Origin of the sequence: Agromyces mediolanus, assembly GCF_044917495.1 — a bacterium.
Lineage (GTDB): Bacteria > Actinomycetota > Actinomycetes > Actinomycetales > Microbacteriaceae > Agromyces > Agromyces mediolanus_B.
In genome coordinates this window covers 1-46,456 of record NZ_JAVSSI010000020.1, presented here as the reverse complement: position 1 = coordinate 46,456, position 46,456 = coordinate 1, and the positions used below count along the sequence as shown (strand labels likewise).

44 protein-coding genes are annotated in these 46,456 nt (G+C 73.2%); 21 read left to right on the top strand and 23 right to left on the bottom strand.

From position 1 onward, the window contains the following. Nucleotides 1-267: 267 nt before the first annotated feature. The gene (locus tag ROT00_RS17905; RefSeq protein ID WP_404776394.1) at nt 268-1,806 is read left to right on the top strand and encodes a glucoamylase family protein; all 1,539 of its coding nucleotides are present in this window, start codon (nt 268-270) and stop codon (nt 1,804-1,806) included. Between the two features lie 104 nt (nt 1,807-1,910). Here the strand turns inward: ROT00_RS17905 and ROT00_RS17900 are convergent, their stop codons facing one another. Beyond that, nucleotides 1,911-2,342 carry a DUF1761 domain-containing protein gene (locus ROT00_RS17900; RefSeq protein WP_251204852.1) on the bottom strand — a complete coding sequence of 144 codons (432 nt, stop codon included), beginning with the start codon at nt 2,340-2,342 and terminating at the stop codon, nt 1,911-1,913. Between the two features lie 111 nt (nt 2,343-2,453). Here ROT00_RS17900 and ROT00_RS17895 point away from each other — a divergent pair, with 111 nt between their 5' ends. Beyond that, complete coding sequence (locus ROT00_RS17895) at nt 2,454-3,263, top strand: hypothetical protein (protein WP_404776393.1); 810 nt, start codon at nt 2,454-2,456, stop codon at nt 3,261-3,263. A gap of 81 nt (nt 3,264-3,344) precedes the next feature. Here ROT00_RS17895 and ROT00_RS17890 read toward each other — a convergent pair whose 3' ends face one another. The 3 genes from ROT00_RS17890 to ROT00_RS17880 all read right to left on the bottom strand — a co-directional run bounded on the left by ROT00_RS17890 (nt 3,345) and on the right by ROT00_RS17880 (nt 7,316). Further along, nucleotides 3,345-4,145: an LLM class F420-dependent oxidoreductase gene (locus ROT00_RS17890; protein WP_404776392.1), complete on the bottom strand. Its 801-nt coding sequence runs from the start codon at nt 4,143-4,145 to the stop codon at nt 3,345-3,347. A gap of 142 nt (nt 4,146-4,287) precedes the next feature. Further along, nucleotides 4,288-5,667 (bottom strand): APC family permease, encoded by a 1,380-nt coding sequence (locus ROT00_RS17885; RefSeq protein WP_230765484.1) that lies wholly within the window; start codon nt 5,665-5,667, stop codon nt 4,288-4,290. 26 nt (nt 5,668-5,693) lie between these two features. Further along, nucleotides 5,694-7,316 (bottom strand): amidohydrolase, encoded by a 1,623-nt coding sequence (locus ROT00_RS17880; RefSeq protein WP_404776391.1) that lies wholly within the window; start codon nt 7,314-7,316, stop codon nt 5,694-5,696. Between the two features lie 105 nt (nt 7,317-7,421). On the opposite strand from ROT00_RS17880, the gene ROT00_RS17875 reads away from it, so the two are divergent. The 3 genes from ROT00_RS17875 to ROT00_RS17865 all read left to right on the top strand — a co-directional run bounded on the left by ROT00_RS17875 (nt 7,422) and on the right by ROT00_RS17865 (nt 9,038). Beyond that, the gene (locus ROT00_RS17875; protein WP_404776390.1) at nt 7,422-8,039 is read left to right on the top strand and encodes a TetR/AcrR family transcriptional regulator C-terminal domain-containing protein; all 618 of its coding nucleotides are present in this window, start codon (nt 7,422-7,424) and stop codon (nt 8,037-8,039) included. Between the two features lie 172 nt (nt 8,040-8,211). After that, nucleotides 8,212-8,649: an Lrp/AsnC family transcriptional regulator gene (locus ROT00_RS17870; protein WP_189085248.1), complete on the top strand. Its 438-nt coding sequence runs from the start codon at nt 8,212-8,214 to the stop codon at nt 8,647-8,649. 11 nt (nt 8,650-8,660) lie between these two features. Beyond that, nucleotides 8,661-9,038, top strand: coding sequence for a GntR family transcriptional regulator (locus ROT00_RS17865; protein ID WP_404776389.1), 378 nt, complete (start codon nt 8,661-8,663; stop codon nt 9,036-9,038). Nucleotides 9,039-9,126: 88 nt separating this feature from the next. On the opposite strand, the gene ROT00_RS17860 is transcribed toward ROT00_RS17865, so the two are convergent. Beyond that, complete coding sequence (locus tag ROT00_RS17860) at nt 9,127-10,281, bottom strand: SLC13 family permease (protein WP_404776388.1); 1,155 nt, start codon at nt 10,279-10,281, stop codon at nt 9,127-9,129. A 114-nt stretch (nt 10,282-10,395) separates the two neighbouring features. Continuing rightward, a complete protein-coding gene (locus tag ROT00_RS17855; RefSeq protein ID WP_404776387.1) occupies nt 10,396-11,589 on the bottom strand; it encodes a RimK family alpha-L-glutamate ligase in 1,194 nt (397 codons plus the stop codon). Nucleotides 11,590-11,615: 26 nt separating this feature from the next. Between ROT00_RS17855 and ROT00_RS17850 the strand changes: the two genes are divergently transcribed. After that, a complete protein-coding gene (locus ROT00_RS17850) occupies nt 11,616-12,095 on the top strand; it encodes an ATP-dependent zinc protease family protein (protein ID WP_404776386.1) in 480 nt (159 codons plus the stop codon). 66 nt (nt 12,096-12,161) lie between these two features. Here ROT00_RS17850 and ROT00_RS17845 read toward each other — a convergent pair whose 3' ends face one another. Next, nucleotides 12,162-15,815: a proline dehydrogenase family protein gene (locus ROT00_RS17845; RefSeq protein WP_404776385.1), complete on the bottom strand. Its 3,654-nt coding sequence runs from the start codon at nt 15,813-15,815 to the stop codon at nt 12,162-12,164. A gap of 258 nt (nt 15,816-16,073) precedes the next feature. Here ROT00_RS17845 and ROT00_RS17840 point away from each other — a divergent pair, with 258 nt between their 5' ends. Further along, entirely contained in the window at nt 16,074-17,006 is a 933-nt protein-coding gene (locus ROT00_RS17840) for a LysR family transcriptional regulator (RefSeq protein WP_404776384.1), read from the top strand. Between the two features lie 25 nt (nt 17,007-17,031). Here the strand turns inward: ROT00_RS17840 and ROT00_RS17835 are convergent, their stop codons facing one another. Next, nucleotides 17,032-17,808, bottom strand: coding sequence for an alpha/beta hydrolase (locus tag ROT00_RS17835; RefSeq protein ID WP_404776383.1), 777 nt, complete (start codon nt 17,806-17,808; stop codon nt 17,032-17,034). A gap of 101 nt (nt 17,809-17,909) precedes the next feature. Here ROT00_RS17835 and ROT00_RS17830 point away from each other — a divergent pair, with 101 nt between their 5' ends. Then, nucleotides 17,910-18,545 (top strand): TetR/AcrR family transcriptional regulator, encoded by a 636-nt coding sequence (locus tag ROT00_RS17830; RefSeq protein WP_404776382.1) that lies wholly within the window; start codon nt 17,910-17,912, stop codon nt 18,543-18,545. Between the two features lie 48 nt (nt 18,546-18,593). Here ROT00_RS17830 and ROT00_RS17825 read toward each other — a convergent pair whose 3' ends face one another. Next, nucleotides 18,594-20,186 (bottom strand): hypothetical protein, encoded by a 1,593-nt coding sequence (locus ROT00_RS17825; protein ID WP_404776381.1) that lies wholly within the window; start codon nt 20,184-20,186, stop codon nt 18,594-18,596. Nucleotides 20,187-20,280: 94 nt separating this feature from the next. Continuing rightward, entirely contained in the window at nt 20,281-21,258 is a 978-nt protein-coding gene (locus tag ROT00_RS17820; RefSeq protein WP_404776380.1) for a helix-turn-helix transcriptional regulator, read from the bottom strand. Nucleotides 21,259-21,318: 60 nt separating this feature from the next. Here ROT00_RS17820 and ROT00_RS17815 point away from each other — a divergent pair, with 60 nt between their 5' ends. The 3 genes from ROT00_RS17815 (at nt 21,319) to ROT00_RS17805 (ending at nt 25,097) form a co-directional block, all read left to right on the top strand. Beyond that, entirely contained in the window at nt 21,319-22,335 is a 1,017-nt protein-coding gene (locus tag ROT00_RS17815; protein ID WP_404776379.1) for an ATP-binding cassette domain-containing protein, read from the top strand. A gap of 95 nt (nt 22,336-22,430) precedes the next feature. After that, nucleotides 22,431-23,264, top strand: a complete 834-nt coding sequence (locus ROT00_RS17810; RefSeq protein WP_404776378.1) for an ABC transporter permease — start codon at nt 22,431-22,433, stop codon at nt 23,262-23,264. 135 nt (nt 23,265-23,399) lie between these two features. Then, nucleotides 23,400-25,097 carry a phytoene desaturase family protein gene (locus ROT00_RS17805; protein ID WP_404776377.1) on the top strand — a complete coding sequence of 566 codons (1,698 nt, stop codon included), beginning with the start codon at nt 23,400-23,402 and terminating at the stop codon, nt 25,095-25,097. A 40-nt stretch (nt 25,098-25,137) separates the two neighbouring features. Here ROT00_RS17805 and ROT00_RS17800 read toward each other — a convergent pair whose 3' ends face one another. Genes ROT00_RS17800 through ROT00_RS17790 form a run of 3 tightly spaced genes read right to left on the bottom strand, consistent with a single transcriptional unit; the run spans nt 25,138 to nt 26,615 of the window. Then, the gene (locus ROT00_RS17800; protein WP_404776376.1) at nt 25,138-25,803 is read right to left on the bottom strand and encodes an SRPBCC domain-containing protein; all 666 of its coding nucleotides are present in this window, start codon (nt 25,801-25,803) and stop codon (nt 25,138-25,140) included. A gap of 2 nt (nt 25,804-25,805) precedes the next feature. Beyond that, a complete protein-coding gene (locus ROT00_RS17795; RefSeq protein ID WP_404776375.1) occupies nt 25,806-26,195 on the bottom strand; it encodes an ArsR/SmtB family transcription factor in 390 nt (129 codons plus the stop codon). A gap of 51 nt (nt 26,196-26,246) precedes the next feature. Next, nucleotides 26,247-26,615 (bottom strand): hypothetical protein, encoded by a 369-nt coding sequence (locus ROT00_RS17790; RefSeq protein ID WP_230765457.1) that lies wholly within the window; start codon nt 26,613-26,615, stop codon nt 26,247-26,249. 67 nt (nt 26,616-26,682) lie between these two features. Between ROT00_RS17790 and ROT00_RS17785 the strand changes: the two genes are divergently transcribed. Both ROT00_RS17785 and ROT00_RS17780 read left to right on the top strand, forming a co-directional pair. After that, entirely contained in the window at nt 26,683-27,195 is a 513-nt protein-coding gene (locus tag ROT00_RS17785; protein ID WP_404776374.1) for an SRPBCC domain-containing protein, read from the top strand. 10 nt (nt 27,196-27,205) lie between these two features. Then, nucleotides 27,206-28,303, top strand: a complete 1,098-nt coding sequence (locus ROT00_RS17780; RefSeq protein WP_404776373.1) for an AI-2E family transporter — start codon at nt 27,206-27,208, stop codon at nt 28,301-28,303. On the opposite strand, the gene ROT00_RS17775 is transcribed toward ROT00_RS17780, so the two are convergent. Next, a complete protein-coding gene (locus tag ROT00_RS17775) occupies nt 28,300-29,769 on the bottom strand; it encodes a DHA2 family efflux MFS transporter permease subunit (RefSeq protein ID WP_404776372.1) in 1,470 nt (489 codons plus the stop codon). The genes ROT00_RS17780 and ROT00_RS17775 overlap by 4 nt on opposite strands. A gap of 85 nt (nt 29,770-29,854) precedes the next feature. On the opposite strand from ROT00_RS17775, the gene ROT00_RS17770 reads away from it, so the two are divergent. Further along, on the top strand, nt 29,855-30,457 hold the full coding sequence (locus ROT00_RS17770; RefSeq protein WP_404776371.1) for a TetR/AcrR family transcriptional regulator: 603 nt from the start codon (nt 29,855-29,857) through the stop codon (nt 30,455-30,457). Between the two features lie 76 nt (nt 30,458-30,533). Here ROT00_RS17770 and ROT00_RS17765 read toward each other — a convergent pair whose 3' ends face one another. Beyond that, entirely contained in the window at nt 30,534-31,097 is a 564-nt protein-coding gene (locus ROT00_RS17765) for an acyl-CoA thioesterase (RefSeq protein WP_189085228.1), read from the bottom strand. A gap of 166 nt (nt 31,098-31,263) precedes the next feature. Here ROT00_RS17765 and ROT00_RS17760 point away from each other — a divergent pair, with 166 nt between their 5' ends. Continuing rightward, entirely contained in the window at nt 31,264-32,751 is a 1,488-nt protein-coding gene (locus tag ROT00_RS17760) for a hypothetical protein (RefSeq protein ID WP_404776370.1), read from the top strand. A gap of 392 nt (nt 32,752-33,143) precedes the next feature. Here the strand turns inward: ROT00_RS17760 and ROT00_RS17755 are convergent, their stop codons facing one another. Both ROT00_RS17755 and ROT00_RS17750 read right to left on the bottom strand, forming a co-directional pair. After that, entirely contained in the window at nt 33,144-33,761 is a 618-nt protein-coding gene (locus ROT00_RS17755) for a hypothetical protein (RefSeq protein WP_404776369.1), read from the bottom strand. Further along, complete coding sequence (locus ROT00_RS17750; protein ID WP_404776368.1) at nt 33,758-34,468, bottom strand: hypothetical protein; 711 nt, start codon at nt 34,466-34,468, stop codon at nt 33,758-33,760. Before ROT00_RS17750 ends, ROT00_RS17755 begins: the two co-directional genes overlap by 4 nt. Nucleotides 34,469-34,548: 80 nt before the next feature. On the opposite strand from ROT00_RS17750, the gene ROT00_RS17745 reads away from it, so the two are divergent. Further along, the gene (locus ROT00_RS17745; protein ID WP_404776367.1) at nt 34,549-35,277 is read left to right on the top strand and encodes an NADPH-dependent F420 reductase; all 729 of its coding nucleotides are present in this window, start codon (nt 34,549-34,551) and stop codon (nt 35,275-35,277) included. A gap of 5 nt (nt 35,278-35,282) precedes the next feature. On the opposite strand, the gene ROT00_RS17740 is transcribed toward ROT00_RS17745, so the two are convergent. The 4 genes from ROT00_RS17740 to ROT00_RS17725 all read right to left on the bottom strand — a co-directional run bounded on the left by ROT00_RS17740 (nt 35,283) and on the right by ROT00_RS17725 (nt 39,636). Further along, complete coding sequence (locus ROT00_RS17740; protein WP_404776366.1) at nt 35,283-36,413, bottom strand: bifunctional 2-methylcitrate synthase/citrate synthase; 1,131 nt, start codon at nt 36,411-36,413, stop codon at nt 35,283-35,285. A 76-nt stretch (nt 36,414-36,489) separates the two neighbouring features. Beyond that, nucleotides 36,490-37,410 (bottom strand): methylisocitrate lyase, encoded by a 921-nt coding sequence (prpB, locus tag ROT00_RS17735; RefSeq protein WP_404776365.1) that lies wholly within the window; start codon nt 37,408-37,410, stop codon nt 36,490-36,492. A 10-nt stretch (nt 37,411-37,420) separates the two neighbouring features. Further along, the gene (locus ROT00_RS17730; protein WP_404776364.1) at nt 37,421-38,959 is read right to left on the bottom strand and encodes an MmgE/PrpD family protein; all 1,539 of its coding nucleotides are present in this window, start codon (nt 38,957-38,959) and stop codon (nt 37,421-37,423) included. A gap of 29 nt (nt 38,960-38,988) precedes the next feature. Beyond that, nucleotides 38,989-39,636, bottom strand: coding sequence for a GntR family transcriptional regulator (locus ROT00_RS17725; protein WP_404776363.1), 648 nt, complete (start codon nt 39,634-39,636; stop codon nt 38,989-38,991). A 122-nt stretch (nt 39,637-39,758) separates the two neighbouring features. On the opposite strand from ROT00_RS17725, the gene ROT00_RS17720 reads away from it, so the two are divergent. Beyond that, nucleotides 39,759-41,075 (top strand): aminotransferase class V-fold PLP-dependent enzyme, encoded by a 1,317-nt coding sequence (locus tag ROT00_RS17720; protein ID WP_404776362.1) that lies wholly within the window; start codon nt 39,759-39,761, stop codon nt 41,073-41,075. After that, nucleotides 41,072-41,524: a Fe-S cluster assembly sulfur transfer protein SufU gene (sufU, locus tag ROT00_RS17715; RefSeq protein WP_404776361.1), complete on the top strand. Its 453-nt coding sequence runs from the start codon at nt 41,072-41,074 to the stop codon at nt 41,522-41,524. Before ROT00_RS17720 ends, sufU begins: the two co-directional genes overlap by 4 nt. 172 nt (nt 41,525-41,696) lie before the next feature. Here sufU and ROT00_RS17710 read toward each other — a convergent pair whose 3' ends face one another. Further along, the gene (locus ROT00_RS17710; RefSeq protein WP_404776360.1) at nt 41,697-42,746 is read right to left on the bottom strand and encodes an enoyl-CoA hydratase/isomerase family protein; all 1,050 of its coding nucleotides are present in this window, start codon (nt 42,744-42,746) and stop codon (nt 41,697-41,699) included. A 30-nt stretch (nt 42,747-42,776) separates the two neighbouring features. On the opposite strand from ROT00_RS17710, the gene ROT00_RS17705 reads away from it, so the two are divergent. Continuing rightward, nucleotides 42,777-43,415 carry a LysE family translocator gene (locus ROT00_RS17705; RefSeq protein ID WP_404776359.1) on the top strand — a complete coding sequence of 213 codons (639 nt, stop codon included), beginning with the start codon at nt 42,777-42,779 and terminating at the stop codon, nt 43,413-43,415. A 174-nt stretch (nt 43,416-43,589) separates the two neighbouring features. Here ROT00_RS17705 and ROT00_RS17700 read toward each other — a convergent pair whose 3' ends face one another. Next, a complete protein-coding gene (locus tag ROT00_RS17700; RefSeq protein WP_404776358.1) occupies nt 43,590-44,150 on the bottom strand; it encodes a YbhB/YbcL family Raf kinase inhibitor-like protein in 561 nt (186 codons plus the stop codon). Nucleotides 44,151-44,250: 100 nt separating this feature from the next. Here ROT00_RS17700 and trhO point away from each other — a divergent pair, with 100 nt between their 5' ends. Together trhO and ROT00_RS17690 are read left to right on the top strand one after the other, a co-directional pair. Continuing rightward, on the top strand, nt 44,251-45,144 hold the full coding sequence (gene trhO, locus ROT00_RS17695; RefSeq protein ID WP_404776357.1) for an oxygen-dependent tRNA uridine(34) hydroxylase TrhO: 894 nt from the start codon (nt 44,251-44,253) through the stop codon (nt 45,142-45,144). 91 nt (nt 45,145-45,235) lie between these two features. Beyond that, nucleotides 45,236-46,225 carry a siderophore ABC transporter substrate-binding protein gene (locus ROT00_RS17690; protein ID WP_404776356.1) on the top strand — a complete coding sequence of 330 codons (990 nt, stop codon included), beginning with the start codon at nt 45,236-45,238 and terminating at the stop codon, nt 46,223-46,225. Nucleotides 46,226-46,456: the final 231 nt, after the last annotated feature.

Genomic DNA, 46,456 nt, shown 5'->3' with positions numbered 1-46,456 from the left:
CCCGCACCCGCCGCCCACCCCACCCGCCCGCGGCCCCGCCGCCTGCGAGTTGCACGACGATCCGGGCGGCACGCCGTGCGGCGCCCGCGCGCCGCGACATCCGTCGTGCGACTCGCCGAAAGTCCCGAGAGTCCCGACGACCCGGACGCCGCGCGCCGCGCGCGGCCGCACCACGCACCACCCGCCACTCGTCTCAAATACCTTGCACTTGTTCGGTTTTAACGAGAGGCTGCCCTTCGTCCCGTCCGAACGAACGAAGGAGTTCCCATGCGAACGAGACTGCGCGCCCTGCTCGGCGGGGCGCTCGCGATCGCACTGCTCGTCCCCGCGACCGCCGCGAACGCCGGCGGCACCGGCGGTGGGAAGGGCGGCGAACGCGACACGCTGTTGCGCTACGCCGCCGACACCTGGACGTCGATGGCCGCCATGACCGACGAGGGCACCGGGCTCGTCGCCGACCACATCGACGGCGAGCTGACCGCGCCGAGCGGGTACACGAGCCCGACGAACATCGGCGGCTCGCTCTGGTCGACCGTGGTCGCCCGCGACCTGAAACTGATCTCCCGCGGCGAGGCGCGCGAGCGGATGGCCCGCACCCTCACGACCCTCGCCAGCATGGAGCGGCACGAGCCGAGCGGCATGTACTACAACTGGTACTCCCCCGCCGACGGCTCGAAGCTCACCAGCTGGCCGACCGACGGCAGCGCGGTGCATCCCTTCCTCTCCACCGTCGACAACGGCTGGCTGGCCGCCGCCCTGCGCATCGTCGCCGACGCCGAGCCGCGCCTCGCGAAGCAGGCCGACGCGCTCTACGCGAGCATGGACTTCGGCTGGTTCCACGACCTCGCGGCCACCCCCGAGGCGGGCATCAATCGCGGCGGCTTCTGGGTCGAGCCGCCGCCCGGCTGCTCGGTGCCCGGCAACTACGGCGACGACGGCCCCGACGTGTACTACACGTGCCACTGGTACGACACGACCGTGAGCGAGGCGCGCATCGCGACCTACCTCGGCATCGCGAACGGGCAGATCCCGCCGGAGTCCTACTACGGCACGCTCCGCACGATGCCCGATCGCGGCTGCGACTACGCCTGGCAGGAGCAGAAGCCCAACGGCGAATGGCGCGAGTACCTCGGCGTACCGGTCTACGAGGGCGTGTACGAGTACCGCGGCATGAAGCTCGTGCCCGCCTGGGGCGGCAGCATGTTCGAGGCGCTCATGCCCGACCTCTTCATCCCCGAGGCCGAGTGGGGCGAGGACTCCTGGGCGGTGAACCACGAGGCGACGGTGCGCGCGCAGATCGAGCACGGCATGGAGGAGGCCGGCTACGGCTACTGGGGCTTCTCCCCCGCCTCAGACCCGTTCGCGGAGTACCGCGAGTACGGCGTCGAGGCGATCGGCATCAGCGCCGACGGCTATGCGAGCGATGTCGAGCGCACGAACGTGGATGCCGGGTACGAGGGATGCCGCGAGGCCACGAACCCCGAGCCGGACTTCGGCGACGGGGTGGTGACGCCGCACGCGGCGTTCCTCGCGCTGCCGTACGCGAAGGACGAGGCGCTCGCCGACCTCGCCGGGCTGAAGGAGGAGCTCGGCGCCTACGGTCCGGGCGGCTTCTACGACGCCGTCGCCGTCGGCAGCGGCACGGTGGCCGAGCGCTACCTGAGCCTCGACCAGTCGATGATCCTGGCCGCGATCGGCAACGAGTTGCAGCGCGACCGGGTGAAGGACTACTTCGTGGACCGCGGCTTCGAGCGTGCCGTGCGCCCGCTCGTCGAAGCGCTGGAGTTCGGCTCCGAGCTGCGCTGAGCCGGGGCCCGCGCCCAGAACCCGAGTTGCCCGACTTCCATGGAAGTCGGGCAACTCGGGTTGGCGGGCGGGCGCGGGTTACACCGTGCTCGCGTGCGGGCGCGCTACACCGTGCCCGCGGGCGGCCAGACGCCGATGATGAGCGCCATCACGAGCACGGTCACGAGCTCGTGCGCGATGTTCATCGTCGTGAGCGCGGGCGGCCGGCCCTCGAAGGCGTCGTGAGTGATGAATCGGGCGGCGGTGAACCCGGCCCAGAGCGCGCCCGCGGTGAGCAGTGCGCCGAGGAGGAAGTTGCCGCCGTAGAAGTGCCACGCGATCGCCGTGGCGCCCGCGAGCACCCAGGCCGTGATGAAGCTCACGAGCACGGTCACGAGGATGGCGCCGACGGCGCTCGAGGCGGCCCCGTCGAGGTCGACCTTCGCGAGCTTCGCCCAGCGGGTGCCGAAGACCTTCGGCGTGTACCAGATCGAGCCCACGACCATGCTCGACAGCGTCGCGAGGATGACGGCCCAGTAGTTGATCTCAGGGGTCATGACGGCTCCTTCTCGAGCGCGGATGTTGTGCCGAGCGTAGCGCCGACTTCGACTGAGGCGGCGGATACGGCATGCTGGGGCGACCGGCGAGTGCCGGAGATCGGAGTCCGCATGCCGCAGCCCGACGACGCTCCCCGCCCCGGCTCGCGTCGCGCCGAACTCGAACGCCTCGTCTACGGCGCGGGGGCGAACGCCGAGGAGCGGGCTGCCGCCGAGCGCGAGCTCGCTGCGCTCGAGCTCACTGAGCCGACACCGCCGAGCGGCGCGGCCGCACGGGATGCGTCAGCGGCCCAGGATGCCCCGGCAGCGCCGGATGCCTCGGGCGCGTCGGATGCCTCGGCCGCTCCCGGGACCGCGGCCGGCGCCGGCCCCGCAGCATCCGCCACCGCGACCGCGACAACCGCGACCGGCGCGACCGACCCCGCCTCCCGCCACCCCTGGTACCGCTCCCGCACGCTGCTCGTCGCGGCATCCGCCGCGGTCTTCGCGCTCCTGCTCGGCGGCCTCGCCGGCTGGCAGCTCTCGCGCGCGGCGATGGCGAGCGGCGGGCTCGGCAGCCCCGTCGCCGGCTCGGGGGCGGAGGCGGCGCTCGATCGGGCCGCGGACTTCGACGACCGCCCCGCGATCTTCGACGCCGAGTCCGGCATCGACCGCGACACCTTGCGTCGCATCGGCTCCGCCGAGAGCGGGGTCACCGCCTACGGCGCGCGCAGCACGGACGGCCGGGAGCTCTGCCTCGCGGTGATGTGGGAGCGGATGGGCGGCGGCGGATCGACTTGCACGAACGGCGGCCGCTTCCCGCCGAACGGTCTCACGATGGACATCGGCACGAACGACCCGGCCGTCGAGAACGGGCTCATCACGCTGCGCGCGACCTGGTTCGCCGACGGCACGGTGCAGCTCGGCATCCCCCTGCTCTAGCGAGCCGGGCGCCACCCGCGCTGAGCCGGCCGGCCCGCGCTGAGCCGGCCGGGCCGGGCACGCCGGCCGGGCCGGCCGCGCTCAGGCGTTCTTCGCGTCGCGCCACTCGATCCAGCGCCGCACCGGCGCGAGGTCGTAGTCCGGGCCCGAGACGCCGATCGTGAAGAGCCGCACGCCGGCGTCGTACAGCGCGTCGGCGTGCTCCACGTCCTGCCCGGCGCGGTCGAGCTCGTTCGAGACGGTGATCTCCGAGACGTCGCGGCCGACCTCGTCGCCCCAGCGCTTCAGTACGTCGAGCTTGTGGCCGAGCTCGTCGGGCTGCACGAAGGAGTGCCAGATGTCGGCGTGCTCGGCGACGATGCGGAGCGTCTTCCGCTCCCCCTTGCCGCCGATCATCACGGGGATGTCGCGGGTGGGCGCCGGGTTCAGCTTCGCCCAGCGCGCCCGCACCCGCGGCAGCGCCTCCGCGAGCGCGGCGAGCCGGGTGCCCGGGGTGCCGAACTCGTAGCCGTACTCGTCGTAGTCGCGCTCGAACCACCCGGCGCCCGTGCCGAAGATGAAACGGCCGGTGCCGCCCTTCGCCGAGACGTGGTCGAGGGTGCGCGCCATGTCGGCCTGCAGGTCGGCGTTGCGGTACGAGTTGCAGCTCACGAGCGTGCCGAACTCGATGCGCTCGGTCTGCTCCGCCCAGGCGCCGAGCATGCTCCACCCCTCGAAGTGCAGGCCGTCGGGGTCGCCGTACAGGGGGTAGAAGTGGTCCCAGTTGAAGACGACGTCGGCGCCGAGGTCCTCGACGCGCAGGACGGCGTCGCGGATGGCGGAGTACTCGGCGTGCTGCGGCTGGAGCTGCACGCCCAGGCGTGCGCGGGAGTCGAGGGTCATGTCGCCAGCCTACGGTCTGCCAGGGCACCGACGGCCCCTCTGCCCGGGCACCGACGGCCCCTCTGCCCCCTGCGCGCACGCCGCTCCGCCAGGGTTGCCCGACTTCCCTGGAAGTCGGGCAACCCCGGCGGGAGTGCGAGTCCTACTCCTTCAGGTCGAGCATCGGCGTCGGCCGGCGGAAGCCGCGCGTCACGATCGCGAGGATGACGACGCCGAGCGCGAGCCACGACAGGCCGATGATGAAGGTGCGGCCCGAGAGGCTCGTCCACAGCCACACCGTGAGCGCGAAGCCGATGAGCGGCAGCACGAGGTTGTTCAGCACGCCGAGACCGGTGCGCTCCTTGCCGTCCAGGAAGTAGTGCTTCACGACCGAGAGGTTCACCACCGAGAAGGCGATGAGGGCGCCGAAGCTGATCATCTCGCTCAGCAGGGTGAGGTCGAAGACGAGGGCGAGGAGCGAGATGGCCGAGACGATGAGGATCGCGACGACCGGCGTGCCGAATCGCTTGTTCAAGTGGCCGAACACCCGGCGGGGCAGCACGCCGTCACGGCCCATCGCGAACAGGATGCGCGCGACGGAGGCCTGCGAGGTGAGCGCCGATCCGGTCGCACCCGCGACGTAGCCCGCGATGAACAAGGTCGACAGCCACTGCCCGCCCGCGGCGCTCACGACGTCGACGCCCGCGGCGTCCACCGAGGTGAAGTCGTTCGAGGGGAACACGAGCTGCGCCACGTAGGAGAGCAGCACGAACACGAGGCCCGCGCTGATCGTCGTGATCATGATGGCCCGGGGAACGGTGCGCTTCGAGTCCTTCGCCTCCTCCGCGAGCGTCGACACCGAGTCGAAGCCGAGGAAGGAGAGGCACAGGATGGCGGCGCCCGCGAACAGCGCGCCGAAGCCGTCGACGGTGCCGTCGCCCTGGAACGGCAGCAGCGGGTCGACCCCGTTGCCGGCCGCGGTCGAGAAGCCGAGCGCGACGAACACGACGATGAAGATCGTCTGCACAGCGATGATGACGAAGTTCGCCCGGTTCACCGAGACGATGCCGACGACGTTCAGGATCGTGACGAGCGCGATCGCGGCGACGACGAACACCCACGCGGGGATGCCCGGGAACGACGCCGAGAGGTAGATGCCGAGCACCAGGTAGTTGATCATCGGCAGGAACAGGTAGTCGAGCAGCAGCGCCCAGCCGGAGAGGAAGCCGACCGCGCCGCCGAAGCTCCGCTGCGTGTACACGTACGCCGAGCCGGCGTACGGGTAGGCGACCGACATCCTGGCGTAGGAGCGCGCCGTGAAGACCATCGCGACGAGCGTGATCAGGTACGCGACGGGCACTCGGCCGCCGGTGACCTGGGTGACGATGCCGTAGGTCGTGAACACGGTGAGCGGCACCATGTAGACGAGGCCGAAGAGCACGAGCGAGGGCACGCCGAGCACGCGTTTGAAGCGGCCCTCCGTGACTTGCGCGGTGGCGGTGGTCGCCGAGATCAGCGGATCGTGGGGCGAAGCCTGGGACATGGCCGGGTTCCTTTCGTGGTGCGGCGCTACGCTGCGCCGCGGTATCGGGGGCTTCCTGCGAGATAGGTGGAGCGGATGGCGAGGGCGGGCAGCTCGGCGGGGGCGAGCTGCCTGGGGTCCGCGGCGAGCACGACGAAGTCGGCGCTCGCGCCCAGCTCGATGCGCCCCCAGGGGGCGGCGGCGAGGTCGGCGAAGCCCTGGTGGGCGACGGCGGACGAGTAGGCGTCGAAGGCGATCGCGGCGTCGAGGATCTCGGCGGGGGTCCAGCCGCCGGCCGGCACGCCGTCGGCGGTCTGCCGCGAGACGGCGATCGCGAGCCCGTCGAGCGGTGCGCCGGAGCTCACGGGCCAGTCGGAGCCGAACGACAGCGCGGCGCCGGATGCCTCGAGCGAGGCCATGCGGTACTGCCGGTCGGCGCGCTCCTGACCGAGTCGGGGCACGGTGAGCACGGTCATCAGCCCGTCGAGCTGGGCCCACAGCGGCTGCATGCAGGCGATCACGCCGAGTTCGGCGAAGCGGTCGAGGTCGGCGTCGTCGACGAGCTGGGCGTGCGCGATGACCGGGCGGCGGTCGCGCGGGCCGTTGGCGGCGATGGCGCCCTCGATCGCGTCGAGCGCCTGGCGCACGGCGGCGTCGCCGATGGCGTGGATGTGCACCTGGAAGCCGGCGGCGTCGACGGCGCGCACCGCCTCGGCGAGCGACTCGCCCTCCCAGACCGACATGCCGTGCTTGTGCAGCGCGGAGCAGTAGGGCTCGAGCAGCGCACCGGTCTCCGACTCGATCACGCCGTCGGCGAAGAACTTCACGGTGTGCGCGGTGAGCATGGGCGAGCCGAGCGCGTCGACCCGCTCGCGCGCCTCGCGCATCGCGGGCAGCTGCGCGGGGAAGCGCCGCGGGTCGGCGTAGAGGGCGAGGTTGAAGCGGACGGGCAGGATGCCGCGCTCCGCCGCCTCGAGGTAGCTGTCGACGTCGCCGGGCTCGACCCAGGCATCCTGCACCCAGGTGACCCCGCGGGCGAGGTAGTACTCGCCCGCGCGCACGATGGCCCGCATGCGCTGCTCGGCGGGCCGCACGGGGGCGGCGTCGAAGACGAGGTCGACGGCGCCCCATTCGCGGAGCGTGCCGAGCGGGCTGCCGTCGGCGCGGCGGGTGATCTCGCCGAGCACGGGGTCGGGCGTCGAGGCGCCGATGCCCGCGAGCTCGAGCGCCCGGGAGTTCACCCAGACGGTGTGGTAGTCGTAGGCGCGCAGCACGACCGGGCGGTCGGGCACGGCGGCGTCGAGCCAGCGGGCGTCGAAAAGGCCCTCCTCGACGAGGCTCGGGTCGTAGGAGGCGCCGAAGATCCACTCCTCCTCGGGGTGCGCCGCGGCGTACTCGGCCACGGCGGCGACGATGTCGTCGACGGAGGTGCAGCCGCGCACGGCGGGCCCCTCGGCCTCGAGGCCGCCGAACAACGGGTGGGCGTGGCCGTCGCCGAACGAGGGCATCAGGAATCCGCCGTCGAGCTCGACCCGCTCCGCACCCTCGGCCGCGGCATCCGCCGCCTCGTCGAGCGCGACGATCACGCCGTCGTCGACGAGGAGGGAGCGGGCCGGGGCCTCGCCCGCGCCGCGCCAGATCGTTCCGCCGGAGAAGTGGATGGCCGTCATGCACCGTTGCTTTCACTCGGACGAACAGCGTTCATACGAACACTGTTCGTGTGGGTGTAGAGAGGCTACACTCTCGGCAGGGCTCAGGGAAGGGGGGATGCCTCGATGCCGACCGTGAACCGCGAGCAGATCATCACCGCCGCCCTCGCGATCGTCGACGAGCAGGGCAGCGACGCGCTGACGATGCGCACGCTCGCCTCGCGCGTGCACCGCCAGGTCTCCTCGCTCTACAACCACGTCGGCAGCCGCGACGAGCTGATCGAGCTCGTGCGTGCGCGCATCGTCGAGGACATCGACACCTCCGCCTTCGCGGTGCAGCCCTGGGACGTCGCGCTCGAGGCGTGGGCGCGCTCCTACCTCCGGGCGTTCGCCGCGCACCCGAACCTCATCCGCATCCTCGCGACCACGCCCATCCGCGACATCTCGACGTTCGAGATCTACGACGACGTCATCGGGGCGCTCATCGAGGCCGGTTGGCCGATGCACGACGCCGTCGCCGTGATGCGCACCGTCGAGGCGCACGTGCTCGGCTCCGCCCTCGACATCGTCGCCCCGAGCGACATGCTCGATCAGGCCTCCGTGCCCGCGGAGCTCGCGCGCGTGCACGCCGCGCTCGCCCCCGAGTACGAGGCGTCGACGAGCGCCGCCGCGGCGTTCGAGCTCGGCATCCGCGCCCTGCTCGACGGCCTGCGCACCCGCCGCGCCGCGGTCGCCCCCGCCTGAGCCCCCCTGCCCCGGGCACGCCGGTTCGCTCGACCAGGGTTGCCCGAATTTCATGAAAGTCGGGCAACCCGGGGAGTGATGTGCCCCGTTTGCGAACGATTCCGCAACGACCCGCAGGATTCGCGCGCGACCGCGCGACGGCACGCAACGGTCCCGCGTACACTCGCGTTCCATGGACAACCTGGACCGAGCGATCCTCGATCTTCTGCGGCAGAACGCCCGCGCCGGCTACGGCGACATCGGCTCCTCCGTCGGGCTGTCGGCCTCGGCGGTGAAGCGCCGCGTCGACAAGCTCGTCGCCGAGGGGGTCATCCGATCGTTCACGATCCAGGTGGACCCGACGGTCGACGGGATGTCCACGGAGGCGTACGTCGAGCTGTTCTGCCGAGGCACCGTCGCCCCAGAGGAGCTGAAGCGCATCCTGCAGGAGGTGCCCGAGGTCGTCTACGCCGGCACCGTGACCGGCTCCGCCGACGCGATCGTGCAGATCCGCGCACGCGACATCGCCTCCCTCGAGGACGCGCTCGAACGCGTGCGGATCGCCCCGAACGTCGACCACACCCGCAGCGCGATCGTGCTGTCGCGGCTCGTGAACCGGGTGCGGGACTGAGCGGGCGCGCGATGTCGGAGCCCGGCGCCGGCCTGTCGCTCACGATCGACCCGGACGCGGCGACCGCCCCGTTCGAGCAGCTGCGCGCCGCCGTCGTCGAGGCGGTGCAGTCCGGTCGACTCGCCCCCGGCGACCGGCTGCCGACCGTCCGCGCGCTCGCCGAGCAACTCGGCCTCGCGACCAACACGGTGGCGAAGGCGTACCGGGCGCTCGAGGGCGACGGCGTCATCGAGACCCGTGGCCGCAACGGCACCGTGATCGCCGAGCACGGCGACGCGGGCCGGCGCGCGCTCCAGCGGGCCGCGGCCGACTACGCGGCGCTCGCCCGCCGCGTCGGCGTCGAGGCCGAGGACGCGCGCGCGATCGTCGACGCCGCACTGCACGGCTGACGCCCGGACGGTCGTTCGCGGGTGCACGCCCGGGGCATCCGGAGCATCCGTGGCACCTGCGCCCGGTGCACCCGCGGCATCCGCGCGCTCAGCCCGCCGTGAGCGCCAGGGCCAGCGTCGCCCCGCCGACCGTGAGCGGCGCGACGAGGAGTCCGAGCGCGGCGTAGCGCCACCACGAGATCGTCACGCCCATCGAGACCAGCCGCTGGTGCCAGAGCAGCGTCGCGAGCGACGCCCACGGCGTGACGATCGCGCCCGCGTTCACGCCGATGAGGAGCGCGGCCGTGCGCAGCGGCGACTCCGCGAAGGGCTCGAGCGCGAGGAACGCCGGCAGGTTGTCGATCGCGTTCGCCGAGAGGGCGGATGCCCCGGCCAGCCGCAGCAGCTCGAGCGAGCCCTCGCCCGTGCCCGCGAACGCCCCGAGCAGCGCCGTCGTGCCGAGCTCGTGCGCCGACTCCATCGCGAGGAACAGGCCGCACACGAACACCACGAGCGGCCAGGGCACGAGGGAGATCCGGAGCACGCGCGGGCGGCGCGCGGCGAAGACGAGGGCGAGCACGACGGCCGCGGCGGTCGCGGGGATCCACACGGGGATGCCCGAGACGAGGAGCGGCACCAGCGCGACGAGCACGCCCACGGCGGTCCAGAACAGCGGGCGGTCCGGGATCGCGGCCGGCTCGTCGGGCGCGAACCGGGCCGCGAGGTCCCGCCGCCAGACGAGCAGCACGACGACGACGGGCACGAGCACCGCGACGAGCGCCGGTGCGGCCATCAGCGCGGCGAACTGCAGCGGATGGAGCCCGAGCCGCTCGGCGGCGAGCAGGTTCGTCAGGTTCGAGACCGGCAGCAGCAGCGAGGCCGTGTTCGCGAGCCACACCGTCGTGAGCGCGAACGGGATCGGCGGCAGCCGCACGTGCGCGGCGAGCGAGACGACGACGGGCGTGAGCAGCACGGCGGTCGTGTCGAGGGAGAGGAACACGGTCGACGCCGTCGCGAGCACCACGACGAGGAGCCACAGCAGGATGGCGCGGCCGCCCGCCATCCGCGCCAGCCGCTCCGCGAGCGCCCGGAAGACGCCCGCCTCGGCGGCGAGCTCCGCGACGACGGTCATCGCGACGACGAAGCCGAGGATCGGCCCCGAGCGCTCCGCGAGCGCCGCGACCGCCTCGAGCGGGAGCACGCCGGTGAGCACCGCGACGAGTCCGAGCACGGTGAGCACGGCTCCGACGATCGCGATGCGCACCAGGCGAGGGTAGTCGATCCGGCGGCCCGCAGCGGTGCAGCGGCCGGTCGGGCGATGCCGCGTCTCGCAGCGACGCCCGGCCTCGGGACGCCGCCGCTCCTCGTCGCGCCGCCGCTACTCGGTCGTCGGCATCGCCTGCTTCGGGAGCTTCCGCACCTTCGCGCGCCGACGGCGGCGCTCGGGGATCATCGAGCGCATCTCCTCGAGCTTGCCGAAGCAGAGCAGCCGGTCGCCCGACTCGAGCAGCACGCCCTTGCGCGGGTTCGGGATGACGTTCGCGCCGCGGTGCAGGGTGAGCACCGTGATGTCGCGCTCCCACAGCCCGGACTCCCCGAGCGTCTTGCCGACGAGGTCGGCGTTCGTGTGCACGAGCAGCTCGGCGACGCCGTAGCCGGTCGACACCGTGAGGCGCTGGCGCACGTCGATCTCGGGGAAGGCCACCTGGTTCGCGATGTAGTCGATGATCGCGCCGGCGACGTCGAGGTTCGTCGCCGCCTCGATGCCCTGGAGGCCCGGCGAGGAGTTCACCTCCATGACGAGCGGGCCGTGCTCGCCCTCGAGCATGTCGACGCCGGCGACCTTGAGGCCCATGATCTGTGCCGAGCGCACGGCCGCCTGCTCGTACTCGGGGGTGAGCTCGACGGGTTCGACGGTGCCGCCGCGGTGCACGTTCGAGCGGAACTCGTCACCGTTCGCGACGCGGCGCATGGCCGCGACGACCCGGTCGCCGACGACGAGGGCGCGGATGTCGCGGCCGCGGCTCTCGGCGATGAACTTCTGGATGAGCACGTTCTGCTTCGTCGAGTGCAGCGTCTCGATGATCGCCTCGGCGACCTTCACCTGCGGCGCGAGGATGACGCCGATGCCCTGCGTGCCCTCGAGCAGCTTGATGACGACCGGCGCCCCGCCGACCCGCTCGATCGCCGGGCGCACGTCGGCGCGGTTGCGCACGAAGGCGGTCGGCGGCAGCGCGATGTTGTGCCGCGACAGGATCTGGTTCGCGCGCAGCTTGTCGCGGGCGTTCGAGATGCCGTTCGCGGTGTTCGGCGTGTAGACGTCCATCTGCTCGAACTGGCGCACGACGGCCGTGCCGAAGTAGGTGATCGAGTTGCCGATGCGGGGCAGGATCGCGTCGTAGTCGCTCAGCTGCCGTCCGCGGAACTGCAGATCGGGCTCGGGCCCCGCGAGATCGATCGCGAAGCGCAGGGTATTCAGCACCTTCACCTGATGGCCGCGCTGCTGCGCTGCGGCCCTCAGCCGTTGGGTGGAATACGCGTGCGGCGCGCGCGAGAGGATCGCGAGTTTCATGCTGGGTGCCCTGCCAAGATGGACGAGTGAGTTCGAGTTCCCATTCAAGCACCATCGCCGGATGGCGCGAATGGGCGAGCCTCCCCGGGCTCGGGGTGGACTGGATCAAGGTGAAGCTCGACACCGGGGCCCGCAGCTCCGCGCTGCACGCCTTCGATCTCGAGGAGTTCGAACGGGACGGCGAGCCCTGGGTGCGCTTCGGCGTGCGCCCCTGGCAGGGCTCCGACGAGGACGACGTGCGGGTCGAGCTGCCCGTGCACGACCGGCGGCTCGTGCGCAGCTCCTCGGGGCACACCGCCGAGCGCATCGTGGTGCTGCTCGACGTCGTGCTGCTCGGGCAGCAGGTGACCGCCGAGGTCACGCTGACGAACCGCGACGAGATGGGCTTCCGCATGCTCGTCGGCCGCGAGGCGCTGCGCCAGGGCTTCGTCGTCGACTCGGGCCGCTCCTTCGTGGGCGGCCGCGCGCCGAAGCACACGCGCCGCCGCAACCGCGGCCGCGACTGACCCCTGCTTCAGGGTTGCCCGACGTTCATGAAAATCGGGCAACTCGGGAGGTTTCGGAGCCGGCGCCTAGATCACGCCCTGCGACAGGGTCGTCGGGTTGCCGAAGCGGTGGTTCGTGATCGAGATCGCCTGCTCGTGCAGGAAGGGCAGCAGCTCCACCCGGCCCGAGGGCGTCACCGGGTGCGCCCAGACGGCGACGTCGGGCGCACCGCCGAGCGCCTGCGCGAGCGCCGAGGCATCCCCGCCGACGAGTCGCACCCGGTTTGCACCGAGCGCCGCCGTGCCCCGCTTCGCGATGCGGGCGAGCCAGGCGGCGTCGTCCTCGCGCGCGATCCGCACGTCGCGGGCGGCGAGCACGGTGCGCACGCCCTTCGGCAGCTCGAGCGCGGTCGACACCTCGAAGCGGGACTTCGCCGTGAGCCCCGCGGCGATGACCCGGAGGCCCTCGGCGAGATCGGCGTCGTCGGAGATGCGCACGGTGACGGGCAGCGGGCGGTAGCGGAAGACGTTCCGCTCGACGCCGAGCTGCGAGGCGTCGCGGGCGACGCCGTACTCCTCGGCCCAGGCGACGGCGTCGCTCAGCGCCGAGCGGCGGAGCACGTCGAACGACTCGTAGTCGAGGGCCGACTGCGAGGCCTCGATGAGCTCGGTGATGCGCTTGTCGAGGCCGCGCAGGTGCAGCGTCGAGGACTGGCGGCCGTGCTCCGGCTCCCAGCTGCCGAGCCCGAACAGGTAGTTCGGGCCGCCGGCCTTCGCGCCGGCGCCGACGGCCGAGCGCTTCCAGCCGCCGAAGGGCTGGCGCTGCACGATCGCCCCGGTGATGCCGCGGTTGACGTACAGGTTGCCCGCCTCGACCTGGTCGAACCAGCTCGCGAGCTCCGCCGGGTCGAGCGAGTGCAGCCCCGCGGTGAGCCCGTAGTCGACGGCGTTCTGGAAGCGGATGGCCTCGTCGAGGTCCTTCGCGTGCATGATGCCGAGCACCGGGCCGAAGAACTCGGTGAGGTGGAAGTACGAGCCGGGCTGCACGCCGGTCCTGATGCCCGGCGACCAGAGCTTCCCGCTGTCGTCGAGCTGCTTCGGCTCGACGAGCCACTCCTCGCCGATGCCGAGCTGGGTGAGGGCGTGCAGCAGCTTGCCCTGCGCCGGCTCGATGATCGGGCCGATCTGGGTGCGGGCATCGGCCGGGTAGCCGACCCGCATCGAGCGGGCGGCGTCGACGAGCTGACGGCGGAAGCGCGCGGACTTCGCGACCGAGCCGACGAGGATGACGAGCGAGGCCGCGGAGCACTTCTGCCCGGCGTGCCCGAACGCGCTCTTCACCACGTCGGACGCGGCGAGGTCGAGATCGGCCGAGGGCGTCACGATGATCGCGTTCTTGCCGCTCGTCTCGGCGAGCAGCGGCAGGTCGGCGCGGAACGAGCGGAACAGCTCGGCCGTCTCGTAGGCGCCGGTGAGGATGACCCGGTCGACCTCGGGGCTCGAGACGAGCTGCGTGCCGAGCTCGCGCTCGCCGACGTCGACGAGGGCGAGGAGCTCCTTCGGGATGCCGGCCTCCCAGAGCGCCTCGACCATGACCGCGCCGGAGCGCTGGGCGAGCTTCGCGGGCTTGATCACGACGCCCGAGCCCGCGGCGAGCGCGGCCAGCACGCCGCCCGCGGGGATGGCGACCGGGAAGTTCCACGGCGGCGTGACGACGGTGAGCTTCGAGGGCACGAAGACGGCGCCCTGCACGTGGTCGAGCTCGCGGGCGCGCTCGGCGTAGTAGTGCGCGAAGTCGATCGCCTCGCTGATCTCGGGGTCGGCCTCGGCGATCGTCTTGCCCGCCTCGGCGGCCATGACCTCGATCAGCCGGTCGCGGTTCGCGGCGAGGGCGAGTCCGGCCCGGTGCAGCAGGGCGGCGCGCTCGGCGCCGGACTTCCGCCCCCAGGCCTCGCCGGCCGCCGCGACGCCGGCCATCAGCTCGGCGAGCGTCTCGGCGTCGTCGACGCGGGCGGCGCGGATGGTCTCGATGCCGAGCTCCGACGACGGCACCCGTTCGAGGATGCGCCGGCCCCACTCGCGGTTCGCGGCGAGCGCCGGGTCGGTGTCGGGCTCGTTGCGGAAGCCGGGGGTGAGCCCCGGCCCCTGGAGCGCTGAGCCCGTCGCCTGGTCCGCTGAGCTCGTCGAAGCGCCGCTCGAGCCCGTCGAAGCGCCGCTCGAGCCGCGGGTGATGCCGAGCACGACGTTCGTGAGCCCCTCGTCGGCGTGCTCGCTGCCGGGAGCCGGCGCGTCGAGGCGGGCGAGCGCGGCGTCGAGCGCGTCGCCGTCCCACTCGGTGCGCCGGTTCTGGGTGCGGTTCGGCGCGGGCGCCTCGCCGATCTCGGGCTCGAGGGCGGCGAGGGATCGCTCGTAGCGCACGTGCTCGCGGTCGAAGAGCCCGCGATCGTCGGCGAGCTCGAAGACGGCCGACATGAAGTTCTCCTGGCTCGCGTTCTCCTCGAGCCGGCGGATCAGGTAGGCGATGGCCACGTCGAACTCGGCGGGGTTCACGACGGGCGTGTACAGCAGCAGCCGGCCCACGTCGCGGCGCACGGCCTCCGCCTGCCCCGTCGCCATGCCGAGGAGCATCTCGAACTCGACGCCGGCCTCGACCCCGCGGGCCTTCGCGGTGAGCCAGGCGTGGGCGACGTCGAAGAGGTTGTGCCCGGCGACGCCGAGGCGCACGGCGTCGATCCGCTCCGGGGTCATCGACCAGTCGAGCACCCGCTTGTAGTTGGTGTCGGAGTCCTGCTTCGTCGAGTACGTGGCGACGGGCCAGTCGTGGATCGCGGCATCCACCTGCTCCATCGCGAGGTTCGCGCCCTTGACGACGCGCACCTTGATGGGGGCGCCGCCGCCCTGGCGCCGGGTCTTCGCCCAGGCCTGCAGCTCCTGCATGGCGCGGAGCGCGTCGGGCAGGTAGGTCTGCAGCACGATGCCGGCCTCGAGCTCGGCGAGCTGCGGCTGGTCGAGGAGCGCCGTGAAGACCGCGATCGTGAGGTCGAGGTCGCGGTACTCCTCCATGTCGAGGTTGATGAACTTCGGCTTGCCGGCGGCCGAGCTCGTCGCGGCGAGCTCGTAGAGCGGGGTGAGCTTGTCGACGACCTTCGCGACGGCCTCGTCGAACGACCACATCGAGAGCTGGCTCACGACGGAGGAGACCTTGATCGAGACGTAGTCGACGTCGTCGCGGGCGAGGAACTCGTAGGTGCCGGAGAGGCGGCGGTCGGCCTCCTGCTCGCCGAGCACGGCCTCGCCGAGGAGGTTCAGGTTCAGCCGGTTGCCGCCCTCGCGGAGCTTCGCGATGGCGGGGCCGAGCTTCGCGGGGGTCGCGTCGAGCACGAGGTGGCCGACCATCGCGCGGAGCACGCGGCGGGCGATCGGGATGACGAGCCAGGGCAGCACGGGGGCGAAGACGCCGCCGACCCGGATGGCCGCTTTGAGATACCACGGCAGGAACTTCGGGGTGAGCTTCGCCACCTGCTCGAGCGTGCGGCCGGCGACGCCGAGGTCCTCGGGGCGCATGACGCCGTCGACGAAGCCGACCGTGAAGGCGAGGCCGTTCGGGTCCTTCAGCACGCCGGCGAGGCGCTCGGCGGCCGGGTCGACGGGGTGCTCCGCGCTCTCGGCGAGCCAGCGGCGGACGAGGGAGACGACGTCGTCGGTGCGCGGGCTGCCGGTGGCTGCGCTGAGGTTCGTCATGGTCACGACAGTACTGTCCTTCACTGGAAGCGGGGCGGGACGCGGGCGGGCGTGCCTGGTGGCGGCGCCGGCGGATGGCCGGGCGTCGAGTCAAGTGTGCGGCCGCGCGTTCGTTCGGTACAGCGAATGATTCCGATGGATACTGTTCATGATTTCCGAATGGTTGCTCCCCCAAGATTTCGACGTGCCCGACTTCCATGGAATTCGGGCACGTCGAGAGATCAGAAGCACCGAGAGAAAGAACGAGAGGATGCCGAGATGCTCGACGTGCGCCGACTGCGCCTCCTCGTGGAGCTGAGCCGGCGCGGCACGCTCGCCGCGGTCGCCGAGGCCCTCTCGTACAGCCCGTCGTCGGTGTCGCAGCAGCTCGCCCAGCTCGAGCGCGAGGCGGGCGTGCCGCTGCTCGTGCAGGCGGGCCGCCGGGTGCAGCTCACCCCGCAGGCGCTCGTGCTCGTCGAGCACGGCATCGCGGTGCTCGACCGGCTCGAGGAGGCCGAGGCGGAGGTCGCCCGCTCGCTCACCGCCGTCGGCGGCACGGTGCGGCTCGCCGTGTTCCAGTCCGCCGCGCACGCGGTCGTGCCGCAGGCGCTCACCCTCCTCGCGGCGGAGCATCCGGCCCTCCGCGTCGAGGTGACCGAGCGCGAGCCCGAGGCCGGGCTCTTCGAGGTCGCGGCGCGCGACTTCGACCTCGTGCTCGCCGAGCAGTATCCGGGGCACACCCGTCAGCACCGGCCGGAGCTCGACCGGGTGCCGCTCGTCGCGGACCCGATCAGGCTGGCCCTGCCCGGCGACATCCCCGCGCCCGTCGCGCCGGCGCGCGCCGACGCGACCCTCGCGGACGCGGCATCCCTGCCCTGGGTCCTGGAGCCGGCCGGCACCGCCTCGCGCGAGTGGGCCGTGCAGCTGTGCCGCGAGGCCGGCTTCGAGCCCGACGTCCGCTTCGAGACCGCCGACCTCATCGCCCACATCCGGCTGATCCGCGCCGGGCACGCGGCGGGGCTGCTCCCCGACCTGGTCTGGGCGGGCGAGCCGCCGAGCGTCCGGCTCGCGGAGCTGCCGGGCCGCCCGCAGCGCGAGGTGTTCACGGCGACCCGGCACGCGGCGGCGACGCGCCCCGCCGTGGTCGCCTGCCGCGACGCGCTCGCGCGGGCGGCCCGCGCCGCAACTCCGGCGCCGCGCCCCGCGGGCTGAGCCGGGAGGCGCGGTCGGCTCAGCGCTACGCGTCGAGCACGCGGCCGAGCCGCTCGGCCATCGCCGCCGGCTCCCAGCTGTGCCACGCGCCCGAGACCCGCTCCGAGGCCCCCGCGGGCGCGGCATCCGCGATCGCGTCGGCGGCCTCGGCCATCCCGGGGAACGTCTCCGTGCCCACCACCGCGAGCACCGGCACGGCGAGCCCGCCCAGGTGCGCGCCGAGGCCGTCGGCCTCGATCGAGGCGAGCGCCTCGCCGTCGGGGATCCAGCTCAGCACGAGCCCCGGGTAGTCGGGCGAGCGGCGCAGCTCCTCGAGCCACTCCGGCGGCATGCCGACCATGTAGGCGGCGACGGCGTCCTCGAGCCGGCCGTCGGCGACGGCCTGCTCGACCACCGCCCACCACGCGGGCGCACCGCCCTCGAACTGTCCGAACGGAGCCTCCCAGAGCACGAGGCCGGCGAGACCGGGCACGCGGGGTGCGGCCCGCACCGCGATGGCGCACCCCGAGGAGTGTCCGACGAGCACCACGGGCGCGGCGGCCGTCTCGGCGAGCGCGGCGATCGCCTCGAGCTCGCGCTCCAGCGCGATCGGGCCGGATGCCGGGGAGTCGCCGCGCCCGACCCGGTCGTGCACGATCGCCTGGTGCCCGCGCTCGGCGAGGAGGCGGCCGGTCTCGGCGGTGACCGGGTCGTCGGCGCGGGTGGGCCCGGCGCCCTGGATGAAGACGACGGCGGGGGTTCCCGGCGCGCCGTAGCGGTCGAAGGCGACGCGGTCGCCGCTCGCGGTGGTGATGGTTTCCATCGAGGCATCCCCATTTCTAGACTCACTAGTCTTGATTCCTGATGAATATAGACCCGTGAGTATGATGTTTGCAAGAGCCGGACCGATCGGAGGAGGAGCGGATGCGCCCCAGCTCGCTGCAGAAGCGCGAGGCCGCCCTGCGCGCCGCCGAGCGCCAGTTCCTCGCGACGGGCTACGAGTCGGTCACGATGGACTCGATCGCCGCCGAGTGCGGCATCGCGAAGCAGACCCTCTACAGCCACTTCGGCAGTAAGCGCGCGCTCTTCCTCGAGCTCGTCACCGCGGAGACGGTCGGCACCCGGCGCGCGGTGCTCTCCCCGCCGCCGCGCATCGACCCGCACGACGAGCCGCGGGCCGCGCTGCGCGAACTGCTCGTCGGCCAGCTCCAGGCCGTGCTCACGCCGAAGATCGTCGGGCTCCGCCGACTCGTCATCGGCGAGCTGACCCGCTCCCCCGAACTCGCCGAGGCCCTCTACGAGCACGGGCCGAAGCGCGCCATCACGACCCTCGCGGGCATCATCGCCGAACTGCAGTCCGCGGGCGTGCTGCGCACCGCCGACCCCGAGCGGGCCGCCGCCCAGTTGAACTGGATGGTCATGGGCGAACCGCTGAACCGCGCCATGATGCTCGGCGACGCCTCCCTGCCCGACCGGCCCGAGATCGAGGCGCAGGTCGACGCCGCCCTCGAGCTCTTCTTCGACGGGCTCGGCACCGACCCCGGCATTGGCCCTCGCTGAGCGGAGCGCGACGAGCCGGCGCACCGCCCGGCCTCGGATGCCGTCCTGCTACCGCCCGAGCAGCGACTCGGCGAGCTTCGCCGCGACCGGTTCGAGCTGCGCGATCCGCTCGCGATCGGCCTCGCCGTCGACCCCGTCCTCGCGTACGGGTCGCACGACGAGCACCACTTCGAGGTACCCGGGCTCGCTCGGGGAAGCGAGGGCGATGCGCGCGGTGCGCCGGTACTCCGTCAGCGCCCCCTCGATCTCGCCGAGCTCGGCGGCGTGCCCGCCCAGCTCCACCGCCTCGCCCCGAGCCGCCGACGGCCGCTCGGCCAGGGCATCGGTCGAGGCCCGCAGTTGCACGACGAGCGAATGCCCCGGCTCGACGAACTCGCAGACGAAGGGCGCATCCTCGCGGACCGCGTCCTGCCGCACGACGAGCGGCGCGCGGAACTGGCCCATCACCGTCGAGAGCGGGCCCTGCGCGGCCGCGCAGAGGGCATCGGGATCGGCCTCGCCCCGGACGAGCACCTCGGTGGGATTCGCCGGCACCGGCACGCCCTCGCGCATCGGGGCGCACTCGCGCGCGACCGGGTCGAGCGCGTCGGCGCAGCCGGCGGAGGCGGCGGTGTCCTGCTCCTCGCCCTTGGCGTAGAGCAGCTGTTCCGGTCCGGGATCGGCCGGCGCCTGGCTCGCGAGCTGCGGCGCGAGCTCGGCCGCCAGGCGCTCGGCGTCGTCGCAGCGCTCGGCGGAGAGCTCGGCGCGCAGCACGAGCCCGGCGTGCCCGGGGTCGCTCGCCGGCCGGGCGTCCCAGGACAGCGTGCATCCGCCGTCGGCACCCGGCTGCACGAGCGCCGGGACGCCGCCGAGCGAGACCACCTCGAGCTCCGCGCGGGCACCGGACCTCGCCCACTCCTCGAACGGCGCGAAGTAGTCGAGCGTGAAGCCGACGAGCGGGCCGGTGAGCGGCTCGGCGTCGGGCGCATCCCAGAGCCCGCAACGCGCGAGCGAGTCGAAGCGTCCGGCGAGCGGTCGGAGCTCCGCGCCCGCTGGAGCGGCCGACCCCCCGGCGACGGCGGCGAGCGCATCGCAGGCGACGAGGCCGTCGTCGCCCTCCCTCGCGAGCGAGCGCGGGTCGCTCCGCAGCGCGACCGCCGCGCGGCTCGCGAAGGAGTCGGCGAGGGTGCAGTCGTCGCCCGGTGCGCGCAGCTGGCGGAAGCGGATGGCGTGCTCGAAGTCGACGGGCAGGAGCACGCTGCATCCCTCGGCCGGGTCGCGCTGCCGGTAGGCGGTGATCGCCCCGACCGGCGACCCGCCGACGCTCGTGCGCTCGGACCAGAAGCGGTCGTCGGCGCCGAAGTCGACGAGGAGCTCGACGCGGGCGAGCTCCGGCAGCTCGCAGTCGAAGAGCCCGCCGCGCGGGACCGCCTCGACGCCGGCGAACGCGGCGTCGTCGCGGTCGATCTCGAGGAGGGCGCACGGGTCGACGGCGGCGAGCGCGCGGCGCACCTCGTCGCTCGGACGGTCCTCGTTCAGCGGCGGCGCCTCGCGCTCGACGGGCGGGCTGGGCGCGACACCCGAGGTGCAGCCGGCCAGGAGCCCGACAGCGAGGAGCGCGCCGAGGAGTGCACCGAAGGGCGCGGTGCTGCGACGCGACATGCGACCTCGATTCACGCGATGGTATCCCACCGTCTCACGCCGCCCGCCCGCGGGCAAGCCTCACCCGCCGAGCCGCAGGCCCGCCGAGCGCGCATCAACCGGCTGCCGCGGCGAAGCGGCGTGCCTCCTCCGCGAGGAGTGCCCGCAGCTCGTCCCCCTCCACCGCGTACGCCGCACCGCGGGGCAGCCACACGAGCGCCATCGCGAGCGCCTCGACCGAGTCCGCCTCGAGGGGCCACGCGCAGTGCCCGGCATCCACCGTTTCCAACTCCCGCCCCCACCAGCCGAGGTGCTCCGCGAGCTCGGCGCGCGGCAGCGCGACCACGATCCGCGCGGTGGCCGAGCTGCGTCGGTATCTGGTCGCTCGCTCGACGCGTTCCCGGGCCTCCTCCTCGCCCATGGGCCGCGGCTCGAAGCGCACGCGCGTCTGGAAGACCTCGGCGACGCGATCGACGCGGAAGGTGCGCCAGTCGTCGCGCTCGCGGTCCCAGGCGAGGAGGTACCAGCGCCGCGCGATCGGCACGAGGCGGTGCGGCTCGACGCTGCGCGCGGTCTCGCCGCCGTTCGCATCGGTGTACCGGAAGCGGAGGCGCTCGGCGTCGCGGCAGGCGAGCGCGAGCAGGCCGAGCAGCTCCGAATCGACCGCGGGCACCGGCCGGCCGTCGCGGCCGGCGGCCGGCAGCGGTCCGGCGGCGTGCGACTGCAGCGCCTCGATCCGGCGGCGGAGGGCCGGCGGCAGCACCTGCTCGATCTTCGCGAGGGCGCTGAGCGTCGTGTGCTCGGCGCCGCGGAGCCCGGCGGTCGCCTGGGAGCGCAGCCCGACCGCGATCGCGACCCCCTCATCGTCGCTGAGGAGGAGCGGCGGCAGCCCGGTGCCCGCCTCGAGTCGGTAGCCGCCAGCCACGCCGCGGAGCGACTCGATGCCGTAGCCGAGCTCGCGCAGCCGCTCGACATCGCGGCGCAGGGTGCGCTCGCTCACGCCGAGCCGGTCGACCAGTTCGTGCGCGGTCCAGTGCCGGTGGCTCTGCAGCAGCGAGAGCAGTTCGAGCGTTCGCGAGGTCGTGGCGGCCATGCAGCGATTCTCCTCCGAAACCGGACAGAAACTGACCGGATGCCTCGAGAAGCTGTCGACATGACGAAGCACACGCAGGCCGATTCCGGCCAGATGATCACCGCCCGCGGTTTGACGAAGACGTTCCGCTCGAAGGGGCAGACGGTCGAGGCGGTGCGCGCCGTCGACCTCTCCGTCGCCGCCGGAGAGCTCATCGCGTTCCTCGGGCCGAACGGCGCGGGCAAGTCCACGACGCTCCGCATGCTCACCACGCTCCTGCCCGCGACGAGCGGCGAGGCCGTCGTCGCCGGCTGCGACGTCCGCCGCGACCCTGCCGGGGTCCGCCGCCGCATCGGCTACGTCGGGCAGGGCAGTTCCGGCGGGCACACCCAGCGCGTCCGCGACGAGCTGCACGCGCAAGGCGCCTTCTTCGGCCTCGGCCGCCGGGAGACGCGGGCGCGCGCAGCCGAACTGCTCGAGTCGCTCGAGCTCGGGGCGTTCGCGAACCGCACCGTGCAGTCGCTCTCGGGCGGGCAGCAGCGCCGCCTCGACATCGCGCTCGGGCTGATCCACCGGCCGGAGCTGCTCTTCCTCGACGAGCCGTCGACCGGGCTCGACCCACACAGCCGCGCGAACCTGTGGGAGCACATCGTCGAGCTCCGCCGGTCGACGGGCACGACCATCTTCCTCACCACGCACTACCTCGACGAGGCGGATCAGCTCGCAGAGCGGGTGATGGTCATGGACCACGGCCGGGTCATCGCCGACGACACGGCCCCGGCGCTCAAGGAGTCGCTCGCGGGCGACCGGATCACGCTCGGCTTCGCGAGCCCGGCGGATGCCTCGGCCGCCGCGGCACGGCTCGGCGGCGAGCCCGATCTGGCCGATCCTGCCCGGCTCGTGCTCACCGAGGCCGACGGCGCGCGCGCCCTTCCCCGGCACCTCCGGGAGCTCGCCGGCGCGGGCCTTGAGGTCGTCACGGCGACGCATCGCTCGCCGACTCTCGACGACGTCTTCCTCGCCCTCACCGGCCGGAGCCTCCGCGAGGAATCGGCGCCGGGCGGGTCCGGGGCGGCGCCCGCGCAGGCCGCCGCCTGACCGGCATCCGCCGATCCGCATCACCACGCCACCGCCACCGCCACCGCCACCGCCACCGCCACCGCCACCGCCACCGCCACCGAAGGAGCCTGACCATGAACACGATCGCCGATCCGACCGCCGCGGCTGCGCCGACGTCCGCCGCACCGACCCCCGCGCGCCCCGCGCCCCGCCGCACCGGCTTCGCCCGCGACACCGCAGCCGTCTTCGTACGGGAGTCCCGCCCGCTCGTGCGCGACCCGTTCAGCGTGCTGTTCTCGCTCGTGCAGCCGCTCGTCTTCCTCGGGCTCTTCGGCCCGCTGCTCGTCGGCGCCGCGGGCGGCGACGTCGCGGGCACGCTGCAGTGGTTCGTGCCCGGCATCCTCGTGATGGTGGCGCTATTCGGCACCGCCTCGACGGGGGCCAACCTGCTCTTCGAGATGCAGACCGGCTCGCACGAGCGCACCCTCGTCGCACCGCTCTCGCGGAACGCGCTGCTCGTCGGCCGTGCGCTGAAGGAGGTCGTGCCGCTCATGGTGCAGGGCACGATCGTGGTCCTCGTCGCGGTGCCGTTCGGCTTCAGCGTGAACGTGCCGGGGTTGCTCCTCGGCCTCCTCGTGCTCGCCGTCTTCGGCATCGGCTTCGGCGCCCTGAGCTACGCGCTGGCGCTCGGCTGCCGCAACCGGGATTGGATGTTCTGGATGGTGCACCAGACGCTGCTGTTCCCGCTGATGATCCTGTCGGGCATGCTGCTGCCGCTCGAGGACGGCCCGGAGTGGATGCGCGTCGCCGCCGCCGTGAACCCGCTGAGCTACCTCGTCGGCGCCGAGCGGGCGCTGCTCGCGGGCGACTTCGGCGCCCCGGCGGTGCTCGGCGGGGCGATCGCCGCGGTCGTCACGTGCGCGATCGGTCTCGTCGTCGGCGTGCGCGCGATGCACCGGGCCCGCTGAGCCCCGCCCGGTCCTCGAGAGGGTCGTTCTGCGACCGTGGATGCCGCCGGCACCCGCGCCCGAGTCGGAGAACGACCCCCTCGCCGGGCGCCGCGACGAGCACCCCGCGACGACCGCCGGGGCTACGCTCGATCCATGCGCGCGCACGACGTCGTCATCCTCGGCGGGGGCCACAACGGGCTCACCGCCGCCGCCTATCTCGCCCGGGCCGGGCTCGACGTGCTGCTCCTCGAGCGCGACGACCACCTGGGCGGCGCGGCCGTCTCGGCCGAGGCGTTCGACGGGGTCGATGCCCGGCTCTCGCGCTACTCCTACCTCGTGAGCCTGCTGCCGCGCCGCATCGTCGACGAGCTGGGTCTCGAGCTCGAGCTCGTGCGCCGCCGCTTCTCCTCGTACACGCCCGACCCGGCCGACCCCGGGCGCGGGCTCCTCGTCGACCGCGACGCCGACGACGCCGCCCTCACCGCGGCCTTCGCCCGGGTCGGCGCGGAGGGCGACGTGCCCGCCTGGCGAGAGCTCGGCGACGACACCGCGCGCCTCGCCCGCGCGGTCTTCCCGACGCTCACGGAGCCGCTGCCGACCCGCGAGGAGGCCCGCGCCCTCGTCGGCGACGACCGCGTCTGGCGGGACTTCGTCGAGCGCCCGCTCGGCGAGGCCATCGACGCCCGCTTCGCGAGCGACCTCGTGCGCGGCGTCGTCGCGACCGACGGCCTGATCGGCACCTTCACCGCCCTCGACGATCCGGCGCTCGACGCGAACCGCTGCTTCCTGTACCACGTGATCGGCGGCGGCACGGGCGACTGGGACGTGCCCGTCGGGGGCATGGGGGCCGTCACGGGCGAGCTCGAGCGGGTCGCCCGCGCGGCGGGCGCGACGCTGCTGACGGGGGCCGAGGTGCTCGGCGCGAACGCCGAGGGCGCGGTCAGGTACCGGGATGCCTCGGGCGAGCAGCTGGTCGCGGCGGGCACGATCCTCGCGAACGTCGCCCCGGCCGTGCTCGACCGGCTGCTCGCGGCGGGCGCGCCGTCACCGGGCCGGGCCGACGCGGACGCCGCCGGTGCCGACGCTGCCGCGGGGGCATCCGCCCCGCGCACGCAGGCGCCGTTCGCCGACGACCGGGTCGCGGGCGTGCCGCCGGTGGTCCTCGAACGCCTCCGCCATCTCGACGCCCCCGAGGGCGCGCAGGTGAAGGTGAACCTGCTGCTCACCCGCCTCCCCCGGCTCCGCGACCCGGAGGTCGCGCCCGAGCAGGCGTTCGCCGGCACGTTCCACATCAACGAGCTCGAGTCGCAGCTGGAGGGGGCGTTCCGCGCTGCGGCGCGCGGCGCCATCCCCGACCCGCTGCCCTGCGAGATCTACTGCCACACCCTGAGCGACCCGTCGATCCTCTCCCCCGAGCTCGCCGCCTCCGGCGCGCACACGCTCACCGTCTTCGGCATCCACGCCGCCGACCGCCTCGGCGAGCGCTTCGGCGCCGAGGAGCTGCGCGAGCGCCTGCAGCAGGCGGTGCTCGACTCGCTCGACTCCGTGCTCGCCGAGCCCATCGCCGAGGTGATCGCGACGGATGCCTCGGGGCGGCCGTGCATCGAGACGAAGACGACGCGCGATCTCGAGGCGGCGCTCGCGATGCCGGGCGGGCACATCTTCCACGGGCCGCTGTCGTGGCCGTGGGCGGAGCCGACCGCGAGCCTCGCGACGCCCGCCGAGCGCTGGGGCGTCGCGACGGCGCACGAGCGGATCCTGCTGTGCGGCTCCGGCGCGGTGCGCGGCGGCGCGGTCAGCGGGGTCGGCGGGCAGAACGCGGCGATGGCCGTGCTCGAGGCGCGCGGCTGACGCGCGGCTCGAGCACGGCGTGACGGCGCGAGTCCTCGGCTCAGGCGCCGGGCATCTCGCCCGTGTAGAAGCCGAACGTGGCGTCGGCGGCGCGCGCAGCGGTCTCGGCATCCGCGCCGGACGCTCGGTGCGCAGCAGCCCAGCCGTCGGCGGCTGCGCGGGAGAACGCCCGCCCCTCCTCCGACAGCATCCAGGCCATGGCGTCCTCGGGCGCGATCCTCGCATCCTGGGTGCCGAGGTGCAGAGCGAGCCCGAGCAGCGCCTGGTCCCAGCCGACACCGGTCGCCCCCGGGCCGAATGTCTGCCACATCTCTTCGGGGATGTCGCCGATGCGCGCGGTGTGCTCGAGCTCGAAGCGGGTGCGCGCGGCGTCGATCGACGCGAGGCGCACGGTCACCCACGACATCCCGCCGCCGTACTCCCAGGTGATGCGGTAGCTCGCGCGCCCGTCCGCGGGCGGCGAGCAGGCGAGCACCTCGCCGCCGGCGTTGCCCTCGAGCTGGTACCGCCCGCCGAGCTCGAGCGAACCGGTCACCGGCAGGAACCAGCGGGCGATGCGCTCCGGATCGGTCGCGGCCGCCCAGACGTCGGCGAGGTCCGCCGGGTACTCCTGCGCGACGATCTGGATGCGCGCCGGCTCGCCGTCGTGGTCCTCGGTCCGCAGCTCGCGCGTCACGGCGTCGATCTGCTCGTTCACGTCGACCATGGTCACTCCTCGTCTCGTGGCTGATCGGCCGGGCCGTCGGCCCGGTCGTGCACGTCGTCGGCGTCGAGGCGGCGGGCCCGCTGGCCGCGCTTCAGCTCGGTTCCGAGCGCGGCGAGCGGGCCTCGCCAGAAGCGCTCGAAGGGGCTGAGCCAGTCGCTGGCCTGCTGGAGGCCACGGGCGTCGACCGCGTAGAGCCGTCGCCGGCCGTCGACCCGCACCGAGGCGAAGCCCTGCTCACGGAGCACCCGCAGGTGCTGCGATACCGCGGGCTGGGTGATGCCGAACTCGGCCGACACGATCGCGCAGACCGCACCGGCGGGCGCCTCGCCCTCGGCGAGGAGCTCCAGGATGCGTCGTCGGACGGGGTCGCCGAGGACGTCGAACGCGTGCATGGCCTAATACTTACGCCCAGACTTATATAAGTCAAGGCGTAAATAACTTCATCAGAAGACGAAGAGCTGGCCGAGCACCAGGATGGCGATGACGAAGAGCGCGACGATCGCGCCGACGATCGCGAGCGAGCGGGCCGAGAGCTTCGCGATCGCGTAGCCGACGAGGATCGGCAGGGCGACGAGGAAGATCGTCACGAGCCACCAGAACGCCTGGTACGCGCCGGTGCCGACCTCTTCGAGCCGGCCCGCGAAGAGCTGCTGCGAGTGCGGGTGCGTCGCGAACGCGAACGCGGCCGAGAGCGGCACGGCGATGAGGGCCAGCACCACGAGACCGGCGAGCCAGCCCCAGAGTCCGGACTTGCCCTCGGTGATGTCCATGGCGGCTTCGCGCTTCGCGGCCGACGACCCCTTGCTACTCATGGCCTCGATGCTAGTGGTTCCGCGCGCCCGGGGTTAGCCTGAGGGAACGGACGACGAGGGGGTCGAGATGAGCGCCAAGCCCACCGGTCACTACGAGCTGAAGCCCGACGGCCGCTATCTGCAGTTCGACCGTCTCTTCCGAGCGCCCATCGAGGACGTCTGGTACAGCCTCACCAATCCGACCGCACTCCGCTCCTGGATCGGCACGTACACCGGCAGCCCGTCGACCGGGGGCGTCCGCTTCCGGATGACCGCGGAGAGCGAGGACGCCCCGTGGCAGAACGTGAGCATCCTGCTCTGCGAGGCGCCGCACCGCTTCCACCTCGACGTCGACAACCAGCCGAACGCGTGGCGGCTGCACTGCCACCTCCGCGAGGGCGGCGGCATGACGACGCTGAGCTTCGCCCAGCGGCTCGACGACTCCCTCGACGTCGGCGAGATCGGTCCCGGCTGGGACTACTACCTCGACCGGATGCACGCCGCCAGGCAGGGCCTCGCGATGCCGGAGTGGGGCGACTACTTCCCCGTCTTCGCCGCGCACTACCGCAGCCTCCCGGTCCCCGACGCCGCGCGCCCCTAGACTGACGCCCGTGAGAGCGGCAGATCGATTGCGGCGGCGTCCGGCGGCCGCGGAGTCCGGGGGCTCCTTCTTCGCGCAGCATCCGCTGCGATGGGGGTTCATCGTCACGCTCGGCGTGCTCCTGGCGGTCCTCCTCGCGATCGTCGTCGTGAATCTGCAGAGCGTGCTGCTCTCGGTGTTCATCGCCTCCTTCGTCGCGCTCGGCCTCGACCCGTTGATCCGCTGGTTCCAGCGGCACGGGCTGAAGCGCGGCCCGGCGATCGTCGTCGTCATCATGCTGTTCGTGCTCGTCGTCGTCGGCATCATCTGGGTGCTGATCCCGCCGCTCGTCTCGCAGGCCACCTCGCTCGTGACGACGCTCCCGGCGCAGGTGCAGCAGCTGCAGGACTCCGGCTGGTTCGAGCAGGCGAACGAGACCACGAACGGCCTGCTGTCGACCGTCGTGCAGTCGGTCGAGGACATCCTCTCCGACCCGAACGTGTGGGCCTCGATCGGCGGCGGCGCGCTCGCCTTCGGCGCCGCCGTGCTCGACGCCGTCTCCACCGGCTTCTTCGTCGTGGTGCTCTCGATCTACTTCATCGCGACGCTCGACGCCACGAAGCGGGCCTGCTACTCGCTCGTGAAGGCCTCGAACCGGGAGCAGGTCGAGAGCTACGGCGAGCGCATCATGCAGTCGGTCGGCAAGTACCTGAGCGGCATGGTGGTGCTCGCCTTCCTGAACGCGGTCTTCTCGACGATCCTGCTGAGCCTCGTCGGCGTGAAGTACGCGCTCGTGATCGGTGTGATCGCGCTCTTCGTGACGCTCATCCCGCTCATCGGTACGGTGCTCACCACCATCCTGATGACCGTCGTCTCCCTCTTCGTCTCGCCGACGGCCGCCCTCATCGTGCTCATCGCGATGCTCGTCTACATGCAGATCGAGGCGTACATCCTGACGCCGAAGGTGATGGGCAAGGCGGTGCAGGTGCCCGGCACGATCGTGCTGATCTCGGCGCTCGCGGGCGGCACGCTGCTCGGCCTGCTCGGCGCGCTCGTCGCGATCCCGATCTCCGCGGGCATCCTGCTGATCATCCGCGAGGTCGTCGTGCCGAAGCAGGCCCGCAGCTAGCGCTGCACCGCGTCGACGAGCTCGGCGCCGGGATCCCCCGCGGCCTCGGCCGAGTCATCCGCCGGCGCCGCCGCCGAGGCATCCCGGCCGCCGCTCCGACCGAGCGGCAGGAAGAACGCCGCGACGAGCGCGAGCACGAGCCCGGCCGAGCCGACGAGCACCGCGGGCACCGCGGCGTCGACGAAGCCGGTCGGGGTGAGCTCGCCGCCCGCGCCGGTGAACACCGCGGTGAGCACGGCGACGCCGAGCGCGACGCCGACCTCGCGGAGGGTGGAGTTCGTGCCCGAGGCCTTGGCGTGGTCGTCCTCGGGCATCCCCGCGAGCACGGCCGTCGACATCGGTGCGAAGACGAGCGACATGCCGACGCCGGCCATCAGGAAGGGGCCGATCAGCGCGCCGTACGCGACGTCGGGGTCGAGCTCCAGGGCGAGCCAGGCGAGGGCGGCGGCCTGCAGCGCGAGGCCGGCGACGATGAGGGTGCGGGTGCCGACGCGGGGCGCGAGGGCCCCGGCGATGGGCGCGATGAACATCGGCGCCAGGGTCCACGGCATGGTCTGCACGCCCGCCTCGAGCGGCGTCGCGCCCTGCACGACCTGGAGGAACTGGATGAGCACGAACACCGAGCCGAACATGCCGAAGCTGAACCAGAAGCCCACGAGGTTCGCCGCCGTGAAGCCGCGGTTGCGGAAGAGCCGCAGAGGCAGGAGCGGTGCCGGGGCGCGCAGCTCCCAGGCGATGAACGCGGCGAGCAGCACGGCGCCGGCCGCGAGCGAGCCGAGCACCTCGGCGCTCGACCAGCCGGCGTCGTTGCCGCGCACGATGCCGAAGACGACGCCGAGCACGCCGAGTCCGGCGAGGAGGATGCCGGGCACGTCGATGCGGACGCGGGCGCCGAGGGCGTTCGGCAGGGCGGCGAGGGCGAGCGGGATGGCGATGACGCCGACGGGCACGTTCAGCCAGAAGATGGCCTCCCAGTTCCAGCCCTCGATGACGGCGCCGCCGACGAGCGGTCCGAGCGCGACGCCGAGGCCGGCCACGCCGCCCCAGATGCCGATCGCCATCGGGCGGCGGCGCTCGGGCACGCTGCCGGCGAGGAGCGTCAGCGAGAGCGGCATGATGCCGGCCGCGCCGACGCCCTGCACGGCGCGGCTCGCGATCACCATCCACGGCTCGGTGCTGAGCGCGACGAGTGCGCTCGCGGCGGTGAACACGGCGAGCGCGATGAGGAAGACGGTGCGCCGGCCGATGCGGTCGCCGAGCGCCGCGGCGCCGAGGATGAACGCCGCGAAGGAGAGCGTGAAGGCGTTCACGAACCACTGCAGCTCCTCGATCGAGGCGCCGAGGTCGGCGGCCATCGCGGGGAGGGCGTTCGTGATGACGAGGTTGTCGAGCGTCGCCATGAACATCGGCAGGGATGCCGCGACGATCGCGAGCCAGACGGGGGTCCGGCGTGCGGTGGAGAACATTTCGGGGCTCCTCGGAGGGCGGTGGACGGCAAGGTGGTAATCGACTGATTACTTCATGGAGCGACTGTAGTAATCGACTGATAACATGTCAAGCATGGTGTCGAAGACGGACCGGATCCCGGCGACCGAGCGCCGCGAGCAGATCCTCGAAGCGGCCACTCGGGTCTTCGGCGAACTCGGCTACGCCGGCGCCACCACCGACCGCGTGGCGAAGGCGGCCGGCATCAGTCAGCCCTACGTCGTGCGCATGTTCGGCACCAAGGAGCAGCTCTTCATCGAGGTGCTCGAGCGCACCTGCGAGCTCATCATCGCGGCCTTCGACCGGGCGGTCGCCGACGAGGCGTCCGAGAAGCCCGTCGGCCCGCGCATCGGCGAGGCCTACGTCGATCTCGTCGAGACCGACCGGGGCGTCCTGCTCGCCCTCATGCAGGGCTTCATCCTCGGCCACGACCCGAACATCGGGCCCGTCGCCAGGCGCGGCTTCCTGCGCATCTACGACCGCATGCGCGACGTGATGAGCCCCGACGAGGCCATGCGGTTCATGGCCCAGGGCATGCTGATCAACACGCTCATCGCCTCGAACCTCACGACCCGCATCGACGAGGACGAACGGGTCGACGAGCTCTTCGCCTGCACCTTCGGCGACAAGCTCGGCATCGTGCTCGAGGGGCTGAACCGCACGGCGTGAGCAGCCTCGCGGGTGCCGCGGCGCCGCCCTCGCGAGGCGCCCCGGCCAGCGGCTCAGCTCACGCGCACCCCGAGGCTCAGCTCCAGACGGACGGCGCCTCGGCGCGGGTCGCCGGCAGGGCGACGTCCTGCCCCCAGCGCTCGATCCACTCGGGCAGCCCGTCGCCCGGGCCCGCGCCGAACGCCTCGACGACCTCGGCCATCGGCACCGTGCCGCCGGACTTCTTCAGGAAGCGCCCGCGGATGAACCCCTGCGCGTAGATCTCCGGCCGCCCGTCGGCGCCCTTCTTCACGAAGCGCTGCTCGACGTACACGGCCTTGTCGTCGAAGCCGAGCACCCGCGATTCGATCGTGAACCGCTCCCACAGCTGCAGCGACTTGCGGAAGGTGATCGTCTCGCTCGCCACGACCGGGTACCAGCCGCGCTCCCGCATGATCCCCCAGACGCCGTTGCGGACGAGCATGTCGAAGCGCGCGACGTCCATGATCGAGAAGTAGACGCCGTTGTTCATGTGCCGGTTGATGTCGAGATCGGTCGGCAGCGTGATGAAGCGCGTGCGGGCCACGTCGTAGTGCCCGAGGTCGGGCCTGCGCCGCGAGAGGAACAGCACGTGGAGGAGCGTCCGGAAGAGCATGTGCATGAGCACCGAGCGTAGGCCCGTTCGCCGGCGGCGCGGCATCCCTTGAGGGTCGGCACAGCCGGCCCCGGGATGCCTCGGCCCGCCCTTGTGCGGAATCGCCAGCCGCCGCGCGGCCGATGCCGATGCCGCCCGGTCGGCGGCCCGCTAACGTATTGGCGTGCTCGGGATGCTGCGGACGACGGGGCGGGCGCTCGCCTCGCACTGGCCCGCGCTGCTCGCCTGGTTCCTCGCGGGCACCGTCGCGCACTACCTGCTGATCGAGCTCGCGGGCTACGTCGGCGCCTTCACCGCGGCCGGCGGCCTCGCCATCCTGCCGCTCGCGATCCTCGCGAGACTCGGTTCCTTCGTCGCCATGTTCCTCGTCGTCCGCGACAGCCTGGCTCGCCTCTCGGCGCTCGCGCCCCGGCCGTCGGCCCGCGGCGAGCGCCGCCGCGAGTTCGTGCGCGCGCTCCTCGGCGGGGTGCTGCCGTTCTTCGCGTTCTACGCCGCCTGGGGCTACCTGCGTCAGGATGCCGCGCAGTACGCCGCACGGGCGCTGGAGGTGCAGACCGGTCCGCTCTGGCAGGCCGTCGTCGATGCGCTCGAACGGGGCGAGACGGGCGCGTACACCCCGCCCGACACGAGCGGCACGGTGCTCGAGCTCGGCTTCGACGCCGTGACCATCACCGCGATCGTCCTCGCCTTCGCGGCCCGCTGGGCCCTGAAGCGGGCCGCCGCCCGCCTGCCGCGGTGGACCGCGCTGATCGCGGTCTACCTCGAGGCCGTGTGGGTGTTCCTGTCGGTGCTGCTCGTCTCGCAGGCGCTCGGCGCGATCGACGGCTGGGTGCAGTCCCGGCAGGCGATGGTCTGGCTGGGCGAGCTGCGCGGCTGGATCGGGGAGCACCTGCTCGTCGTCGCCTGGCTGTGGGAGGGCGTCGAGTGGCTCCTCGGCGAGCTCGGCGGCATCGTGCTGCTGCCCATCGCCTGGCTCACGATCGCGGGCGTCGTCTACGGGCGCGCCGTGTCGGCCGCGGCACCGCAGCTCGGCGGTCGGCTCGTCGCGGGCGCGCGGACCCGCTGGGGTGCGTTGCCCTCGGGTGTGCGGCGCCAGCTCGCCGACGTGTGGGGCGAGTTCGCGTCGCGGTTCCGGCCGATCGGGCGGGCGCTCGTGCTGATGTGGCGGGCGGGCCCGGTGCTGATCGGCGCCTACGTGCTGCTCGCGACGGCGGTGGTCGCGCTGCAGCAGTTCCTCCAGCTGGCGCTCACGAGACTCATCGGGCCGCACGAGTTGTCGAGCTTCTGGCTCGTCGCCGACACCGCGCTGCTCATCCTCGTCCCCCTCGTCGTGGAGCCGATCCGCATCGCGCTCGTGGCGGGCGCGTACGACACGGTGCTCGCGCGGCTCGACGACGCCCCGGCGTCGCCCGCGACGTCGGCGGCTCCCGCGACTCCCGCGGCTCCGGCGACTCCTGCGGCTCCGGCGACTACCGCGGCTCCCGCGACTCCCGCGGCTCCGGCCGCCGGGTCGATCGGCTCAGAGCCCGAGACGGAAGCGGGGGAAGGCCGGGAGCTCGTCGGCGACGACGAGATCGAGGTCGAACGTCTCGCCGCTGCCGGCGGGCACGACGAACGGCGCGACGATCTCGAACGGCGCGGTTCCGCTCCCCGCGCATGAGTCCGCCGAACGGTCCCCGGACCAGTCCGTCACGGCGAGTCCGGCGGAGTTCCACTGCCGCTCGGACCCGCCGGCTTCCCGGAGCGTCGGGGGCAGGCAGCTGATCGCATCGGCGCCCGGGCGCACCTCGATCGTGGCCCGGTAGACCACCGCGCCGTCGGGGAGATCCGCGTCGTCGGGCGGGTCGAGCCGCTCGATCCGGGCGGGGCCCCACTCGGCTCCGCCGAACGCGACCGTGTCGCCCGGCTGGACCACGACGGGCTGCGACGGGCGGCCCGAGAAGTAGTCCCACCACTCGCCCCAGCCGAGCACGAGGAACGTGGCGGGGAGGAGCACCGCCGCGGCGATGAGCGGGACGAGGTTGCGCCGCCACCAGCCGGCGCGCGGACCGCTCACGATCCGGCCCAATCGATCCTCGGGAGCTCGACCTCGCCGCTCGGCTCGAGCTGCGCCAGGTCGAACGGCACGACCAGGAGGGAGTCGAGCCGCGTGTCCGCCGAGATGGCGAAGGCGAGGCTCGCGGGCGCCGCGCCCTCGGCGGCCGCGGCATCAAACGTGCCGGGCGGCAGCTCGAAGGCGACCGCGCCGCTGCGCGGCAGGCCGACCGCGAGCGCCGTGCGCAGGAGGGAGCCCGGCGGCCGCTCGCTCGCCCGGTAGCTCCGGCCGTCGAACTCGAGGACGGCGGAGCCGAGCAACGCCGCCTGCTCGGCGACGACGGCCTCCGCCTCCAGCTCGACGACGAGCCAGTCGCCCTCCGCCCGCCAGCCCCCGTCGACGACCGTCCGGGCCGCGGCGAGCCCGGTCACGACGATCGCGAGGTTCCGGCCCTCGGCCCGCTCCCCCGGCGCCGCCTCGACGACGAACGGCCGCTCCGCGGCGTCATCGCCCGGCGTCACCGCCGCGAGCCCCCACGCCGCGGCGAGGAGGGCCGCTCCGCCGAGCGCGGGCAGCCACCGGCGCCGCGCCGCCGTCCCACGCGAGGACGCCTCGCCCCGCGCGCGGCGGCTCATCGCCCGGCCTCCGGGCCGGCATCCGGGTCAGGGTCCGCACCGGCATCCGGGTCGGGCTCCGCCCCGGCATCCACGTCGTCGATGACGAGCTCGACTGTGGCCGCGGCCACCGGGTCGCCCCAGCTGGTGCCGCTCGTGACGAAGCTCCCCGTGGTCAGCGTCTGCTCGTGCACGACCACCCGGATCCGCTCCCCGTCGGCGAAGCGGTCGGCGTCGACCGCCCAGACCACCGCGAGTCGCGCCGGGACGCCCGGTTGCAGCCACGGCCGCACGGTGGCGTCGTCGTATCGCGCGATCGACGCGGGCGGCTCGCCGGGCAGCGCCTCGATCGAGACCGCCGTCGCGAGTCCCCCGGTCGCCGCCGACGCGATCGGCTCGGTCCAGCGGTTCTCCGCCTCGAGCACGATCCCGAGCACGCGCTGGCCGGGCTCGACGATCACGCCGGCCGCCGAAAGCTCGTCGAGCAGCACGGCTCGCTCCACGGTCAGCTCGAACTGCGCCCCGCGGTAGGGCTCGCCCGCAGCGAGCGGGACGGGGCCCGGTTCCCGGGCGGTCGCCATGCCGCCGAACGCGGCGGTCGCCACGAGGAACGCGCCCGCGCCGATCGAGGCGAACCACTTGGTCGGCACCCGATCGCCCGCCGCACGGAGCCAGCGGAACCGCCGGCCGGTGCCGGTCGTCGCTCGCCGCTCGGGTGAATCGCCCACGCTGAGCAGCCTAGAGGGCGGCGGGCGCCCTCGTCGGCCCGGCTGCGGAATTGGGATCCCGAATCTCCGATGGTCCGTTCGTGCGACCCTGGCGCTTGCGCTCGTGCAGGCGTACGCTTCCAGGCACGCCACCTTTCTGGCATCCCGAGCCGCGCACAGAGAACGAGGAATCCATGACCGTCGCCATCATCGGAACCGGCAGCATCGGCTCCGCACTCGCACGCGACCTGACCCGAGGCGGCGAGCGCGTCATCCTCGCCGGCACCGACGGGGCGAAGTCCGCGGCCCTCGCCACGGAGCTCGGCGACCTCGCGTTCGCGACGAGCGTCGCCGACGCCATCGACGCCGCCGACGTCGTCGTCTTCGCGGTCTGGCTCGACGTGATGCAGCAGCTCGTCGACGAGCACCGCGCGCGGCTCGTGGGCAGGATCGTCGTCGACCCCTCGAATCCGATCGCCCCCGACGGGAACGGCGGATTCGTGAAGATCATCGACGAGAGCGCCTCCTCTGGCCGGCTGATCGCCGACGCGCTGCCCGACGGCGCCGCGTTCGTGAAGGCGTTCGGCAGCCTCTCCGCGGGATCGCTCGCCGAGGCCGCCCACCAAGATCCGGCGTTCGTCCTGTTCTACGCGACGGACGATGACGCCGCGGGCGACACGGTGGCCGGACTCATCCGCGCGGCGGGCTTCGATCCGGTGCGCGCGGGCGGGGTGGATGCCTCGATCCGCATCGAGGTGTTCGGCGCCCTGCACGAGTACGGCGCGCTCGGCCGCACGGTGCACCGCGAGGAGGTGCTCGGGCTCGTCTGAGCGCCCTACTTGGCCGGTACGTGCCGCTCGTCGACCCCGTTGTAGACGGAGAGCGGCCGGATCAGCGCGTTCGAGGCGAGCTGCTCCCGGACGTGCGCGGTCCAGCCGACGACCCGGCTCGCGACGAACAGCGGGGTGAACGTCGGGGTGTCGAAGCCCATCAGGTGGTAGGTCGGGCCCGCCGGGTAGTCGAGGTTCGGCTTGATGTTCTTGCGCTCCCCCATGGCCTGCTCGAGCGCGACGTACACCTCGAGCAGCTCGGGGCGGTCGAAGTGCTCGATCATCCGCTCCATCGCGTCGCGCATCGTCGGCACGCGCGAGTCGCCGTTCTTGTACACCCGGTGGCCGAAGCCCATGATCTTGCGCTTCTCGGCGAGCGCGGCGTCGAGCCAGGCGACCGCGCGCTCGGCGCCGCCCTCGCCCGCTCCGATCTCGTCGAAGGCGTGCATGACGGCCTCGTTCGCGCCGCCGTGCAGCGGCCCCTTCAGCGCTCCGATCGCCCCGGTGACGGCGGAGTAGAGGTCGCTCAGCGTCGAGGCGATGACGCGCGCCGTGAAGGTCGAGGCGTTGAAGGAGTGCTCGGCGTAGAGGATCATCGACACGTCGAAGGCGTTCACGACCGCGAGCTCGGGCGCCTCGCCGAAGGTCTGCCAGAGGAAGTTCGCCGAGTAGCCGAGGTCGTCGCGGGGCTCGACGAACTCGAGCCCGTGGCGGCGGCGCTGGTCGTAGGCGACGATCGAGGGCAGCTTGGCGAAGAGCCGCATCGCCTTGTCGAGGTTCGCCTCGGGGGTGTCGACGGGCGTCTCGGGGTCGCTCGCCCCGATGACGCTGACGGCGGTGCGCACCACGTCCATCGGGTGCGCCTCGAGCGGCAGCTCGTCGATGATGCGCTTCGTCTGGTGGTCGAGCCCGCGGTGGCGGCGCTCGAAGTCCTCGAAGGCGGCGAGCTCGGCGTCGCCGGGCAGCTCGCCGTGCCAGAGCAGGTACGCCACCTCCTCGAAGGTGCACTGCGCGGCGAGCTCCTGCACCGGGTAACCGCGGTACAGCAGGGAGTTCGTCTCCGGGTTCACCTTCGAGATGGCGGTGTAGTCGACCGGCACCCCGGCCAGTCCCTTGAAGATCTCCTGCTCGGTCATTCGTGCTGCCCTTCGTTGGGAACGGTCGCCGTCGTGCGGCGCGGTCGACGGCCGGGCGGGTCGCCCGGCCGGTGGTTCAGCCGGCGCGGCCCCCCGGGGTGTCGCCGACGGTGAAGTTGAAGACCCCGGAGTCGAAGCGGTTGTAGCCCTCGTAGTCGATGAGCTCGTAGAGCTCGGCGCGGTGCTGCATGTCGCCGAGCTTGCCCGTGAGCGAGCCCGCGGCCTCGAGCTCGTCGAGCCCGCGCATCGCGGCGCCCATCGCGAGCCGGAGCAGCGAGACCGGCCAGATCACGAGGTTCATGCCGACGTCGCGCAGCTGCGCGACGGTGAAGAGCTCGCTCTTGCCGAACTCGGTCATGTTCGCGAGGAGCGGCACGTCGACCGCTTTCCGCACCGCCTCGAACTCGGCGAGCGAGCGCATCGCCTCGGGGAAGATCGCGTCGGCGCCGGCGTCCACGAGCGCCTTTGCGCGGTCGACCGCGGCCTGCGGCCCCTCGACGGCGGCGATGTCGGTGCGCGCCATGATCAGGAAGTTCGGGTCGCGCCGGGCGTCGACGGCGGCGCGGATGCGCTGGAGCGCCGTGTGCTCGTCGACGACCTGCTTGCCGTCGAGGTGCCCGCAGCGCTTCGGGTTCACCTGGTCCTCGATGTGGAGGCCCGCGAGGCCGGCGTCCTCCATCTCCTGCACGGTGCGGGCCACGTTCATCGGTTCGCCGAAGCCGGTGTCGGCGTCGACGATGGCGGGCAGCTCGGTCATCCGGGCGATCTGCTTCGCGCGGCCCGCGACCTCGCTGAGCGTCGTCAGCCCGATGTCGGGCAGCCCGAGGTCGGCCGAGAGCACCGCCCCGGAGATGTACACGCCCTCGAAACCGCGCTGCTCGATGAGCCGGGCGGACAGCGGGTTGAACGCCCCGGGGAAGCGCAGCAGCTCGCCCGTGGCGAGCCGGGCGCGGAAGGCGGCGCGCTTCTCGTGCGCCGGCGTCGTCGCGTACAGCATCGGCGGCCTCCTAGAACAGCCCGGTCGGGATCGCGAGGCCGGCGAGCACGCCGGGGCCCGCGGTGATCGTGAGGCCGACGAGCTCGTCGGGCGAGAGCTCGGGCAGGCGCTGGGCGAGGTCGAGGAAGCGCTCGATCTCGGCCGGCTCGAGCACGCCGTCGGCGAGCAGGCGGAACTTCTCCACGTACTGCTCGCGGGCGAAGGGCCGGGCGCCGAGCGGGTGGGCATCGGCGACGGCGATCTCGTCGACGATCTCGCCGCCGTCGGCGAGGGTGATCACGACGCGGCCGCCGAAGGCCTTCTCGGCGATGTCGAGCGAGTGGTAGCGGCGGGTCCACTCGGCATCCTCGACCGTCGTGATCTTGCGCCACAGCGCGACCGTCTCGGGGCGGTGCGCCCGCTCAGGCGAGTAGGAGCGCTCGTGGTGCCACGCGCCGTCCTGCAGGGCGACCGCGAAGATGTACGGGATCGAGTGGTCGAGCGTCTCGCGCGACGCGTCGGGGTCGTACTTCTGGGGGTCGTTCGCCCCCGAGCCGATGACGTAGTGCGTGTGGTGCGAGGTGTGCAGCACGATCGACTCGATGCGCTCGGGGTCGTCGAGGATCAGCGGGTAGGCGTCGTGGAGGCGGCGGGCGAGGTCGATCCACGCCTGCGCCTGGTACTCGGCCGAGTGCTCCTTCGTGTAGGAGTCGAGGATGGCGCGCTTCGCCTCGCCGCGCTCGGGCAGCGGCACCTCGTAGGCGGCGTCGGGGCCGTCGAGGAGCCACGCGATGACGCCGTCCTCGCCCTCGTAGATCGGCACGGGGCTCGTCTCGCCGCGCATGGCCCGGTCGACCGCCTCGACGGCCATCTTCCCGGCGAAGGCGGGGGCGTGCGCCTTCCAGCTGGAGATCTCGCCCTTGCGCGACTGGCGGGTCGCGGTGGTGGTGTGCAGCGCCTGGCCGATCGACTGGAAGATGGTCTCCCGGTCGAGGCCGAGCAGCGTGCCGATGCCGGCCGCCGCGCTCGGGCCGAGGTGGGCGACGTGGTCGATCTTGTGCTTGTGCAGGCTGATCGCCTTCGCGAGGTCGATCTGGATCTCGTAGCCGGTCGCGATGCCGCGCACGACGTCGCGCCCCGTGAGCCCGCGGGCGGCGGCGAGGTGCTGGGCGACGGCGACGATCGGGGGGATGTTGTCGCCGGGGTGCGAGTACTCCGCGGCCAGGAAGGTGTCGTGGTAGTCGAGCTCGCGCACGGCGACGCCGTTCGCCCAGGCGGCCCACTCTGGGCTCGTGCGGCGGGCCGGGTCGGCGCCGAAGACGGTCGCGCCCTCGCCGCCGATCGAGACCGGGTGGGCGAAGGCCTGGCTGCGCGCCGAGATCACGGGGCGTCGGGTGAGGGATGCCGCGGCGACCGCCGCGTTGTCGATGACGCGGTTCACCACCATGTCGACGACGTCGGCGTCGAGCTCGACGGGGTCGGCGGCGAGCTCGGCGAGCTGCCAGGCGAGCTGGCCCTCGCGGGGCAGGTGCTCGTCGCTGCGGTGCGTGCGCAGGTGGTGCGTCTGCATCGGGGGTCCCTTCGGTGGTGCGGTCGGTGTCAGGCTACGCTCCGCCCGCCGATGGAGGCGAGGGCGTGACGAAGGCTCAGGTGCAGGTGGACGTGGGTGGCGTGCGCCGCGAGTGAGGCGTCGCCGTCGATGATCGCGTCGACGATGAGGAGGTGCTCCTCGGCCGCACGGCGGAGCCGTTCGGGGTGGTGCCGGGCGAGTCGGCGCACGCGCGCGGAGTGCAGGCGGGCGCCGCGGAGCGCCGCGGTGAGCAGCGGGTTGCCGGCGGCGCGGTCGACGGCGTCGTCGAGCTCGGCGATCGCCGCGTAGTACTCGGCGAGGCCGTCGCCGCCGTCGAGCCGCTCGGTGGCGGCGACGATGCGCCGGCGCACGGCGAGGAACGGCGCGGGGTCGCGCCGTTCGGCCGCGAGTCGCGCCGCGCGCTCCTCGAGGGCCTCCCGCAGCTCGTAGAGCGCGGCGATGCTGTCGGCGCTGAGCTCGGCGACGACGAGCACGCGCGGCGAGGCGGCGGTCGCGAGCCCATCGGCCTCGAGCCGGGCGAAGGCCTCGCGGACCGGGGTTCGGGAGACGCCGAGGCGGGCGGCCTGCTCGACCTCGCCGAGCGGGGCGCCGGGGGCGAGGTCGCCGTCGAGGATGGCCTCGCGCAGCTGCCGGTACGCGCGCTCACTGGCTCGCATCCGCACCTCCCCGCTTGATGTATACATTCCGACGCTATCACACGGTATCGTTCGCGATTTCTGCACGGAATGTATACATGCATCCGGCCCTCACCCACCCGCCGCATGGGACGATGGAAGGGATGAGCAGCGACACCATCGGCGCCCGGCGCATCGCCGACCTCCGCCTCGAGTTCCCCGTGTTCCGCGACGGGGGCGAGCACGCGCCCGCCTACCTCGATTCCGCGGCGACCTCGCAACGCCCCGCCCGCGTGCTCGACGCCGAACGCGACTACCTCGAGCACCACCTCGCCCCGGTGCACCGCGGGGCGAGCGCCGCCGTCGGCCGCTCCACGACCCTCTTCGAGGACGCCCGCGCCACCGTCGCGCGCTTCATCGGCGCCGGCGAGCGCGAGCTGGTCTGGGCCGAGAACGCCACCGACGCGCTGAACATCGTCGCGCTCGGCATGGCGGATGCCTCGGCCGGGCTCGGCGGCGCCGAGGCATCCCGATTCGCCCTCGGTCCGGGCGACGAGCTCGTCGTGATCGAGGCCGAGCACCACGCGAACCTCATCCCCTGGCAGCGCCTCGCCGCCCGCACGGGGGCCGCCCTGCGGCCCGTCCGGGTCGACGAGCGCGGCCTCTGGGGCCCGGCGGAGCTCGCGGCCGCGCTGTCGCCGCGAACCCGGGTGGTCGCCTTCGCCGAGGTCTCGAACGTCACCGGATTCCTGGCCCCGGTCGCCGAACTCGTCGCCCTCGTGCGCGAACGCTCCCCCGAGGCGCTCGTCGTGCTCGACGCCTGCCAGTCGGTGCCGCACCGGCCGAGCGACCTCGCCGCCTCGGGCGTCGACTTCGCCGCGTTCTCCGGGCACAAGATGCTCGGGCCGAACGGCATCGGCGGCCTGTACGGCCGCGCCGAACTGCTCGACGCGCTGCCGCCCGCCCGCACCGGCGGGTCCACGATCACCCGGGTGACGCTCGAGCACGCCGAGTTCCTGCCCGCACCGCACCGCTTCGAGGCCGGCACGCAGCCGGTGTCCCAGGCCGTCGCCCTCGCCGAGGCCGCGCGCTACCTCGACGAGCTCGGCATGGCCGAGGTCGCCCGGCACGAGTCCGCGCTCGCGGCCCGCATGGTCGAGGCCGTCGCCGCGCTGCCCGGCGTGCGACTCATCGGCCCGCCGCCCGGCGAGGAGCGCGCCGGACTCGTCTCGGTCGTCGTCGACGGCGTGCACGCCCACGACGTGGGCCAGTACCTCGACGAGGCGGGCGTCGTCGTCCGCGTCGGCCACCACTGCGCGCAGCCGCTGCACCGCGCGCTCGGCGTCACCGCGACGACCCGGGCGAGCGCCCACGTCTACACGACGGAGGACGAGGTCGACCGCTTCATCGACGCCCTCGGCGGGGTGCGCCGCTTCTTCGGCGTCGCCGGCGCCGGCGAGCAGGCGGAGGTCGTGGCGTGAGCGGGCTCGAAGGGCTCTACCAGCAGATCATCCTCGACCACTCGAAGGCCAGGCACGGCGACGGGCCGCTCGAGCACGCGGCCGCGGAGCACCACGAGTACAACCCGACGTGCGGCGACGAGCTCACCATGCGCATCCGCCTCGACGAGTCGGGCGAGCGCATCGAGGAGCTCGCCTGGCAGGGCGACGGCTGCAGCATCTCGATGGCCTCGGCGTCGGCGCTCGTCGACCTCATGGCCGGCCGCACCCTCGCGGAGGCGGGCGAGCGCATCGACGCCTTCCGCGCGATGCTGCGCTCGCAGGGCGCGGGCGAGCCCGACGAGGAACTGCTCGAGGACGCGATCGCGTTCCATGGCGTCTCGAAGTACGTCATGCGGGTGAAGTGCGCGATGCTCTCCTGGGTCGCGCTCGAGGCCTGCCTCGCCGAGGCGCGCGCCGCCCGCGGCTGACCGCCGCCGACCTTCCCTCCCCCGACCCCGACCCCGGCCCCGCCGTTCCACGCGTGCATTTGCGAGTTGCACGCCGAACCGCACGGCGCGCCGGCGCCGACCGGCGCGCCCCCGAGATCGTCGTGCAACTCGCAGCGGCGCGGCGCCCGCCCGCCCGCCCGCCCGCCCGCGATCAGATGAACACGCCGCCGCCGGGGGCGGGGGTCACCAGCACGCGGCCGGGCAGGTCGAGCGGCACGTCGCGGATCTCGGGCGGGTTCCAGCGGGGCGAACGGTCCTTGTCGATGACGCGGGCGCGGATGCCCTCGTGCAGGTCGGGCTGGTCGAGGAACCAGCTGACCGCGCGGAACTCCTGCTCCAGCGCGTCCTCGAGCGCGGGCAGCGTGCGCGCCCGGCGGATCGAGGCGAGCGTCACGGCGAGCGCCGTCGGCGACAGGGTCTCGAGCTCGTCGGCGGCGGACTCGGCATCCTCGTGGCCGTGCTCGCGCAGGCGCCGCACGATCTCGGCGACCGTCTCCGCGGAGTAGCAGGCGTCGATCCAGTCGCGCGCGAGCGCGAGCTTCGAGGGGCCGGGGGTCTCGTCGAAGAGCATGACGATCTCGGCGGGGCTGCCCGGGTCGGCGCGCTCGGCGAGGGCCTGCACGAGGTGCGGCAGCCGCTCCGAGGGCACGTAGGCGTCGGCGAAGCCGGCGTAGAGGGCGTCGGAGGCATCCATCGTCCTGGCGTTCAGGCCGAGGTGCACGCCGAGCTCGCCGGGCGCCTTCGCGAGCAGCCAACTGCCGCCGACGTCGGGGGTGAAGCCGATGCGGGTCTCGGGCATCGCGACCCGGGAGCGCTCGGTGACGATGCGGATCGCGGCGTGCCCGGCGAGGCCGATGCCGCCGCCCATCGTGATGCCGTCCATGATCGCGACGACGGGCTTCGGGTAGCGGGCGATCGCGGCATCCAGCCGGTACTCCGTGCGGAAGAAGGCGCGCGCCTCCTCGTGCCCGTCGCTCGTCGCGTAGCCGTAGAGCTCGCGGATGTCGCCGCCGGCGCAGAAGCCGCGCTCGCCCGCGCCGTCGAGCACGACGAGGCCGACCTCCGTGTCGCGCCGCCAGGCCTCGAGCACGCCGGCGAGCTCGCGCACCATCTCGAAGGAGAGGGCGTTGATGGCCTCGGGCCGGTCGAGCGTGACGTGGCCGACGCCGTCGGCGACCGTCGCGGAGATGTGGGGGCTCACACCGCCACGCTAGCGGAGTAGCATCCTCGCATGGTCCCCGCCTCGAACCTCTGGGCGTTCGTCGCCGCCTCGGTCGTGCTCATCGTCGTGCCCGGCCCGAGCGTGCTGTTCGTCATCGGCCGATCGCTCGCGCTCGGCCGCGTCGGCGGCCTGCTGAGCGTCGTCGGCAACGCGCTCGGCATGATCCCGCTCGTCGCGGCGGTCGCGCTCGGCGTCGGCGTCGTGGTGGCGCAGTCGGTGGTGCTGTTCACGGTCGTGAAGATCGTCGGCGCCCTCTACCTCGCCTACCTGGGCGTGCAGGCGATCCGGCACCGGAAGGATGCCTCGGCCGCGATCGCCGGCCGGGTGGCGCGCCGTTCGCCGTGGCGGCTGCTCGGCGAGGGCTTCCTCGTCGGCGTCACGAACCCGAAGACGATCGCGTTCTTCGTCGCGGTGCTGCCGCAGTTCGTCGACTTCGGCGCGGGCGCGATCCCGCTGCAGCTCGCGACCCTCGGCGTCGTGTTCGTCGTGCTCGCGCTCGCCTGCGACTCCGTGTGGGCGCTCGCGGCGGGCTCGGCGCGCGACTGGTTCGCCCGCTCGCCGAAGCGCGCGGAGCACCTCGCGGCCACGGGCGGCGTGATGATGATCGGGCTCGGCGGCGTGCTCGCCCTGAGCGGCAGCAAGCACTAGCCGGCCGTGCCGTCGGACCGCCGCGCGAAGTCGCACGAACGGTCCCGGTGCCGGGCCGGAGTCGACGGTTCGTGCGACTCCGCGTCGTGGAGTCGCGCGAACGGAGGCCCGGACGGCGCGGGAAGGGCGGTTCGTGCGACTTCGCGCGGCGGTACGACCGCGCTGCCGCGCGCCTCAGGCCGCGTCGGCGGGGTTGACGTCGGTGCCGATCAGGATGCCCCGGGCCAGCCCGTGGAAGAAGCAGTTGAAGCCGAGCACGGCGGGCGTCGCGACGGCCGGGTCGAGGTCGAGGTGCGGCACGTCGAGGGCGTGCACGGCGAAGTAGTAGCGGTGCACGCCGCTGCCGGCGGGCGGGCCCGAGCCGCGATAGCGGGGCTCGCGGTTCTCGTTCTGCAGCACGAGCGCGCCCGCGGGCAGCGCGCCCGTGGCGAGCGCGTCGGGGGCGCCGGCCCCGGCAGCGAGGCTCGTCACCGAGGCGGGGATGTTCGCGACCGCCCAGTGCCACCAGCCGGACCCGGTCGGCGCGTCGGCGTCGAAGCAGGTCACCGCGAAGCTCTTCGTCTCGGCGGGGAAGCCCGACCAGTTGAGCTGCGGGGACACGTCGCCGCCCCCGCGGCCGGCTCCGCGCTGCGCCTCGGCGAGCGGCTGCCCCGGCTCGAGGTCGGCGCTCGTGAGGGCGAAGGAGCCCATCGGCCGCAGCTTCTGCAGCTGCTCGTACGGGTCGAAATCGAACATCGTCGTCCTTCCGTCGTGCGCCGGGCCGCCGTCCGTTCCGCGGGGCACCGGCATCCGGGTTCCGCTCCAGCCTATGCGGCGGCCCACGTAGGATTTCGGGGTGGCCGTCGCCAAGATCCTGCTGTATTACGTCTTCACCCCCATCGCCGACCCCGAGGCGATCCGCCTCTGGCAGCGCGACCTCGCCGAGTCGCTCGGGCTCCGCGGGCGCCTCCTCATCTCGAAGGACGGGCTGAACGGCACCCTCGGCGGCGAGCTCGGCGCGCTCAAGCGCTACGTGCGGAAGACGCGGGAGTACGCGCCGTTCCGCCACATCGACTTCAAGTGGAGCGAGGGCAGCGGGCTCGACGAGGCGGGCGGCAGCCGGGACTTCCCGAAGCTGAGCGTGCGGGTGCGCGAGGAGATCGTGTCGTTCGGCGCACCGGGTGAGCTCGTCGTCGATGCGGACGGCGTGGTCGGCGGCGGCGCCCGGCTCGACCCGGAGGCGCTGCACGAGCTCGTGGCGGAGCGCGGCGAGGAGGTGGTCTTCTTCGACGGGCGGAATGCGCTCGAGGCGGAGATCGGCCGGTTCCGCGGCGCGGTCGTCCCGGATGCCGAGACCACCCGCGACTTCGTCCGGCTGCTCGACCGCGGCGACTTCGACCATCTGAAGGACCGCCCGGTCGTGACCTACTGCACGGGCGGCATCCGCTGCGAGGTGCTCTCCGGGCTCATGGCGAGCCGCGGCTTCGGCGAGGTGTACCAGCTCGAGGGGGGCATCGTCCGCTACGGCGAGCGCTTCGGCGACGACGGCCTGTGGCAGGGCTCGCTCTACGTCTTCGACGGCCGGGGCTCGGTGGATTTCAGCGACCACGCCGAGGTGATCGGCCGGTGCGTCGGCTGCGGGGTCGCGACGAGTCGCACCGCGAACTGCCCGGATGCCTCGTGCCGGGTGCAATCGGTGGTCTGCGAGGGGTGCACGACGGTCCCCTGCACGGTGCACGCCGGGGTTTGAAATTCGCTTTCGATTAAGGTTAGCCTCACCTTAGTCGACGCGACGAGGGGTCGGCATCCCACTGCACACTCCTACGAACGGGGACTTCAGCATGCCCAGACGCCAGTCGATCATCGCCGCCGCCGGGGCGCTCGCCGCGGCGAGCCTCCTCCTCGCCGGCTGCGCGAGCGGCACGGCCGAGGCCGAGCCGAGCACCGCCGCCGCCACCTCGGTCACCATCGAGGACAACCACGGCGAGGTCGAGGTCCCCGTGAACCCGAAGCGCGTCGTCGCCCTCGACAACCACGTCTTCGAGACCCTCTCCGCCTGGGACATCCCCCTCGCCGCCGCCCCCAAGGGCGTCATGGGCACCGACATCTGGCCCGAGTACACGGGCGACGAGGCCGTGCTCGACGTGGGCGCCCACTTCGAGCCGAACCTCGAGTCGATCGTCGCCGCGCAGCCCGACCTCGTCATCGGCGGCTACCGCTTCGCCGAGTCCTACGACCAGATCGTGAGCCAGAACCCCGACGCCGCCGTCATCGAGATCGCGCCGCGCGAGGGCGAGGACCCGGCCGCCGAGCTCGTGCGCCAGGTCGAGATCCTCGGCCAGATCTTCGACCGCGAGGACGAGGCGGCGAAGATCGTCGCCGACTTCGAGCAGTCCGTCGCCGACGCCAAGGCCGCCTACGACGGCACCTCGACCGTCGTCGGGCTGATGACCTCGGGCGGCGAGATCTCCTACATCGCCCCGGTCACCGGCCGCGGCCTCGGCATGCTCTACCCCGCCCTGGACCTGAAGCCCGGCATCGAGCAGGCCGCCGACGACACCTCGCACGGCGACGACATCAGCGTCGAGGCGATCGCCGCCGCGAACCCCGACTGGATCGTCGTGATCGACCGCGAGGGCGCCATGACCGACGCCGAGGGCTACGTGCCCGCGAAGCAGCTCATCGAGGGCTCGGAGGCGCTCGCCAACGTCACCGCCGTGAAGAGCGGCCAGATCGTCTACGTCGACCCGGCGTTCTACCTCCGCGAGGACATCCAGACCTACACCGGGGTCTACGAGCAGCTCGCGAAGGCGTTCGGGGCGGCATCCTGAGCCTCGACACGTCCCACGCTCGGGCGGCAGACCCCGCCGCCCGGCCGGAGGGGGGGGGCGGTGGGGGGGGGGGGGGGCGCGGGGGGGGCCCGGGGGGGGGGCTCCCCGCGGGGGGGGGGGGGGGGGGGGGGGTTTTCTTGGGGGGGGGTGTGTTGGTGTGCGGCCACACGAAAAAAAAAACCCCGCCCCCGCCCCTTAAAAAACGCCCCAACCCCCGCGCGCCCGCCCCGC

What these genes read in the sequence shown, in the direction of transcription:
- ROT00_RS17905 (WP_404776394.1), top strand. Translation starts at nt 268, where the DNA reads ATGCGAACGAGACTGCGCGCCCTGCTCGGCGGGGCGCTCGCGATCGCA.
- ROT00_RS17900 (WP_251204852.1), bottom strand. Translation starts at nt 2,342, where the DNA reads ATGACCCCTGAGATCAACTACTGGGCCGTCATCCTCGCGACGCTGTCG.
- ROT00_RS17895 (WP_404776393.1), top strand. Translation starts at nt 2,454, where the DNA reads ATGCCGCAGCCCGACGACGCTCCCCGCCCCGGCTCGCGTCGCGCCGAA.
- ROT00_RS17890 (WP_404776392.1), bottom strand. Translation starts at nt 4,145, where the DNA reads ATGACCCTCGACTCCCGCGCACGCCTGGGCGTGCAGCTCCAGCCGCAG.
- ROT00_RS17885 (WP_230765484.1), bottom strand. Translation starts at nt 5,667, where the DNA reads ATGTCCCAGGCTTCGCCCCACGATCCGCTGATCTCGGCGACCACCGCC.
- ROT00_RS17880 (WP_404776391.1), bottom strand. Translation starts at nt 7,316, where the DNA reads ATGACGGCCATCCACTTCTCCGGCGGAACGATCTGGCGCGGCGCGGGC.
- ROT00_RS17875 (WP_404776390.1), top strand. Translation starts at nt 7,422, where the DNA reads ATGCCGACCGTGAACCGCGAGCAGATCATCACCGCCGCCCTCGCGATC.
- ROT00_RS17870 (WP_189085248.1), top strand. Translation starts at nt 8,212, where the DNA reads ATGGACAACCTGGACCGAGCGATCCTCGATCTTCTGCGGCAGAACGCC.
- ROT00_RS17865 (WP_404776389.1), top strand. Translation starts at nt 8,661, where the DNA reads ATGTCGGAGCCCGGCGCCGGCCTGTCGCTCACGATCGACCCGGACGCG.
- ROT00_RS17855 (WP_404776387.1), bottom strand. Translation starts at nt 11,589, where the DNA reads ATGAAACTCGCGATCCTCTCGCGCGCGCCGCACGCGTATTCCACCCAA.
- ROT00_RS17845 (WP_404776385.1), bottom strand. Translation starts at nt 15,815, where the DNA reads ATGACGAACCTCAGCGCAGCCACCGGCAGCCCGCGCACCGACGACGTC.
- ROT00_RS17840 (WP_404776384.1), top strand. Translation starts at nt 16,074, where the DNA reads ATGCTCGACGTGCGCCGACTGCGCCTCCTCGTGGAGCTGAGCCGGCGC.
- ROT00_RS17835 (WP_404776383.1), bottom strand. Translation starts at nt 17,808, where the DNA reads ATGGAAACCATCACCACCGCGAGCGGCGACCGCGTCGCCTTCGACCGC.
- ROT00_RS17830 (WP_404776382.1), top strand. Translation starts at nt 17,910, where the DNA reads ATGCGCCCCAGCTCGCTGCAGAAGCGCGAGGCCGCCCTGCGCGCCGCC.
- ROT00_RS17825 (WP_404776381.1), bottom strand. Translation starts at nt 20,186, where the DNA reads ATGTCGCGTCGCAGCACCGCGCCCTTCGGTGCACTCCTCGGCGCGCTC.
- ROT00_RS17820 (WP_404776380.1), bottom strand. Translation starts at nt 21,258, where the DNA reads ATGGCCGCCACGACCTCGCGAACGCTCGAACTGCTCTCGCTGCTGCAG.
- ROT00_RS17815 (WP_404776379.1), top strand. Translation starts at nt 21,319, where the DNA reads ATGACGAAGCACACGCAGGCCGATTCCGGCCAGATGATCACCGCCCGC.
- ROT00_RS17810 (WP_404776378.1), top strand. Translation starts at nt 22,431, where the DNA reads ATGAACACGATCGCCGATCCGACCGCCGCGGCTGCGCCGACGTCCGCC.
- ROT00_RS17805 (WP_404776377.1), top strand. Translation starts at nt 23,400, where the DNA reads ATGCGCGCGCACGACGTCGTCATCCTCGGCGGGGGCCACAACGGGCTC.
- ROT00_RS17800 (WP_404776376.1), bottom strand. Translation starts at nt 25,803, where the DNA reads ATGGTCGACGTGAACGAGCAGATCGACGCCGTGACGCGCGAGCTGCGG.
- ROT00_RS17795 (WP_404776375.1), bottom strand. Translation starts at nt 26,195, where the DNA reads ATGCACGCGTTCGACGTCCTCGGCGACCCCGTCCGACGACGCATCCTG.
- ROT00_RS17790 (WP_230765457.1), bottom strand. Translation starts at nt 26,615, where the DNA reads ATGAGTAGCAAGGGGTCGTCGGCCGCGAAGCGCGAAGCCGCCATGGAC.
- ROT00_RS17785 (WP_404776374.1), top strand. Translation starts at nt 26,683, where the DNA reads ATGAGCGCCAAGCCCACCGGTCACTACGAGCTGAAGCCCGACGGCCGC.
- ROT00_RS17775 (WP_404776372.1), bottom strand. Translation starts at nt 29,769, where the DNA reads ATGTTCTCCACCGCACGCCGGACCCCCGTCTGGCTCGCGATCGTCGCG.
- ROT00_RS17770 (WP_404776371.1), top strand. Translation starts at nt 29,855, where the DNA reads ATGTCAAGCATGGTGTCGAAGACGGACCGGATCCCGGCGACCGAGCGC.
- ROT00_RS17765 (WP_189085228.1), bottom strand. Translation starts at nt 31,097, where the DNA reads ATGCACATGCTCTTCCGGACGCTCCTCCACGTGCTGTTCCTCTCGCGG.
- ROT00_RS17760 (WP_404776370.1), top strand. Translation starts at nt 31,264, where the DNA reads ATGCTGCGGACGACGGGGCGGGCGCTCGCCTCGCACTGGCCCGCGCTG.
- ROT00_RS17755 (WP_404776369.1), bottom strand. Translation starts at nt 33,761, where the DNA reads ATGAGCCGCCGCGCGCGGGGCGAGGCGTCCTCGCGTGGGACGGCGGCG.
- ROT00_RS17740 (WP_404776366.1), bottom strand. Translation starts at nt 36,413, where the DNA reads ATGACCGAGCAGGAGATCTTCAAGGGACTGGCCGGGGTGCCGGTCGAC.
- prpB (WP_404776365.1), bottom strand. Translation starts at nt 37,410, where the DNA reads ATGCTGTACGCGACGACGCCGGCGCACGAGAAGCGCGCCGCCTTCCGC.
- ROT00_RS17730 (WP_404776364.1), bottom strand. Translation starts at nt 38,959, where the DNA reads ATGCAGACGCACCACCTGCGCACGCACCGCAGCGACGAGCACCTGCCC.
- ROT00_RS17725 (WP_404776363.1), bottom strand. Translation starts at nt 39,636, where the DNA reads ATGCGAGCCAGTGAGCGCGCGTACCGGCAGCTGCGCGAGGCCATCCTC.
- ROT00_RS17720 (WP_404776362.1), top strand. Translation starts at nt 39,759, where the DNA reads ATGAGCAGCGACACCATCGGCGCCCGGCGCATCGCCGACCTCCGCCTC.
- ROT00_RS17705 (WP_404776359.1), top strand. Translation starts at nt 42,777, where the DNA reads ATGGTCCCCGCCTCGAACCTCTGGGCGTTCGTCGCCGCCTCGGTCGTG.
- ROT00_RS17700 (WP_404776358.1), bottom strand. Translation starts at nt 44,150, where the DNA reads ATGTTCGATTTCGACCCGTACGAGCAGCTGCAGAAGCTGCGGCCGATG.
- ROT00_RS17690 (WP_404776356.1), top strand. Translation starts at nt 45,236, where the DNA reads ATGCCCAGACGCCAGTCGATCATCGCCGCCGCCGGGGCGCTCGCCGCG.